This window comes from Faecalibacterium sp. BIOML-A1 (genome assembly GCF_009679715.1).
Classification (GTDB): domain Bacteria; phylum Bacillota; class Clostridia; order Oscillospirales; family Ruminococcaceae; genus Faecalibacterium; species Faecalibacterium taiwanense.
Genome location: NZ_WKZJ01000001.1, coordinates 396,132 through 453,802, shown reverse-complemented (window position 1 = coordinate 453,802; position 57,671 = coordinate 396,132). Strand labels below are relative to the sequence as shown.

Sequence of the window (57,671 nt, the reverse complement as noted above, 5' to 3'; positions counted from 1 at the left end):
TCACCGGTTCGTACATCACCGTTTGCAGTTCCTCCGGCGGATCGGTGGCCCAGATGATGTTTTTACCGGTGGAGTGGTCTTTTAGAAGTATATCCAGCACCGCCTGCACTTCCGGTGCGTGAAAGTCGATCAGTTGTTCCAACGGGGATTCCCTCGCTTTGCCTTAGCGTTGCGGCGGAAGTGATAATGTTCTTAGCACTTTCAGCCTATACTAACAAGTATCTTATCACTTTTACAGTCAATTCACAAGAATTTCGGCGTTTTTTGCCAAAAGTAATAAGATTCTCTATACTTGAAAGCAAAGAAGGGTGGTGCGCTAGATGATTGGTGAGCGGCTGGCAGAATTACGAAAGCTGAATGGTGAAAAGCAACAAGTGTTAGCAAAAGCTCTTAGTGTTTCGGTTTCTACTGTCCGCAGTTGGGAGCACGACAAAAGTTCTCCTGACCATTCAACACTGGTTGCAATTTGCAGACGCTATCATACTTCTTCTGATTTTCTGTTAGGTTTGTCCGATTACGATCCCTCCGACAAAGCCCGCATCCAGCGCCAGCGCCTGACCGAAGAAGAACAGAACGAGATGCACCGCTACGAAGAATATCTGTTGTGGAAACGCAAAAAATAAGCCGCCCAGCGAGACCGTAAGGTCGCTGGGCGGTTATTTTTGCTATATCGTTATCAGTTTTTACTTAAAATGGTCTGAATCGTCTGTGCATCTTTCAAGTCGTTTGCATGATTATATTTTTCCACATGTCCATATGCATCTAGCTCTTTCTCAGTCGCAAATGATAGCACCGATGTGTACCCCGTTTTATCATCTGATTCATCGGCAAAAAACAATGTAGTTGTGCCATCCGCTACCTTTACATCCGCTAGCTTGCAGTTAAACATACCAAAAATAGAGGGACACTTAAACTCTTGTCCCATAATATTAAATTTCAGATCTCCTGTGTATTGAAAATACATCGGTTTTCCAATAGAATCTTTTATTCGGTTTGTACTCTCTGCATTCCATTCGGATGATATAGAGGTTATTTTATGCTCCTCTCGTATAGGTTTTTTCAAAATAATTGTTTGGTATAACTTTTCAATATTATATATGGTTTCCAATTCGGGGGCATTCTTTATTGGACTAAATGCCAATCCTAATGCAGTTTCCACTTGCAATACCTTTTTCCAAAAATCCAAAGTATGTTTATCAAATTTGTCTTTTGGCTCATCCGGTATTACGTTAGAGGGTATCCTTTCGCCCATTAAATATCCATTGCCATCTATAAATGCATTGAAAATTTCCACAACTTCTACAATCTCACGAACAGATTTAGCGTAGCTTAAATTATAGGTTAATTGTACATGGCTACTCTCCTTCTCCTCATCCAACGAGATTTTCAGTTTTAATGGTTTTTCATTTTCACTTTCAAAGTGTATTTCCGTCAAACTAGCATACGGTTGCTGCTTCAGTTTCAACGTGTAAGCGTATTTATCAGATGCAATCTTAATGTCATGTGGTTCCGGAAAAGGTTCTGGAACTAGAAAAAATTTCATATTTTTTTTCTTGATTGGATTATATATGTTCTTATAGAAGTTTTCTACTGGCATTTCCTGACCATTGACTATAACATACCCCTCTTTATCCAATTTAACATTTAGTTTCATCTGAGCATTATAAATAAACTGGTAAAACTCATCCCCGTTAAGATTTTCAACCTGTTTTTTTATTGACTTAGGGATTTCGATGCTGAATCCCCCCATTGTCACTGGCTTTCCATCAGCACTCAATATTACGCTTCCGTCTTTGCCCGGAATATATTTCGTTCCTTTCGGAACGGTCGAATTCAAATATTCTATTACTCCCTTTGGCACCTTCTTCTCAGCTTTAGGTTCTGTTTTGAAAACCTTATTAAAATTTGGAATCATTAAAAGTCCTCCCGTTTTTGAGACCACACAATTACTTTCGACAGAATTTCAGATTTATCTTCAATTCCCCATAAGTCAATTGCTCGACTTAATTCTCGGTACTCGTCTATTGTTTGAATCACAATATGTTTTATATCCGAATATTCAAAGACAAGTGAAACTTCTCTTCTAAAATTCATTGATTCACTGGCCAGTTGCATAAAATTTGCATTGTTTATATCTGGATTCAATATTACCTGAGCAAGTTCAAGTGGCTCAACATCTGGAATATACCGCCATTCGCACTCATCCATAAAGCATTTTTTTGACATTTTTCCACTTTTTCTGTTTCTTATTTTCCCTTGATATGGTTTATAGTACATCAGTTCATGTAAAAGATAGTTTTTTAACATCTCATGAGTTTTTGATTCTGATTTTTCCTCGTTCAACACACTTTCAAAAACTGTGCTGATATCCTTTCGGAGATCAGATGTCTCGTTCAGGTAATGTATTGGTTGGATATTGTGATCCATCCCCCATTTTTTACGAAATGCAATTCCGTAGTCACCATACCAATCCATATGCAGATTAAGTTTCTGTAGGTTAATGTCGCAAAAACATTTCATTGGATAAGCTAAAGATTTCACTCCCTTAATTTTCAAATAACCTATATCTTCTTCGCAATATCTCGGCGATACCATTTTATACTGCAAACAGTTCAAAAGATATTCCAATTTAGGCATAAATGTAAACAATATATCTGGATGAACCTTAGATGGAATATGTTTTGGGACTTTGTTTCTTTGCTCATTCGGGTTAATTTTGCCTAAGTTAAGCGTATCCTTCATTATAGTTGTCCTTTGCTGCCACTTTCCTAGTATCTATCACTTTATATCATCAATTCGATATACTCCCACTATCCATCCAGTGCTCGAAAGCTACGATACTGCTCGTCGATTTCCTTCATGTTGTAGTCCATCAGGCCGGGAATCCCCATTTCGCCGCCGCATTCGTTGCAGAAAACAGCTGTGATCTCAAAAGTATACTCTTTACCCCGAATAGTCTGGTTGATTTTGATTTTCTTCAAGGTGTAGTTTGTTTCTCTGCGGCATTCTGTGCAGAAATCCCTCTGATTTTCCATGGCGGCACGCTCCCTTCCGGTTTTACATTCTTTTTTATTATTGTATCCCTACCTTTGTTTTTCGTCAACAATAAAGCCGCTGACAGTCTGCCGCTCGCAGAATCCATCAGTGGGTTTCATGAGTCTTCAAATCCCCTAGACACAAAAAATCGGCACCCGCTTTTCAGCGAGTGCCGATTTTGTTACCCTATAGTGCGCTTTGATTTTTGGCGTAAGTGGCGTAAGTTTGGCGTAAATCCGCTTTTGCGCGCTCCAAAAATCAAGGATTCATGCGGTTTTTAGGCAGTTATTAGTACATACCGCCCATGTCACCGCCTGCAGCAGCGGGTGCAGCAGGGGGTTCCGGCAGATCAGCGACCAGGCTTTCGGTGGTCAGCACCATCTCAGCGACGGAGGCTGCGTTCTCCAGAGCGGAACGGGTGACCTTGGTGGGGTCAACGATGCCAGCAGCGATCATATCGTCCACAAAGACCTCATTCTGAGCATCAAAGCCGTAGTTGGGCTTGTTGGCAGAGATGATCTTGTCGATGATGACGCTGCCTTCCAGACCGGCATTCTTAGCGATCTGGCGCAGAGGAGCTTCCAGAGCTTTCAGAACGATCTTGGCACCGGTGCGCTCGTCGCCTTCCAGCGTGTCGCACAGCTCGCGCACAGCGGGAATCGCATTGATAGGAGCAGTGCCGCCGCCAGCAACAACACCTTCCTGAACAGCAGCCTTGGTTGCGTTCAAAGCATCCTCAATGCGCAGCTTCTTGTCCTTCATCTCAACTTCGGTAGCAGCGCCGACCTTGATGACGGCCACGCCGCCAGCCAGCTTTGCCAGACGCTCCTGCAGCTTTTCACGGTCGAAATCGCTGGTAGCGGCCTCGATCTGGCTGCGGATCTGAGCGATGCGGGCTGCGATGGCATCCTTATCGCCTGCACCGCCAACGATGGTGGTGTTCTCCTTGGAGACCTTCACCTGACGGGCATGGCCCAGCATCTGGACGGTAGCATCCTTCAGCTCATAGCCCAGATCGGAGGAGATCACGGTGCCGCCGGTCAGGGTTGCGATATCCTGCAGCATTTCCTTGCGGCGGTCGCCAAAGCCGGGAGCCTTGACAGCGCAGACGTTCAGGGTGCCGCGCAGGCGGTTGACGATCAGAGTGGACAGAGCCTCGCCCTCGATATCCTCAGCCACGATCAGCAGCTTCATACCATTCTGCATGACCTGCTCCAGCAGAGGGACCAGATCCTGAATCACGCTGATCTTCTTATCGGTGATCAGGATAGCGGCGTTGTCCAGGTCAGCCACCATCTTGTCGGTATCGGTGACCATATACGGGGTGAGGTAGCCGCGGTCGAACTGCATGCCTTCCACGATCTCGTTGTAGGTCTCAGCGGTGGTCTTGTTCTCCTCAATGGTGATAACACCATCGGAGGTGACCTTCTCCATAGCCTCGGCGATCAGACGGCCGATCTCGGGGTCGCCTGCAGAAATAGTGCCGACGCGGGCGATATCGTTGCTGTCCTTCACCTTCTGGCTGTGAGCCTTGATGGTCTCAACAGCCTTGGCAACAGCCTTGCTCATGCCGCGGCGGATATCCATGGGGTTTGCACCGGCGGTGACATTCTTCATGCCCTCGGTGACCATGGCCTGTGCCAGAACGGTTGCGGTGGTGGTACCGTCGCCTGCTGCGTCGTTGGTCTTGGTAGCGACTTCACGCACCAGCTGTGCGCCCATGTTCTCGAACTCGTCCTTCAGCTCGATCTCCTTGGCAATGGTCACGCCATCGTTGGTGATGACCGGTGCACCGAACTTTTTGCCCAGCACCACATTGCGGCCCTTGGGGCCCAGGGTGATCTTAACGGTGTTTGCCAGGGTATCGATACCGGCACACAGTGCCTTGCGGGCATCCTCGCCCTGCTTGATCTGCTTAGCCATAATCAAATCGCTCCTTTAAAGCTCAATTTTCAAATATCAGAGGGGAAACTGCTCAGTCCTCAACGACTGCCAAGATATCGCCCTGACGGACGATGGTGCACTCTTCGCCGTCCACCTTGACCTCGGTACCGGAGTACTTGCTGGTGAGGACCTTGTCGCCGACCTTCACAGTCATCTTGACTTCCTTGCCGTCCACAACGCCGCCGGGGCCGACAGCGATGACCTCAGCCACCTGGGGCTTTTCCTTAGCACTTCCGGTCAGGATCAGACCGCCCTTGGTGGTCTCCTCAACCTCAACAGCCTTAATGACAACACGGTCTGCAAGAGGAATGATCTTCATAGTTCTTGCCCTCCTATAGTAAAAATATAATTTAAAACTTTGCTGTGTCCAAAGGGCCTCATGTCGGCCCTTTGGTTCTTTAGCACTCCATTTCTCTGAGTGCTAAGTGTATTGTACTCATCTTGACCCAAAAAATCAAGACCTTTTTTGCTTCTTTTTGTTAAGAATTTATGACAGATGAAAAAATCAGCCGTACAGCGAAAAAGAGACAGCTTTCTTCTTGGACAAAAAAGCTGTCTCTTCTTCTGGTTTTTCATGTTCGGTCTGCACTCTGTGCCGTCCTCTGCGCTGCAAAGCGCTCAAAAGCAGGCTTTGGCAGAAGGATGCGCCCTGCCAGCGGCTGTACCTGTACAGTGATCTGCTCCTTGGGTGCGCATTCACCGTCTGCCGTGGCAACGATCGGCCCGCGGCCATCCGCAGCGTGCAGGCTCACCTGCTTTGCGCGGCGGTAAATGAAATACGGCTCTGCAGCCCTGACGAGCTGACCGTTCTGGAAGTGCTTGCCGCTCTTGTACATTCCCAGCAGCTTTGCAATGGTCACGCGGCTCACCTTGCGGATGATATATACATCCAGCCAGCCGTCGTCGGGCTGTGCTTCCGGCGCTGCACAGAAACCGCCGCCATAGGTGCGGCCATTGCAGATGGCACACATCAGGCAGTCCACATCCAGCGTTTCACCATCGATGGTGTACTCCACCCTGCGGCCGATGTGTCCGCACAGCTGTTCCACAATGGAAAGCACATAGGCCATCTCGCCGCCGCACAGCGGGATGCGCCGGAACTTCGGGATGCCGTAGGCAACCTGCGCATCCAGACCGGCAGCGCAGATAGTGGCCGAAAGGCCAAGGCTGGTCTGCATCAGATCGATGCTCACCGGCCCACCGGCCAGCTGGGCATCCAGATCCAGAAACTCTTCCTTTGTACCAAAGGTGCGCAGAAAATCGTTGCCGCTGCCAAAGGGCAGACAGCCCACGGCTGCATTTGCATAGCCATAGATCCCGGTGAGCGCTTCGTTGAAGGTGCCGTCGCCGCCGGCAGTGAAGACCCGCAGTTCTTCCCCGCTCTGCCGGGCCTGCTGCGCAGCGGCATTGGCCAGCTCCCGGGCATGACCGGCGTGATTTGTGACCTGAATGGTATATTCTTCCGGCGCAAGCCCTGCACGCGCGGCGGCAGCATTGATCTGCTGCGGCAGCGTACGGGTGCAATCGGCCTTACCGGCAGTTGGGTTCAAAAGAAACAATGTGCGCATGGACTTCCTCCTGCAATTCTATTGCTTCTATGATAACAGAAAACCAAAAGGATGCAAGAGCCAATCTCACAATGTCCCTGCCCCGTACGCACAAAAAAGGAGCGGATGTCTCCGCTCCCCCCTGCAGACAAAAAAATACCGCCCCGGGTCTTGTAACTCAGGGCGGTCCTTTTGAGCTTCAGATGCTTTACAGTGTTGCGGTTTCGTCCTCCCGCAGGACGATAGCACCATCCGCTGAACAGTCCGCTGTCCAGTGCTGGCCCACGCAGGCCGTGCCGGATGCGATCTGATCCGCAAGTGCCTGCTCCACTGCCCTGTCCACTGCGCGGCGCAGTTCTCTGGCCCCGTAGGCAGAGCGGGCCTTTGCTGCCAGCGCCTGCCCTACCCGCGGTGTGTGATGCAGCTGGTAGCCGCTGCGGGCGGCACGCTGCTCCAGCTGGCACAGCATTTTTTCGGCAATGGCGCACAGGCTGTCGTCGGCCAGCGGACGGAATACGATCATCTCGTCCAGACGGCCTGCCAGCTCTGGCCGGAACCACTTTTTTGCCTCCTCAATGGCCTGCGCAGACTGCTTTTCAAATACGGCTTCGCTGCCCGCCGCAAAGCCCAGCGGCGTGCTCTGACCCGCCAAAAAACGTGCGCCGAGGTTTGAGGTGAGCAGTACGATGGTGTTGCGGAAATCCGCCTTGCGGCCCATGGCATCGGTCAGCTGGCCATCTTCCAGTATCTGCAAAAGGATGTTTTGAATGTCCGGGTGTGCCTTTTCGATCTCGTCAAACAGCACCACACTGTAAGGGCGGCGGCGCACTGCTTCGGTCAGCTGTCCGCCCTCGTCATGGCCCAGATAGCCCGGCGGCGCACCCAGCAGCCGGGCAGCGGTGTGCTGCTCCTGATACTCCGACATATCAAATTTGAGCAGGGCCTTTTCGCTGCCGAACCAGCTGACCGCCAGCGCCCGGGCAAGAGCCGTTTTGCCCACTCCCGTGGGGCCAAGAAACAGCATGGCACCCATGGGCCGGCCCGGCTCGCCAAGACCGGTGCGGCTGCGCCGGATGGCACCTGCCACCGCAGCCACAGCCCGGCTCTGGCCCACGATCTCGGCGTTGAGACGTTCTTCCAGCTTGTCCAGTCGTTCCCGCTCCTGCTCACCTACCCGCTCCACCGGCACACCGCTGGCCTGCGCCACCACATGGGCGATATCGTCCGGCATCAGCGTGGGCTTTGACTGCTTTGCCTGCTCGGCCCGGATGCGTGCCGCCGCACAGGCTTCGTCCACAAGGTCGATGGCCTTATCCGGCAGAAAGCGCCCCGGCAGATACCGCACCGAAAGCTCCACCGCAGCCTGCAGCGCTTCCGGCGGAAGGCAGACATTGTGGTAGCGCTCATAGCGCGGCGCAAGCCCGTTGAGGATATCCAGCGCCTGCGCAGGCGTAGGCTCCTCTACCTGCACCTTGCCGAAACGGCGTTCCAGTGCGGCATCCTTCTGGATGTGGGTGCGGAACTCTTCGGTAGTGGTAGCGCCGATAATTTGTATCTCGCCCCGGGCCAGCACCGGTTTTAAGATGCTGGCTGCATCGATGGCGCCCTCCGCCGCACCGGCACCCACGATGGTGTGGAACTCGTCTACGAACAGGATGGAGTTGCCGTCCCGCACCAGCTCTTCCAGCAGGTTCTTGAACCGCTCCTCAAAGTCACCGCGGTATTTGGTGCCCGCCACAAGGCTGGCCATATCCAGTGCCAGCAGACGGCGGCCCTTGAGCGCACGGGGCACACGATCCGTGGCAATGCGCTGGGCCAGTCCTTCGGCAAGGGCGGTCTTGCCCACGCCCGGCTCCCCCACAAGGCAGGGGTTGTTCTTCTGACGGCGGCATAAGATCTCCACCATGCGGTCCAGCTCTGCTTCCCGGCAGAACACCGGGTCCAGTTCCCGTTCCGCAGCACGGCGGGTCAGATCCCGGCAGTACTTATCACTGGCGCGGCTGCCGCGCGGCGCACTGACCGTGGTCCGCATCTGATACGGCAGTACGAACTGCCCGGACAGCTGGCGGCATTCCCGCACGGCATCTGTGAGCTGCACGCCCATGGATGCCAGCAGGATGCCTGCTGTGCAGCCGTCATCCTCCAGCATGGCGCAGAGCAGATGTTCCGGCTCGGCCCGGTTCAGGTGCGCGTTCTGTGCCCCGATGATGGCGTAATCCATGGTGCGCTTGAGGTCCGGCGCAAGAGCGTAGCGATCCAGATGCAAAGCCGGTGCGCGGCGGCTCTCGGCCAGCTGACGGCGCACCTCCGGTTCCCGGATCTGCTTACCCTCCAGAAACCGTGCTGCCGCCCCGTGATCCTGCTGCAGGATCGCCAGCAGCAGGTGGCCGGTATCGGCTTTTTCGCAGCCAAGGTTCCCGGCAAGCTCCACCGCACTGCGCAGCAGCTGATCCGACTCGTGCGAAAAGCCCTTGTACCCGCCAAAGCCAAGTTTTTCCCAAATACTCATTTGCCCGCTCCTTGCTGATGAAATTCGTTTTCACAAGAAGTATAGCCCCGAAGCACAAAAAAAAAACATCTCTTTCTGTCGGGATGGGAAAACAAAAAGGAGATACCCGCAGGCATCTCCCCTTCGCTGTTTGATTTTTCAGTCCATTTCGGCCAGAGCCTTTTTCAGGTTCTTGGCGATCTGATCCGGGCAGCTGGTATTGCGGAAACCGCAGAGCGTGCCCTCCATGCGGTCGATCACATCTTCGGCCTTCATACCCTTGACCAGACGGCAGATGCCCTTCAGGTTGCCGTTGCAGCCGCCAATGACCTCCATGGACGCAATGGTGTGGTCATCGTTCAGCACAAAGTTGGTCTGCTTGGAACAGGTGCCGCTGTTCGGGAAGCTGAATTCCTTGCTCATAGTTCAAAATCCTCTCTTTTTGACAGAAATCCCGACGAAGATCGTCTGCTTCTATTATAGAGCAGCGTGCCGGAATGTCAATGTGACCGGGTCACACATCAATACCGCGGCGCTTGTGGGCCAGCTCCAGAATGCGGGCCACCTGATCGTCTGCCGTGGTACAGGTACCCACCGGGTGCGGCACCTTATGGTTTGCACCGTGGAAGTCCGTACCGCCGGTATGGATCAGCCCATACTGCTCACACAGAGCAGCACACTCGGCCCTGTCCTCCGGGCTGTTGCGGGGGTGCTCCACCTCAATGCCGTCGATGATGCCCTCTTTGGCAAGCTGACGCACCAGCGGCATGCTCTTGTAAACGGTCGGGTGTGCAAATACCAGCACCGCACCGGCAGCTTTCGCCGTGGCGATCACTTCCTGCACCGAGGGATACTTTACCTGATGCAGCACCACACCGCGCGGCTCCCAGCCAAAGAGATAACTGTACAGCTTGCCGTACACAGCATCGCACAGCCCCAGCTGGTGCAGCGCTTCCATAATGCCGCTTTTGAACAGCACACCGCTGTCCTTTGCGTATTCCAGCGCCTGTTCCGTGCGGAACTGCGGGTACAGCGCTTCGATCTCCTTTGCGCTTTGCAGGCCGCACTCGTTGCGGCGCTGTCGCAGGATGTCGCAGTGCTCCTTCAGTTCCCGGCTTTCCGGGTCCGGGAAGTAGCACAGCAGGTGCACGCGATGCTTATGCTCATGGTCATAGCCGGTCAGCTCGGTGGCCGGGAGCAGGCGCACGCCGTCCTGCACAGGGTGCTCATAGCAGTAGTTTACGCTGAGCAGGGTGTCGTGGTCGGAAATGGCCATGGTGTCCAGCCCCGCCCGCGCCGCCATGAGCGGCAGGCGGTGGATGGGCACAGAGCCATCGGAACAGGTGGAATGGTTGTGAAGATCGCCGGGCATGGAAAATGAACCTCCCAAGAAAACCAGAGAAAGGCTTCCCCAAAAGAGGAAGCCTTCTATCATATCAGTGCTTATAGAAATTGATCAGGCAGCCGTCGGCCAGGATCTTGCGCTCGTCGGCGGTCAGCGGAGCCATGTACAGGCTGAACTCTTTTGCGGTGTCGCCCAGCACATAGGCCTTGATGTTCTGCAGGTCGCCCTTGAGGGCCTCGCGGACGTTGGGGATGAACACATAATCGCCCAGACCGAAGGGCGTTGCGCCCACCAGCTGCAGCGGCAGCATGCCCCAGTTGATGAGGTTGGAGCGGTAGCGCTTGGTGGCGTACTCGGTAACGATGTTGGCACCGGCCCCCAGCACACGCTGGCAGCTGGCCGCCTGCTCACGGGCAGAACCATCGCCGGGCTTGACGGCAAAGATGGTGGATGCGATCTGCACATCGTTCCAAGTCAGGTTTTCGCAGCCGGGCACCTTGTGCAGCTGGGCCAGCACCTCGGCGCTGCCCTCGCCTGCACGGCGGGCCTTTTCTTCGGCCTGCACGGCCTTGGCACGGCCCACATACTCCGGGTCCTTGCGGCTGAGGGTGAACTCGGCCAAGCCCAGAGGATTGGAACGGTAAGACGAAGTCTCACCGGAGGGGATCAGCTCATCGGTGGTGGTGACAGGGTCGGTGATGTAAGATGCCACCTTCAGCAGCAGGTTATCGCCCAGCGGTGCAATTTCGGGCCAGTCCTTGATGTTGGGGCCAAGCTTGAGCAGGGCATCGTAATCGCCCTTGCCAAAGCCCTGATACACGCGGGTATCGTAGCTGGAAGGATCGTACTGATACTCCGGCACAGTGGGATCATAGTCGATATCGGTAGCTGGGGTCAGAATGCCGCCGTTGGCCGTGGTGGCCGCAATGCTGCGGGCATCCATCAGTGCCACACCGGAAAGCTGGCCGTTGCCGGGCTTGGAGCCTTCGCGGCTGGGGAAGTTACGGGTGGTATGGCGGATAGACAGCGCGCCGTTGGCAGGCACGTCGCCTGCGCCGAAGCAGGGGCCGCAGAACGCAGTGCGGACGGTGGCACCGCTGGCCATCAGGTCGTGGATGACTCCGGTGCGCACCAGTTCCATCATGATGGGCTGGCTGCCGGGATACACGCTCAGGGCGTAGTCACCGCAGCCGCCGGTGTGGCCTTTGAGGATGGAGGCAGCTTCATAAATGCTGTCGTACAGACCGCCTGCGCAGCCTGCGATCACGCCCTGATCCACACGCAGTTTACCGTTCTCGATCTTGCTGCACAGGTCAAGGCTGACATCCTTACGGCCGATCAGCTTCTGCACATCCTGCTCGCAGGCATGGAGAATATCCTCAAGGTTTGCGTTCAGCTCTTCAATGGTAAATGCATTGGAGGGATGCATGGGCAGTGCGATCATGGGACGGATGGCAGAAAGGTCTACCTCTACCACACCGTCGTAATAAGCAAGGTCGGCCGGAGCCAGCTTCTTATAGTCGGCGGCACGGCCATGCACCGCAAGGAATTTCTGCGTCGTTTCGTCAGTTTCCCAGATGGAGGACAGGCAGGTGGTCTCGGTGGTCATGGCATCGATGGCGTTGCGGGTATCCTGACGCAGGGACGCAACGCCGGGGCCGACAAACTCCATCACCTTGTTTTTGACATAGCCGCTCTTGAACAGCTTGCCCACCAGCGCAATGGCCACATCGTGCGGGCCGCAGCCTGCAGGCAGAGAGCCGGTGAGATAAATTGCAACAACACCCGGACGGGCCACATCGTAGGTGCGGCCCAGCAGCTGCTTTGCCAGCTCGCCGCCGCCCTCACCAATGGCCATGGTGCCCAGAGCACCGTAGCGGGTGTGGGAGTCCGAGCCAAGGATCATCTTGCCGCAGCCCGCAAACTTTTCGCGCATGTACTGGTGGATGACCGCCAGATGCGGGGGCACAAAAATGCCGCCGTATTTTTTGGCGGCGGACAGGCCGAAGCGGTGGTCGTCCTCATTGATGGTGCCGCCCACGGCGCAAAGGCTGTTGTGGCAGTTGGTGAGCACATACGGAATGGGGAATTTCTCCAGACCGGACGCACGGGCCGTCTGGATGATGCCCACAAAGGTGATGTCATGGCTGGCCATGGCATCGAACTTGATCTTCAGGTTTTCGGCATCGCCGCTGGTGTTGTGGGCCTGCAGAATGCTGTAGGCCATGGTGCCGGTCTTTGCGTTCTCGATGGCTGCGGCATCAAAGCCCTTTGCTGCCAGTGCGGCGCTTGCTTCGCCGTCTGCAGGCACCCATTCACCGCGGGCATAGTATGCGCCGCCGGTGCTGCACTTGATCATATCCAACATCTCGATTCGCCTCTCTTTTTGTATTTCCCGCCCGCCCTATCTTGCGGGCACTGCCCCAGCAGAGCGGTACGCTGCCCGCTCTGCCCTCTTCTGCCGCGCTGCCAAAGCACGCGGCTACGGCCCGGAAAACCGTATCTGAAGGTTATTATACCATGAAACCACGGAAAGAAAAAGCACTTTTTACAAATGAATCGTGAATGGAGGATGAAGAGACGGGCTCCGTGCTTTTTCTTGACAAAGAAGCCATTCTATTGTATTATTATTAGCGTTGTATGCCGCTGTGGTGAAATTGGCAGACACGAGGGACTTAAAATCCCTTTCTGGAGACAGAGTACGGGTTCGACCCCCGTCGGCGGCATAAAAAGACCCCCCAAGCTTACGCTTGAGGGGCTTTTTATTTTGCTTATTTTACACCTTGCCGCCGTGCAGCTCTGCATACATCTTGGAACGGCACTCGGCCACAGCCGGGGTCATGTTCACATAGTGCTTATGCGGGCACTCCAGACGCAGTTCGCTCTCCCAGGTCTCCTCGGTGAGCTGCTTTGCAATGTAGGCCTTCTTCTCTGCGATCGAAGGCAGCTCAATGGCCAGCTGACCATTCAGCACATGCGGCACCAGCAGCTTTTTGACCTTGGTGGGGGTAATGGTGACGGTGCGCTCGATGGCATCGGAGTCCAGATTGACCATCGTGACGGGCTTGCCCGCCTCGATGACTTCATCATCCATGGCGATCAGGTCACACTGGGCCTGACCATTTTCATCGTAGAGGCGCCACGGCATCTTCTTGCCCGGAATGATGGCCTTGCTGGCGGAATCCGAGCACTTCATCTTGGGAGTGTAGCTGCCGTCCGGCTGCTTGACCGCCACCAGCTTGTACACTCCGCCGAACACGGGGTCGGAAGCAGAGGTGATCAGGTTTTCGCCCACGCCGTAGGAGTCAAAATGAGCGTGCTCATACAGCTCCATGTTGGCGATCTTCTTTTCGTCCAGACCATTGGAAGCCACCAGCTTGATGTAAGGCTTACCGGCCGCATCCAGTGCCTTGCGCAGACGCTTGGAGCCGCGGGCCAGGTCGCCGGAGTCGATACGGGCGCTCTTGACGCGGCGGTTCGGGTCGTTGGGGTATTTTTCGATGAGGTAATCGTCCAGTTTAATGAGGTTGGGCAGACCGCTCTCCATGATATTATAGGTGTCCAGCAGCAGACTGACCGAATCCGGGTAGGTATCGGCAAAGGCCTTGAAGGCATCAAACTCCGTGGGGAAGAACTCGATGAAGCTGTGCGCTACGGTGCCCACAGCCTTGACCTCCGCGCCGAACTTCATCTCGGCCAAACAGTTGGCAGTGCCCACGCAGCCGCCCAGAACAGCAGCATATGCACCATCGTTGCCAGCGCTTTCGCCCTGCGCACGGCGGGTGCCGAATTCCATCACGCTGCGGGGCGTGTGGGTGTTCAGGCCGGTGACGCGGGTAGCCTTGGTGGCGATCAGACTGTGGAAGTTCATGGTCTGCAGCAGGTAGGTCTCGATCAGAATTGCGCCCACGAGGTCGCACTCGATGCGCACCATCTGCACATGCGGGTATGCCACCGTGCCCTCGGGCAGAGCGTACATGTCGCCCTTCCACTGATAGGTGCGCAGATACTCGCAGAATTCCTCACTCATGCCCTTGGTGCGCAGCCACCAGATATCCTGTGCATTGAAGTGGTAGTTCAGCAGGAAGCGGGTCAGCTTGCGCTGGCCGGCACTGATGGAGTAACCCTGATTATCCGGGTTCTTGCGGAAGAACATATCAAACACCAGCGTGGTGTCCTTGAATCCGTGCAGGAACAGGCAGTTTGCCATTGTAAATTCATAAAAATCCACGACCATTGCGGGGTTGTCGTAGTCCTCATCTGGAATATAAGGCACAACCTTGATTTCGTCCATGAATAGTATCCTCTCTTCTTTACACCCGGCAAAGGCTCCTTGCTGTCCCCTGCCGTTCTGACCTGTGGGAAGGTTTGCGCGCCTGCCTGTCTTGACAGTGCGTTTCTATCATGATATCACCAAACGCAGAGCGGTGCAAGCATTTTTGGAAAATCCCGGTCAATTTCCGGTAAGAAAAAGCCGCCCATACACAAACAGCATGGGCGGCTTTCAGAACAAACGTGTTAACCGTTGATGATATTGGGAGTAGCATTCTTCAGCACAACGTCGTGGCTGCCGCCCTCAACGATGGAGGTAGAGGAAACCACGGTCAGCTTTGCTTTCTGCTGCAGCTCCGGGATGGACAGAGCGCCGCAGTTGCACATGGTGCTCTTGACCTTGTACAGAGTGGTCTGCACACCGTCAGCCAGAGGACCGGCATAGGGCACGTAGCTGTCCACGCCTTCCTCAAAGCTCAGCTTGCTGGAACCGCCCAGATCGTAGCGCTGCCAGTTGCGGGCACGGTTGGAGCCTTCGCCCCAGTATTCCTTCATATACTGGCCGTTGATGCGCACCTTATTCGTGGGGCTTTCGTCAAAGCGGGCAAAGTAGCGGCCCAGCATCACAAAATCCGCACCCATGGCCAGTGCCAGCGTGATGTGGTAATCGTGGACGATGCCGCCGTCGGAGCAGATGGGCACGTAGATGCCGGTCTCCTTATAGTACTCATCGCGGGCCTTTGCCACCTCGATGACAGCGGTAGCCTGACCACGGCCAATGCCCTTGGTCTCGCGGGTGATGCAGATAGAACCGCCGCCAATGCCGATCTTCACGAAGTCTGCACCAGCCTCGGCCAGGAAGCGGAAGCCCTCGGCATCCACAACGTTGCCTGCGCCCACCTTGACGGTATCGCCGTAGTGCTCACGGATCCAGCCGATGGTGCGGCTCTGCCACTCGGAGTAACCCTCGGAAGAGTCGATGCACAGCACATCCACACCGGCATCCACCAGTGCGGGCACGCGCTCAGCGTAATCGCGGGTGTTGATGCCGGCGCCCACCACATAGCTCTTGTTCTTATCCAGCAGTTCGTTGGCGTTCTTCTTGTGGGAGTCGTAGTCCTTACGGAACACCATGTACTTCAGGTTGCCCTCGGCATCCACCAGAGGCAGGGTGTTGATCTTGTTATCCCAGATGATGTTGTTGCAATCGTGCAGGGAGGTGTTCTCCGGTGCAGTGACCAGCTTTTCAAGCGGGGTCATGAAGGTGGTGACAGGGGCATCATCCGGGGTGTGGTTGATGCGGTAGTCACGAGATGCAACAATGCCCAGCAGCTTGCCGCTCGGAGTGCCATCGGCAGTGATGGCAATGGTGGAGTGGCCGGTGCGCGCCTTCAGCTCCAGCACATCGTGCAGGGTGGCAGTGGGGGCCAGATTGGAATCGGACACGACATAACCGGCCTTGAAGCTCTTGACGCGGCGCACCATGGCGGCCTCGTTCTCAATGCTCTGAGAGCCGTAGATGAAGGACACGCCGCCCTGACGGGCCAGTGCAATGGCCAGCTTATCGCCAGAGACCGCCTGCATGATAGCGCTGATCATGGGAATATTCATCTGCAGGGGGCACTCCTCCTCGCCCTTGCGGTACTTGACCAGCGGGGTCTTGAGGCTGACAGCCGTGGGGATATTCTCTGCAGAGGAATAGCCGGGGATCAGCAGATATTCACCGAAAGTGCGGGAAGGTTCTTTATAGAAATAAGCCATGTTCAAACTCCTTTTCTCTTAACGCATCAACATCAATCGGATTCATGTTTGCAACCTATAAATTGATTGTATATACTGTACCACAAAGCCAGCCGGAATACAAACCCCCGCCGCGCCAAACTTTGTAAATGTCCTTTGCAGAAAAACAGGCAAATTGCCCACCAAAATGGCGTAAGGTCATACTTTCCCGCATGAGAAGCCGGTTTTTGCGTGATTTGTGGATGCAAAAAAGCTCGTCCAGAACGGACGAGCTTTTTTGCACACGAAGCGGGATACCGCCTGTGCGGCACATGGATCACGACTGTGAAGGAGAACAGCCGGAGGAGGAGAACCTGTGCCCGATATCCCCAAAAAACAAGAAGAAAAAGATTTCACACTCAGCAGGGCTTGTGCCCTTGCTGTAACCATATTGTAACTCTTTTGAAACCATTTTGCAATAGGGTTTTGTAATTTTTCTGTAATTTCTTTTGTTAACTTTTTGTAGACAAATATAAAACCCCTGCCAGAAAATTTCCGGCAAGGGCCTTGCAGATCATTCTTTATTTTCTTAATAGCACTTTTTGCAAGCAGTGAAGCCTTCCGCTTTTGCTTTCGATAATGTAACCTTTTCCGGGTCTTTCATATTGCTGCAGGTAGACTTGCTGTGATATTTTTTGCCGCCGTGCGTTGGGACCCAGACCATCTGCTCCGTCTTTTTGCCGGCAGAAATGGTCTGAACGGCTGCAGTGGACGGCTTGCAGGCCGCTGTCTGTACACTGGCGGCAGATGCCGCCGGGCACAGCAGACTGAAGCACAGTACCAGAACGGCCGCAAGGACTCGGAGATGTTTTTTCATTTGTTTTATCCTCCTTTGGACAATCAGAAGATTCTTCTAATAAAAGAGTACTCCCTGTTCCTCAGAGGATGCAATTCTCAAAATGCGCCGGTTTTTTCTGCACGGGTGACGCTTTTTTTGCATTGCTCGCTTATTTTCAGCTAAAAGCGGCGCAGCGGTTCTCTTGAGAAATCAACGATTTACACGTTTGTCTTTCCCACCTCCAGATAGCACTCAAAGCTGGTCTGGCCGTTGTGCTTTCCGACCACATACCAGCCATCCGCCGAAGGAGCATAAAACACCTCTGCCGTTTCTCCCATCGGGATCTCGCGGTGGTAGTTGATAGACGCAAATGTCACGGGGCCTTTGCGCATCACTTCCAGCGGCAGCGCATCGCAGACAAGGTCCAGATAGAATGCGTTGTTCAAATGGCCGTTCAGATCGCACTGGGAATAATGCGCCGTCCACTCCCCTGCGCTGGTCAGACCATCCTTGCACTTGTGCAGCTGCAAAGGCAGCTCGTCCTCCACCGTATCGTTCCAGAAATTCTCCACCGTCCAGCCCGGCTCCCGCAGGATACGGCCCTCGGCAAGGCTTGCCACGATCCAGCGGCAGTCCACCATAGCCACCTCTTTGCCCTCGGCATCGGTCAGGGTGGTAATGCGTTTGACCGAACCGTGTTTGCTGACCTGCGCCCGGGAGGTAAGGGTCAGCGTTTCGGCACGCTGGGGCACGCGGTCAAATTTCAGGGCCTGCTTGCCCACCAGAAAGGTCACACCGCGATCTTTGAAGAACTGGTCATCCATACCAAAGGCGCGGGCATGGTCTGTCGAAATCTGCTCCACATAGCGCAGCAGGGCGCTGGGCTTGAGCAGGCTGCGGAAGTCGGCATCTGCGTTCATGACTGTCATGGTCTCGGTGTAAAAGAACTGTTCCATGGTTTTTCCTTTCTATAAAAAGAGACCACTGCACGTTGTTCTGTGCAGCAGCCTCCTTTGCGTTTAATACTGATTGCGGTTGCGCCTGCGGACCTTGCGCCAGATGTTGAAGCAGGCCAGCGCCACCATGGCTGCCAGCAGCGCAAGGAACAGCAGACTGCTGCCACCCTCGTCGTAGCTCTTCATTTCGCTCCACTTCACGTCCAGCTCGCTGTTCACATCGTCGCTCAGGGCAGTGAACACCTTTTCCTTGGCGGCTTTCTCTTCGGACGGATAAGCGATCTCGCTCTCCTTCAGATCCTCGTCCAGCACCTCCCACACATCCTGCATGGGGGTGGTGTAGCCGATGTACTCGGCGTTTGCCTTGCCGATGTCCGTCTCACACATGAAGTTAATGAACATTTCCGCAGCTTCCTGATGTTCGCTGGCAGCAGGAATGGTCATGCAGTCCACGGAAAGCACGCTGCCTTCCTCCGGGAACACCCATGCAAGGTCGGGATTATCGTCGATCATGGTGATGGCATCGCCGGAGTAGTACACACCGACGGCTGCCTCGCCGCCGATCATCTTATCAAAGATCTCATCCATGACGTAGGCCTGCACCAGCGGTTTCTGAGCCTTCAGCTCTTCCACCACCTCATCCACCTCTTCGGTGGACTGCGGGTTGATATCGTGGCCGCTCTTAAAAGCAGCAATGGCGTAGGCATCGCGGCTGTTGTTGAACATCAGGATATTGCCTGCGTACTGCTCGTCCCACAGGTCGGCCCAGCTGGTGGGCGCTTTGTCCACCATGGTGGTGTTATAAATGATGCCGGTGGTGCAGAGCATGTAGGGCACGGTGTAGGCATTCTGCGGATCGTAATCCGGATCCACGTATTCCTGATTGATCTTTTTGAAGTTCGGGATATTGTCGTAGTTCAGAGGCTTGAGCATCCCCTCGGCGATCATTTTTGCCACCATGTAATCCGACGGAATGACCACATCGTAGTTGGCTGCACCGGACTTGAGCTTTGCGTACATGGACTCGTTGGAGTCGAAGGTGGTGTAGTTCACCTTGATGCCGGTGAGCTTTTCAAAGGCCGCCACCACGTCCACGCTGTCGTCCGAGCCGTTGGAGATGTACTCGCCCCAGTTATAGACATTGATGGCCACGTTCTGGCCCTTGAAGCGGGTCCAGTCGTAATCGTCCGATACCGAGACATCCTCGGTGACTTCGATGGTGCCGGCGGCAAAGGCGGGCATTGCACAGCAGACCGTCATTGCCAGCGCCAGCAGCAACACAGCAAAACGTTTCATCACACGCCCTCCCCTCTCAGCGCCTTCTGGTCGCGGCGGTAGCTGCGGCTCTCCATTGCATTGGAAATCAGAATGATGCACAGAATGACCACGAACATGATGGTGGACAGCGCATAGATCTCCGGGCTGACCTTTTTACGGGTCATGGAGTAGATGGCGATGGGCAGCGTTTCCACCGTGCCGCAGTTGAAATAGGAGATCATGAAGTCGTCGATGGAATAGGTCAGGCAGATGAGGAATGCCGACAGGATGGCCGGGCTGATCTCCGGCAGGATGACCTTGAAGAAGGCCTGCTTGGGGTCGCAGCCAAGGTCGAGCGCTGCCTCATACAGCTTGATATCCAATTGCTTGAGCTTGGGCGTGACGTTGAAGATGACATATGGCACATTGAACGCGATATGCGCAATGAGCAGCGTCGGGAAGCCCATGATGGTATCCGGCAGCCAGGAGGCACCCCCGGCAAAGCGCTGGTAGGCCACGAACAGCAGCATGAGCGAGATGCCGGTGATGATCTCCGGGTTGACCACCGGGATATAGGTGATGTTGGTGACGACAAGGCGGCTCCCGCGGCCCATGGACGCAATACCAAGGCTTGCCGCCGTGCCCAGCACAGTGGCAATGACCGCAGAGATCAGAGCCACTTCCAGCGAGACCAGCAGCGCATGCAGGATGGAGGAGTTGTGCAGCAGGCTGGAGTACCACTTGAGGGTAAAGCCGGTGAAGAGCGAATAGCCCTTGGACTGGTTGAAGCTGAATACGATCATGTATGCAATGGGCAGATACATGAAGCAGAAAAACAGCACGATATAGACGCGCTGCATCAGGCGCAGATGTTTCGTTTTCATCAGGACACGCCCTCCATTTCATCTTCATCAAAGCTGGAGGTGAAGCTCATGCACAGCAGCACAATGATCATCAGCACAAGGCTCATGGCAGAACCCACGTTCAGGTTGTAGCTGTTGCCAAGGAACTGCATCTCGATCAGATCGCCAATGAGCAGGTTGGAGCCGCCGCCCAGCATACGGCTGATAACAAAGGTGGACACCGCCGGGACGAACACCATGGTGATGCCGGTGCTGATGCCGGGCACGCTCATGGGAATGAGCACCCGGAGAAGGGTCTTGGTGGTGGAAGCGCCCAGATCCTGCGCAGCTTCCACTAGGCTCTGGTCGATCTTGGTCATGCTGGTGTACAGCGGCAGGATCATATAGGGCACATAGTTATACACCATGCCCAGCACCACCGCACCGGAGGTGTTGAGCATATTGAAGGGGCCAAGGCCGAACACGCCCAGAACGGCGTTCACCGGGCCGTTGATGCTGAGCAGACCCATCCATGCGTAGGTGCGCAGCAGAAAGTTCATCCACATGGGCAGCATGACCAGCATGAGCATGATGTGCTGCTTGTTCACCCGCAGGCGGGAAAGAAAATAGCCCACCGGGAACGCAATGACCAGACAAATGACCGTGGCAATGAGGGCCAGCAGCAGGCTGCGGGCAAACACCGAGCCGTAGCCGCTGATGGAGGTGAGGTTATCCAGCGTGAAAGCTCCGTTTGCATCCGTAAATGCATAGTACACCACGATGATCAAAGGCACCACTGTGAACAGCGTCATCCATACAAAGTACGGATAGGCCAGCTTTTTATCGTAAATCTTCATCATTGCGGCTCACCCCTCTGAACGCGCCATAATGTGGATCTCGTTGGGGCCGATGCGCATACCAATGGTCTCACCGGGGGTGCAGGCGCGGGTGGAATGGATCAGCCATTCGCGGCCCTCGCACTCCACATGCATCTCAAAGTGGACGCCCTTGAAGATGACATCGTTCACAACGCCGACAAGCTGGCCTTCCACAGGAGAGACCACCTCGATATCCTCGGGGCGCACCACTACCTGCACGCTCTGCTCACGGGCAAAGCCGCGGTCCACACAGGGGAAGTCCACGCCGGAGAAGGACACCAGAAAATCCCGGTGCATCACGCCGTCCACAATGTTGGAATCGCCAATGAAGTCTGCAACAAAGGCATTCTTCGGCTCATTGTAAATATCCTCCGGCGTGCCGATCTGCTGCACCTTGCCGCCGTTCATGACCACGACGGTATCGGACATGGTAAGGGCTTCCTCCTGATCGTGGGTAACATAAATAAAGGTAATGTTCATTTCGCGCTGCAGGCGCTTCAGCTCCAGCTGCATCTCCTTGCGCAGCTTGAGGTCCAGTGCGCCAAGGGGTTCATCCAGCAGAAGGATCTCCGGCTCGTTCACCAGACTGCGGGCGATGGCCACGCGCTGCTGCTGGCCGCCGGACATCTGGCTGATGCTGCGGCGCTCGAAGCCTTTCAGGCCAACAACTTCCAGCATGTTGCGCACCTTGCGGCGGATGGTCTCTTCGTCCATCTTTTTGAGCCGCAGACCGAAGGCCACGTTCTCGAACACGTTCAGGTGCGGGAACAGTGCGTATTTCTGAAAAACGGTGTTCACCGGGCGCTTATAAGGCGGCACGCCGGTAATGTTCTCACCTTTCAGCAGCACTTTGCCGGAATTGGGTTCCAGAAAACCTGCGATCAGACGCAGGGTGGTGGTTTTGCCGCAGCCGGAAGGGCCCAGCAGCGTTACGAACTCTTTGTCATGGATGTCGAGGTTCAGCCCATCCAGAATGCGCTGACCGTCAAATTCCACTACGATATCCCGCAGTGAAACGATCACCGAGTTGTCCATTTTTTACTTTATCCTCCTTGTAACTCAGATACGAAAAAAGACAGGGCCATGCCCCATCCCTCGTACCAGGGCGACCCAGCCCCGCACAACATCCATGACGACCGGAGAACCTGCAAAAGCAGGCTCTTATATTGCGCAGTTATTCTGCCCTGTCTCGTCTATCTTAATCAATCTTTGCTGAAATGTCAATCACTCTGCCAATGTTTGCCGAAGCTTTACACGCCGCAACAAAAAAACATGCGCCGCAGCGGGCTTTCCGCATACGGCGCACAAAGGTTTTTATTCCGCTTTTAAGGCAGCGGCCGTTATCAGAAGGGCCTGCACAGTGTCAAGGTCAACCGCATAGACAGAACTGTCCCCCGCCACCATCATCCAGCAGCCGTCTGCATTTTCGGCGTAGTGGAGGGTCACGGTCCCATCGGCAGAGGCGGCCCGCACCGTTGCAAGCGGTGCAGCAAAGCCATAGGCCGAAGGGTCGGCATCCGTGATTTGTGCGGTCACATAGCCTGCCAGAGCAGAGAGGATGCTCTGCACCTTGCTGTCGTCCAGATCGGCAGAGGGTTCATCGGCCAGCCGCCACACGGTCTGATAGGTGGTGGAATCGGCCGCACTTTCCGAGGAATCGCTCTCCGCTTCCGCAGGCTCAGAGACTGCATTCAGTGCAAGGGTGCCGCTGCCCGTCGTAATGGAAACACTTTCCAGCGCGGAGGCTGTCAGTCCCGCCGGGTTGAACGCGCCAAAAAGGTCCGCTTTGGTCAGCTCAAAGCAGGCCGCCTTGTTGCCAGAAACGGTGTACACGGCATCGTCCCCTGCCTTCTGCACATACAGATCTCCTGTGACCGGGTTCTCGGTGCCAAAGGCAAAGGTGTTCGTCTCGCCTGCCGCCGTCACCGTGACCGTAACAGCCGGGTCGGCAAGGCCGTAGTCCTCGCCGGGCTGCGCCGTGAGCTGACGTTTGGCGTTCAGGGATGCCAGCGCCGTGACCATGGTATTGCAGGCAGATGCATCCAGATGATAGTCCGGGTCATCCGCCAGCGTCCAGCTGCCGGAATCGTAATTTAGGGTAAGCGTTTCGCCGCCATAGGCATACCGGATGCTGGTCACATCGCCTGCCGCAAAAGAAGAAAGCAGGATGCTGCCCTCTGCGGCGGCGCTGGAAGCAGCCTCTTCTGCGGCATTGCTGCGGCTGACAAACCACAGCAGCCCGCCCAGCACAAGTACCAGCACCAGAAGCACCGCAAGGGTGCGCTGTTTTGTTTTCATGGCAGTGCCCCCTTACCTGCGGCGGCGCAGCAGCACCTCCACAGCACCTGCAATGAGCACTGCTGCGGGCAGCACGAATACGAACACCATGCCCAGCGTCATGGATGCGGAAGCCGGGACCGTGATGGGTGCGGCTTCCAGTGCTTTGGTGTCGATGAGCAGGCTCTGCCCTACCAGCGAAGCGGCACAGCCCTGCAGGAAGGTCAGGTTGCCCGGGATGGACTGGTACACCTGCTCGTTGTCCATGTTGGGGCAGCCGATCCAGATCACCTCGGCACCGGTGGAATCATTGCGCGCCCATACGGCCAGCGAGAACGGGCCGTCGGTATCGCCGGCTTCCTTTGCGGAAGAAGAGCTGGCATCAAAGTCCTGCTTGCTGTAGGCATCCTCGGTGGTATACAGCAGCGGTTCCGCCGTCACATCGTCTGTCTCGGTAATGGTGATGCCCTGTGCCACCGAGAGCATCACATGGGTGCTCTGATTCACGCCGTCCAGCGCGGTGCTTTCGTCGGCGGCCGCATAGTCCGGGAACAGCGAGTACGGGTAGCCGTACAGCGCGTGGCCCGCATCGCCCTCCACCACAAGGCCCGGCTCACGCGCAAGGCCGAACTGTGCCATCACTGCATCCAGATTGGGCGTTTCGGTATAACCGCTGGTGGTCAGCAGCACCTTGCCGCCGTTTTCCAGATAGGCCTGCAGCTGCGCGATCTCATCCACAAGGCCGTCCGCTGCAAAATCCGAAGCGGGGTCGCTGATGATGAGCAGATCACAGTCCTCCGGGATGGTGCCGGTGAGCAGATCCAGCGGCTGGGCATCGATATTCTGCGCCTTGAGCGCCTCGGTCAGCGAGGAGGTAAGCGCCTGCTCGCCGTGGTTGGTGGTGTAGTAGGCATGACTTTCTGCTGCGGCAGTCAGCTTGTAGATGGCAGAGCTGATCTGCTTTTCGCCGCCAAAGGTCACGTTGGCAGCGCCGGTGGTGTAGTAATCGGAGTAATCGTACTCGTAAAGTTCGGCGGCGTTCAGCACTTCGCTGTTCTCACCGCTGACCACGATCAGACTGCCGGTGGATGCATTCTCTGCGCCGTACTGCGCTGCAAAGGTCGGGTAAAGCGCCGGGTCCTTCTGCTCCCAGTGGAAGTGACCGCTCTCGTCGGCGTAGTGATCCAGCAGCTTGGTGATAATGGCATCCTCACTGCCGGTCTCACAGAGATAATAAACGGTCACGTCCTGATCCAGGCTCTGCATCAGCTGCCTGGAGCTGTCGCCCAGCGTGTACATTTTGGCGGCAGAGAGGTCGAACTCGGTGTATTTTTTCGGGATGGCTCCCACCAGCAGATTGATCAGCACGGCCAACACGATGGCTGCTGCCAGAATGGCCGTGGAGTACAGCCCATTGCGGAACACCTTGCCGTTTGCGGAGGAAGAAACTTTGAAATTTTTCATGTTGTTCCCCTCCCCTCAGTTCCAGCGGCGCTTTTCCAGCCCCTGCGCCGTGAAGAACAAAAACAGCATGGTCACGGTCAGGTAGTACACCAGCGTCGGGATGGAAAAGCTGTTGTTGACAAACTCTTCAAACGGCGTGAACAGGCACAGCCCGCTGAGCACCGCGCTGAACGCTTCGGTCAGCCAGCTGCTCTGCAGCAGGAACAGTGCCGTCAGCACCACACAGCAGCCCGCAAAGGTCAGGCAGCCCAGCGTAAAGCTGCGGGTACGCAGGCCTGCCACCACACTGAGCACTGCCGCAATGGCGGTAAACAGGGCCAGCGCCACTGCGCTGCCTGCGGTGAACATGCTGCGCAGGTTGGGCATCATGTAGGCCAGCAGCAGTGCGGCAACACCTGCCACCGCAGCAATGATCTGATTCTCGGTCAGGCTGGAAAGGAACACGCCAATGGCAATGGCGGCGCAGCCCATGAGATAATAGCACAGCAGAGCGGCCAAGTTTGCCAGCGTGGCCGTGCCGGTGGCACCCAGTGCGGCCAGTACAAGGATCATGACCGCATCGGCAAGGCACGGCAGTGCAAAGATGACGCACAGGGCAAAGAATTTGCCCAGCACGATCTCCCACACAGACACCGGGCTGGTAAGCAGCAGCTGATCGGTGCGGGTACGGCGTTCCTCTGCAAAGGAGCGCATGGTGAGCACCGGGATATACAAAAGCAGCACAAACGTGGTGCGGTAAAGCGTGTAATAGCCAAAATCCGTCAGGCCGTAGCCCAGATTCAGGGCAACAAAATAGATGGCCGTTGCCGCCAGCATAAAGGCGGTGAGCACGTAGCCGATCATGCCATGAAAGCTGCTGCGGACTTCGCGTTTTAAAATGGCGGTCATTCCGTTTTCTCCTCCCCTTCATCCGATGGTGTTTCAGACTCGTTTTCGGTCAGTGCAAGGAACACTTCCTCCAGCGTCCTGTTTTCCGCTGCCAGCGCCAGCACCGTGCATCCGGCCTGCGAAAGGGCGCGGGACACCTCGGCGCGGCGGTCAGAAGCATCGGCACTTTCTGCGGTAAAGGTCACCTGTCCGTCGGCCTCGGATTCGATCTCCACCTTGCGGATGCCCGGAATGGAGCCGACTGCTTTCAGCACGGTCTTCCCCCCGCCCAGAGCGGTAGCGCGCAGACGACTGCCGGGGTTCAGCTTTTCGGCCAGCTGTTCCGGCGCACCCACCGCCACCAGATGCCCCTTGGAAAGGATCAGTACCTGACTGCACACCGCCTGCACCTCGCTGAGGATGTGGCTGGACAGGATGACCGTGTGGCTTTTCCCCAGCTCCCGGATCAGTCTGCGGATCTCGATGACCTGTGCAGGGTCAAGGCCCACGGTAGGCTCGTCCAGAATGATGAGCTGCGGCGCGCCCAGCAGTGCCTGCGCAATGCCCACGCGCTGGCGGTAGCCCTTGGACAGACTGCGGATGAGCCGGGGCAGCACCTCTTCCAGCCCGGTGCGGCGGGCAGCTTTGCGCACCTGTTCTTTGCGGTCGGCCTTCTTTTTGATGCCTTTCAGCTCTGCAGCAAAATCCAGATATTCCTGCACCGTCATTTCCGGGTAGAGCGGCGGCTGCTCGGGCAGATAGCCCACACAGGCCTTGGCCTGCTGGGCCTGCTCCGGCAGGCTGAAGCCCGCCACCTTCACTTCACCGGAGGTGGGGGCAAGGTAGCCGGTGAGGATATTCATGATCGTGGACTTGCCCGCGCCGTTTGGGCCGAGCAGGCCGAAGATCTGGCCGTCGCCCACCGTAAAGGACAAATCTTCAATGGCAGGGTGCGTGCCATACTTTTTGCTCAGATGCGATACTTCGATCACAGCAAACGCTCCTTTTTCATCTAGTTCAATGCTGGTATATTTTAGACCGAAAATGTGTAAAAATTAAGACAATCCTGTGGCGGGATGCAAAAAGAATTCTTAAGAATGATTAAGGCCGCCCTTTCATATGCCAAAAAGGCAGCAAAAAAGCACCGTCTCCCAAAGGAAACGGTGCTCAGAAAACCATAATTACTTACGGCCGAAACGCTTGTTGAAGCGCTCAACACGTCCGCCGGAGTCAACCAGCTTCTGCTTGCCAGTGTAGAAAGGATGGCACTTGGAGCAAACTTCGACGTGGATCTCAGGCTTGGTGGAACGAGTCTTAATGACGTTGCCGCATGCGCAGGTGATGGTGCAGTCAACGTAGTTCGGATGGATACCCTGTTTCATTCTTTTCACCTCATTTCTGGTTCTGACTTATTGGGGCCATATTATAAATGTATGTGCCCATCACAACCTTCAATATCGGCTACCCCGTCGAGCGGCCTTGGAAACGATTGCCTTACTATTATAGCACTATTTTGAAAGAATGCAAGAGGGAAAATAAAGTTTTTAGCATACAAAAAAAGTCCCCTGCACTTTCATGCAGAGGACTTTTTCGGTTTTACCTTATGCCGTCAGGCCATCAGTGGATGAACACAGGACCCAGCGGGTTGGTGATGGGGCTGACGTAGCCGCCCAGCAGCTTGGGGATCGCCAGGCTGATGTCGGGGATGAAGGTCAGCAGCAGCAGTGCAACGAACATGCACAGGTAGAACGGCAGGGTCGCCTTGACGACCTTTTCCATCGGGCGCTTTGCAACGGCAGAGCCGATGAACAGCACAGCGCCGACAGGAGGAGTCAGCAGGCCGATGCCGCAGTTCAGAACCACGATGATACCGAACTGGATGGGATCGATGCCGATGGAGGTTGCGATGGGCAGCAGGATGGGAGTAGCGATCAGGATGATGGGAGCCATATCCATGATGCAGCCCAGAACCAAGATGATCAGGTCGATCAGCAGAGCGATGATGTAGGGGTTATCGGTGACGCTGGTGATGGCATTTGCAGCCAGATCCGGCACATGCAGCATGGTCAGGCAGTTGCCGAAGACTGCAGAGGTGGCGATCAGGATCAGCACGATGGACAGAGTGTTCACGCACTCATCCAGTGCATGCCAGACACCCTTCCAGTCCAGACCCTTGTAGACGAACACCGACACGAACAGAGAGTAGATAACTGCAATAGCTGCAGACTCGGTAGCGGTGAACACACCGCCAACAACGCCGAACACAACGATAATAACAGCGGCCAGTGCCCAGATAGAGGTGCCCAGCTGCTTAACGAAGCCCTTGATGCTGAACGGAGAGCCCTTGGGGTAATTCTCCTTGACCGAGATGATGTAGGAACCGATCATCAGGACGATGGCCAGCAGAGCACCGGGCAGATAACCTGCCAGGAACAGGCTGCCGACCGAGATGCCGCCGGCAGTGGTGGCATAAATGACCATGTTGTGGCTCGGAGGAACCAGCAGACCCTCGCAGGAGGAGGTGATGGTAACAGCAGTGGAGAAGTCGGCATCGTAGCCCTGATCGACCATCATGGGGATCATGATGGAGCCGATGGAAGCGGTATCTGCAGATGCAGAACCGGAAATACCGCCGAAGAAGTAGGAAGCAACGATGTTGACCATTGCCATGCCGCCGCGCATCCAGCCCACGCAGGCATCAGCCAGAGCGATCAGCTTTTCAGAAATGCCGCCGGAGCCCATGAGTACGCCCATGGTGATGAAGAACGGCACGGCCATCAGGCTGAAGGAAGAGATGCCCTTGACCATCAGACGGCAGACATCGGTCAGTGCCTGACCCTGCACCATCATGCACAGCACGCTGGAAAGACCAACGGCGTATGCAATGGGGAAACGCAGGAAGATCATTACAAAGAAGCTGACAAGAAGGACAATGATTGCCAGTGTCTGAACTGTCATATTACACTTCCTCCTTTACAAAAATGCTCTTGATGTGGTTGTACAGTGCCTCGATCTCGAAGATGATCATGGCAACACCGGCCAGCGGCACCGGGAAGTACATCCAGAAGCGGCTCAGCCAGGGCATGGACACGTAGAAGCCGCGGCCGCCCAGAGTGGTGGCATAGTTCCAGCCGACCACCATCATGATGACACCCAGAATGCACACGGCAAGATCGGCCAGAATATCCAGCACCTTGACGGCGATTTTGGGCAGATACACGTCAAACGCAGTCATGCGGATATGGGCACCGCGGCGGATGGCCAGAGCAGCACTCAGCACGGCCATGTAGCTCATACAGGTCAGCACAACCTCTTCCGACCATGCCGGGTCCGGGATGAACGAGACGTAACGACCGATGACCGACATGGTAGTGATGAGGATATCTGCGATCAGCAGCAGCTTGCAGATAAACAGGACCACTTTGTAGGTGATGTCGTACACCGGCTTGATCTTATCCAAAGTGGTAAAGATTTTCGGCATATGAATTCCTCCATATAAAAAGCCCGGCAGGTCTGCGGGCGTATCCCGTAGTCCCCCGCCGGGCTATATACTATCTCAGAACAGGAAAGGCTTTTTCAATTATGCCTTCATGTCCAGCAGCTGCTGATACAGCTCAGCCTGATCGGAGGTGTTCTCGCTGATGACCTTCTGGCAAGCTTCCTGCCAAGGTGCCTTATCGGGAACATCCACGACATTGCAGCCGGAGCTCTTCAGCTCATCCAGAACCTTGTTCTCAGCGGTCTCGGACAGGTCTGCATTGAAGGCCTGCGTATCAGCACCGGCCTCCATGATGGCAGCCTGCTGGTTCTCGGTCAGCTTGCCCCATGCGTTATCAGTGATAACAGCCTGAACAGCGCCCAGAGTGTGGCCGTCCAGGATCAGGTTGTTGGCAACCTCGGGGAATGCATTGGACTTGTAGTTTGCGATGGGCTGCTCAGCACCATCCACAACGCCGGTCTGCAGTGCGCTGTACAGCTCACCGAAGGAAACGACGGTGGGGTTAGCGCCCAGACCCTCGACCAGGCCGTTCATGACGGGGTCGTTGGACACGCGCAGCTTCAGGCCCTTGAAATCATCAATGCCGGAAACAGGGTTGACCGTGAAGAAGTGACGGAAGCCCTCTTCGCCGTAGAAGACACCACGAACGGGCAGGCCCAGCTCCTGAGGCTCGTTCAGGAACTCAGGTGCCAGATCGCTGTTGGCGAAGTTCCAGAAGTGTGCGCGGTTCTCGAAGGTGAAGGGGATGGACAGCAGCTTGGACTTGTTGCAGCCGTAGCTGGTCAGTGCGAAAGCGGAGATACGGCTCATATCGATGGAGGTAGAACCGCCCAGAATTGCATCCAGAACGTCGTTCTCAGAACCCAGAACGCCGGAAGCCTGCACGTCGATGACGACGGAGCCGCCGGTCAGCTCCTCGACCTTCTCCTTGAAGTGGGTAGCGGTCTGGCCAACGATGGTATCCAGCGGGTTGACCTCGGCGTAGACCAGAGTCACCTTGGGATCGTTTGCAGCAGCAGTAGCATCACCAGCAGCAGAAGCTGCGGTGGAAGAAGCTGCGGTAGAGGTGGAAGCAGCAGAATTGCTGGAGCCACCACATGCGGTCAGAGCCAGAGCAGCGGCGGAAACACCGGCTGCTGCCAGAAAGCTGCGACGAGTGATCTTTTTCATAATAAATCGTCCTCCTTAAATCTCCCGAACGGCCCGGTCTGCACAGGACCCGCATACCGTTCATTTACTGTACACACTTTAGCAAATTTTTTTAAACGAAACAAGGGCTTTCAAAAAATGTCCTGCTTTTTGAAAGAATGTCAGAATTTCTTTTGTGAAAAATGCCAAGTGCTTTACTTTTTGTTTGTGCACCTTCGCCTAACAGATGGATACATTTCTGTATTCCAGATAGAAGCAAAGCGCTGGATGCCCTTCCCTTTGGGGTTCAGAGCACACAGCGCTTTGCCGGTTCTTTATTCTGTTTTCCTGATTTCTTTGCCCATCTTTTCCGGGCTTTGCTGTAGGGCTTATGCCTGCCGGATGCGGGCGATCAATTCGCCCTGCTGGGCGAACCGATCATACATCGGCTGCACAGCAGCACGGAACCTTGCCTTTTCTTCTTCGTCCAGCTCTGTCACCTCAATGCCTGCTGCACGCAGATCACTTTCCGATTCCGCCTCCTGCTGCGCCCAGAGCCTGCGCTCCACCTTGGCGCTCTCCCGGGCACACAGGCGGATGATCTCCGGGTAGCGCTCGTCCAGTGCGGCCAGCTTTTCCATCACAGCAGGGCTTGCCAGCTGCACCTCCGGCACGCGGGTGTGCTCATCCTTTAAAAAGTAAGGTGCCACCTCGTAGTGACCCATGGCTTCGTAGCTGGGCCAGTTGTTCTCTGCGCCATCGATCTCACCGTTGTGCAGGGCGGCATACACCTTGCTGTACACTACCTTTACCGGCTTTGCGCCGAGGTCGGTGATCATTTCGCTCATCATGTCCGATTCCTGCACGCGGATGGTCAGGCCCTGCAGATCCGCAAGGCCTGTCACCTTCTGCCGGGTGTAGATGCTGCGCACACCGGCATCGAACCATGACAGTCCCGTCAGCTCCAGCGACTCCAGCGTGGAGAGGAACTCGTCGCCGATGGTCCCATCCAGCACGCGCCACATCTGGTCAGCGTCGGTGTAAAGGTACGGCAGCTGCAATACGCTCAGCGCCGGCTCGTACTCTGCCAGCTGGCTGAGGGACACGCGGGAGAAATCAATGCCGCCAAACTGCATCTGCTGGATCACGCTCTGTTCCGCACCCAGCTCTCCCCCGCTGTACACCAGCACTTTCACGCGGCCATCGGTGCGCTGGGCCACAAGATCCGCAAAGGCCAGCGCCGCCTGCGTAGTAGGATAATCCTCCGGCTGGTTCTCCGCATAGCGCAGGATCAATTCCGCCCCCTGTTGCTCCTGCACCGGCTGATGGCCGCAGCCCACCACCGGCAGTGCCAGCACGGCCGCGCCAAACAGGGCGGTCAGCATCTGACGGCGGGTCACAGGCGGGCCTCCCGTGCAGCCTTGGCCGCTTCCCTGCGGTACTGGGTAGGCGTCATGCCGGTGCGTTTTTTAAAGGTGCGAGCAAAATAGCTGGAATCCTCGTAGCCCACCATGGAAGCCACCTCTGCTGCCGAACGGAACGGGTCGGTGAGCAGCTCCTTGGCAGCGTTGATCCGCAGCTCGGTCAGGCAGTCCAGAAAGTTCATCTTCTGGTACTTCTTGAACTGTGCCGAGAGATACGCCGGGCTGATATGCAGGATCTCGCTCACACTGTCCAGCGAGAGGTCGAACATATAGTTATCCTCCATATACTTGCGCACATGGGCCATGACCAGTGCATTGCGGTCGTTCTCCCCTGCTTCGGCGGCATCGCTCTCCGGATCCGCTTCCGGCTCCGGTTCCACCGGAGCCAGCTCTGCAAGGCGGCGGCCCGCCTCGATCTGACGGATGGCCTTACGGATGGAAGCTTCCACTTCGTCCGGGTTCACCGGCTTGAGCAGATAATCGCAGGCACCCAGATGCATGGCCTCGTGGGCGTACTGGAACAGACTGTAGGCCGTAACAAAGATCACCTTGCACTCCGGGCGCTGTTCCAGCACGGCGCGGGCCGCATCCAGACCGTTCATACCGGGCATCTCAATGTCCATCAGGATCAGGTCTGCGCCCCACAGCACCGCCGTATCCGCTGCCTTGCGGCCGTTCTCGGCAGTCTCGATGGTCACTTCGTGCTCAAAGCGGCGGGCCACGATGTCCGCCAGCGTTTCCCGTTCCAGTGCTTCATCATCCGCGATCAACAGACGAATCATTCCTCAAACTCCTCCTCATTCTCCACCAATGGCAGATACAGCACCACCGCCGTACCGCGTCCCGGATGGGACCGTATCACAAAGCGGCTGTTCCGATCCAGCAGACGCAGGCGGGCCGCAACATTATAAATGCCAATATGCTCCCAGCGCTCACCGGGCTGGCTGAGCGCCCCGCGCAGCTGTCGTAATTGATCCAGCTGGATGCCCACGCCGTTATCCACCACGCGGATGCACAGCAGTCCCTTCTCCCGCAGAGGGTTCACGCGGATGCGCACCACACCGCCCTCCTCTTTGGGGCAGATGCCGTGCTTGAAGGCATTTTCCACGATGGGCTGTAAAATAAAGGACGGTACCATGGTCTCGGTAAGATCCAGCGAATCGGAAATGCGCCACTCCATACGCACCCGCTCACCAAAGCGGACATGGTAGATGGAGTAATATTCATCCACGATGCGCACCTCACGGGAGAGCGGCACCTGTTCATCGTTGCTCATCAGGCTGTAGCGCAGCAGGTGCGAAAGCGCCATGATGAGCGCCTGCGTACGGTAGGCCGTCTCGGTGCCGGCGGTCTGCTGGATCACATTCAGGGTGTTGAACAGAAAGTGCGGGTCGATCTGGCTGCGCAGCTGCTGCAGCCGGCTGCGCTCCATGCGGTTCTGCAGCTCCAGTGCTTCGGTCTTCTGGCGGTGCAGCTCCCGCTCGATCTCGTTTTTCTCCTGCAGAGTGGTCACCTGCTGGGCCATGGAGTGCTTCATGATGTTGAAGGACTCGGCCAGCTGAGCGATCTCCGGCTGCTTGGGCAGCGGGATGTCCGGGGTGTCGAACTCACTTTTGCCAATGGCGCGGGAGGCAGCGATCATCTGCTGCACCGGCGTGAGCAGACGCATGACCATCAAACCGGTAACGCAGCCCAGCGCCACGCACAGCGCCACCACCACCGTCTGCAGCATGGTGATGCGCTCGTTCAGGGCCGAGATGGTGGTGTAGGTGGTCTGGGAATCCTGAATGGCGGTTTCCAGCAATTGCAGGGTGTACTGGCTCAGGTAATCGCCGCAGGGCACCACCTTTGCATAATACAGCTGGGAAGCTGCGGCATCGTTGCCGCTGAGCAGGTCGTTTTCCAGCTCATCCAGCAGGCCGGTGTAGGTCTGATAGACCGTATCCACTGCGCTGTAGAGCACCCGCTGCTCATCGCTGACGCTTTCCAGACTGTTCAGGCTGGTACCGATGCGCCAGAGCCATGCGTTGCAGGTGGAAGATGCCGACTGCAGCCGGTCAATGATCTCCTCCGGCTCGCTGTTCTCCCAGCGGTAGTTCTCCAGCACGGAAATAGAGCTTTCCACACCGCCCTGAAAGCGGCTGATGGCGTTGAAGCAGCCCATCTGCGCGTCCTGTACTGCCTGCACTGCTCTGGACTGGTAGCCATTGAGCGTGAGCTGCATGGCAAAGGCCGCAAAAAATGCTGCCAGACACAAGCCCATGCGCTGCTTGAGGGTGATCTGCCGCTTGCGGTGCTGCAAAGCCTGCCGCCTCCTTTCGTTTGGTAACGATTTATTGTACCACGCTTTGGGCCGGATTGGCAAGGTTTGCATGTTTTTCTCTTGCCTAAACCGCGCAATTGTGGTACGATGCCTGTAAATACAAAGGAGGCGACTTTATGTCCCAGACCATCTCCGTTTCCACCACCATGGGTGAGCAGGGCTTCCGCGATTTTGCCGTGTTCGATGCATTCCATCACCGCAAAGCATGGCTGCGTCCCGCTGTTTTTGCCGCCATCATGCTGGCTTTTGCCGCCGTCTGCCTTTCGCAGCTGGGCAAGCGCCCGGGTGCCGGGCTGCTGGCTGCTGTGCTTGCCATTGTGGGCATCGGCCTGCCGGTGAGCTACTTTTACTCGTTCTTCCGCAGCGTTTCCCGGCAGATCAAACAGATGCACCTGCCGCGTGCCTTCTACCGTGTGGAGCTGGCCGACACCGGCATTGCTGTGTGGATGTACGGCCAGCAGGACAAGCCCGAACCCACCAGCCGCCACGCATGGGACAGCTTTTACTGCGCCTACCGCACAGACAATGCGGTGTACCTCTACGTAGAAAAAGAGAAAGCTTACTTACTGAACGACCGCATGGAAGTGGTGTGGAAGTTTTTGGCCGGCATCCTGCCCAAAGAAAAGCTGCACGACTGCAGAAAAGGCTAAACCCAAAAAACATGCACACGCAAAAAAGAACTGCTGACATTTCGTTCAGCAGTTCTTTTCTTTTATAAAGACCCACGCTGCGGCAAAGCAAAGCGCAGCGTGGGTGCGAAGATAGCTTATGTTATTGCGTCAGCCGATCAGCGGGCAAGCGTATACTTGTGCAGGGTCTTGCGCACAGCGCCGGGGCCTGCAAACAGCTCCTTGGCCATTGCCTCGATCTTCTCGCCCAGACCAACGGCATACAGATCCACGCCGAACACGTCAACACGGCTGTACAGCTTCTTCAGGCAGCTGAAGTCCTGCTCGCCTTCCTTGACCTCCAGCGGAGCAACGATGGCCTGCAGCTCAGCCAGCAGCGGATCGGTGGAAGGCTCAAAAGCCTGACCGTTGTCATCGATGCCCTTCAGGTAGCGGGCGTAGCCTGCCAGCACCAGCGGGATCAGGATCAGGTTGCTCTTGTCCAGACCGCGTGCCTCGTAGGCCTTGATGGTCTCACCAAAGCGGATGGCCAGCTTCTGGGAGGTATCAGTTGCGATACGCTGCGGAGCATCCGGCATGAAGGGGTTGGGCAGGCGGCGGTTGATGACAGCGCCGATGAACTCGTAGGGGTTCAGCACGCCGGGATCGACCACGACGGGCATTGCCTCGATGTAGCCGATCTTCTGGATGAAGGCACGCAGGTCTTCATCGGCCATCTCGGCGGAGATGAGGGTGTAACCCAGCATGCAGCCATAGATGGACATGGCAGTGTGCAGCGGGTTCAGGCAGGTGCACACCTTCATCTTCTCGATCTTGTCCACGGTCTCGCGGTCGCAGTACAGCACACCGCCCAGCTCCAGCGGAGGACGGCCATTGGTGTAGTGATCCTCGATGCACAGGTACTGGGTCTCTTCGGCGTTGACGAAGGGAGCGGTAAAGGTGTGCTTCTCGGTGACGATGGTGTAGTTGTCCTCAAAGCCGTCGTCGGCCAGCATCTGCTGGACCTTGGCATCCGGGCGCGGAGTGATCTTGTCGATCATGCTCCACGGGAAGGTGATCTTGCTCTCGTCCTGCACATAGGCCAGGAACTCGGCGGGCACCAGACCCTGCTCCACCCACTTGGCAGCATAGGCGTGGACAGCGTTCTTGACCTTATCGCCGTTGTGGGAGCAGTTATCCATGCTCTGGACGGTCAGGGGCAGCTTGCCGGCCTTGAAGCGCTCGTACAGCAGAGCAGTGACCTTGCCCATGGCCAGCACGGGGGTCAGGCCGCGCTCCAAATCAGCAGGAGCAACGCCGTAGCCCTTCTCAGTGATGGTGAAGGAGATCATCTGCAGGCTGGGGTTCTGGAAGATCTCCACCAGACGTGCCCAGTCCTCGCCGAAGGAGTAGTCAGCCTTCAGGCTCTCGGTAACGGAAGCCACCACCTTCTTCTCGATCTCGCCGGTGGACTTCAGGCAGACCAGCAGGCTCATATTGTCGTAGGGACGATAAGCCTTGTCGATGATCTCGTAGTCAAAGCTCTCGGCCACGATGACACCGCGGTCATACTTGCCGGTGTTCAGCGCATCGTTCAGGATGGCAGCCGGGAATGCACGGAAGATATTGCCTGCGCCGAAGTGCACCCAGGTGGGTTCGGCGTGGGTCTTGGCCTTGACAGCCTCGATATCGAATTTGGGCAGCTCATAACCCTTCTCTGCCCACTCGGTGGACAGATTGCCGTTTTTGATCTCAGACAGCTTCATATTTATCAGCCCTTCTTTTTCTCTTCATCCAGACGATCCAGCAGATCCCAGACACCCAGCATGTACTGAACGCCCAGAGCACGGTCATACTTGCCGTAACCGGGGCGGCAGTTGCCGGGGCCTTCCTCCCACAGCTGACGGCCGTGGTCGGGACGGATGTAGCCCTCAAAGCCGCAGTCATGGTAAGCACGCAGCACCTCGATGATGCCGGTCTCGCCGCAGCAGTCGCGGTGAGCAGCCTCGGAGAAGTCGCCGTTGGGGAAGTGATGGATGTTGCGGATGTGACCAAAGGCAATGCGGTCGCAGTGCTTGCGCACGATCTCGGCACAGTTGTTGTTGGGGTTTGCGTTCAGGCTGCCGGTGCACAGGGTCAGGCAGTTGTACGGATCATCCACCATGCTCAGGAAGCGGTCGATGCTCTCAGCATCCACCAGCAGACGGGGCAGGCCGAAGATATCCCAAGGGGGATCATCCTGATGGATAGCCATTTTGATGCCGCACTCATGGCAGGTGGGCATCAGTGCTTCCAGGAAGTACTTCAGGTTTTCCCACAGCTTTTCCTTGGTGACAGGGGCGTAAGCCTTGAACAGCTCGTCCAGCTTTGCCATGCGCTCCGGCTCCCAGCCGGGGAAGGTCATGTTATACTTCTCAGTGAAGGACATGATGTACTCAGCCATAGCCTTGTAATCGCCCTTGATCTTGTCCTTCTCATAGAACAGTGCAGTGGAGCCGTCGCCCACGGGGTGGAACAGATCGGTACGGGTCCAGTCGAACACCGGCATGAAGTTGTAGCAGATGACCTTGACACCGAACTTGGACAGATTGCGGATGCACTGCTTGTAGTTCTCGATGTACTTGTCGCGGGTGGGCAGGCCGATCTTGATGTCATCGTGGACATTGACCGACTCGACCACGTCCATGTCAAAGCCGTAGGCGTGGATCTGATCGGCTACCTTCTGGATCTCGTCGATCTCCCAGATCTCGCCGGGCATCTTGTCGTGCAACGCCCAGACGATGCTGGTCACGCCGGGGATCTGCTTGATGTCGCTCAGGCTGATGGGATCGTTGCCCTCGCCATACCAGCGCCAACCCATTTTCATAGGCATAGGAAAATCCTCCTGTTTTATATTTTCTGCTTTGCATTTTCCGCGCAGCCGTGTGCCGCGCTCTTGTACTTATATTCTAGTATATCAGTTGCGTTTTTTCAATGGTCGCTTTGCCGGTTTTTAATGTTTCTTCTTGTATACTTTAGACAAAAAGAACAAAAATCCGTCGGACATCACCCGCCCGACGGATTTTTACACGATTCAAAATGCCGGTTTCAGCGTTTCAGCTTCTGCCGGATGGACGGAGCCAGCACATCCTTGAAATATTCAAAGGTGTCCAATTCCAGAATGGCAGAGCCTGTCAGATAAATGCCCAGACCAACCACCACCTGAATGATCACCGTCAGCAGATCCGGCAGGTGCAGGAAAATGATCAGATACATGCACAGGCCCGCGCCCGCTGCCAGCAGCAGGGTCGGCAGGATATCACGCATCTGTTCCAGATAGCCATAGCCGATCAGCTTTTTGTTGAGCTGTGCATCCAGGATCTGGGTCACAATATTCGTGATCAGCATACCATATGCAATGGCCTCGACGCTGACACGGAATGTTGCCAGCAGAAGAAGGATGCACACCCCTTCGTTCAAAAGCTGACATTTCAGGTAAAGATCGCTGCGGCCCACCGCCTTGGCTGCATTCAGGTTTGCCGTGATGATCGGCCAGCACACATACCCCAGACAGAACACCCTGAGGAACAGCACACAGGGCAGCCACTTCTCGGTGAGGATCAGGCGCACCAGCGGTTCGGCACAGAACGCAGTGCTCATCATCACCGGCGCAATAATATAGGTACAGGTCTTGATGGAGCGGCGGGTCATGTTCTTGACCTGCGCACGGTCATCCTGCAGTGAGGACATGACCGGGAACAAAACGCTCTCAATGGAAGTATCCACGCTTGACGCGATATTATAAGTCAGGTTATCGCCCTGATTGTAATACGCCAGATCCGCCGAGGTGTACATCTTGCCGATGATCAGGCTGCGCAGGTTGTTGTAGATGACGCTGCTCAGCGACGAGGCCAGCAGCTTCCAGCCATAAGAGAGCAGCCCTTTCAGGTGCTGCCACGAAAACTCCATCTTAGGCCGCCAGGAGGACAGCTTCCACAGCACCAGCGTGTCCACCGTGATATTGGATACCTGCTGCACCACCAGCGCCCAGACTCCAAAGCCCATATAGGCAAGGCCCAGGCCCAGGACCGTGGATACGATCGCGCCCGCAAAGGCGGAATAGAAAAAATACTGGAACTTCATGTTCCGGGTCACATGCGCCTGCTGGATCGTTTTGATGCCGCAGACCGCCACTGTCAGGCTGATGCCGCGAAAGATCGGGGTCATGCTGGGGTCATTGTAGAAAGCAGCCAGATACGGTGCCGCCACGAACATTCCCCCATACAGCACAAAGCTGATCACAATGCTGAAAAAGAACGCCGACGAGTAATCCAGCTCGTCCACTTCCTTCTTCTGCACCAGCGCGGTGCCAATGCCGCAGTCCAGCAGGACATACATGATATTGTTGAACACCGTCACCAGTGCCACCTTGCCGTAATCATCGGGTGTAAGGATGCGCGCCAGAAGGATGGACACCACCGCTGAGATCAGCTGCACACCGCACCGCTCTGCAAAGCGCCAGAAAAAACCGTTTACAATAACATTTTCTTTTTTCTCGTTCATTCCTGCGTCCACTCAAATTCCTTTCAAAAAACCGGTCGGTCTGCACCCTGCGCAGAAATGCATTTCCGCCGTATCCTTATCATCTTCTTCCCTGCTGCCAAAACAACTGAGCAGAGATAGTTAGTTTTATAATATCACACCCATCCATGCATTTCAACCAACATATTCTTAAGAGAAATGACGGCCCGAAAATTTCATTTAAAAAGAGAAAAAGCGCTTGACTATCTGCCAGGAACGTGGTAATATATTCAAGCAGTCCGCATCACGGTCTTTCACCTCAGAGATTTCAGGGCTGCGAAAACAATACGGTATGCGAGGGTGGCGGAACTGGCAGACGCGCACGTTTGAGGTGCGTGTGGTTTATCCTTGGGGGTTCGAGTCCCCTCCCTCGCACCAAAAACCAGTACACATTGTGTGCTGGTTTTTCTTTTTGTGCGAGGGAGGGGGCTCGAACAAGGCGGCGGCATTTATGCCGCAAGCAAAGCCACAGTGCAACAACGACGACCGCAGCCTGCGGCTGAAACAGGGAGGAGTTGTTGGGGCCGCGTTCTGATTTTTCAAAGCCCTGCCAAGGGGCTGCGGAAAAATCAGCTAACGCAACCCGTTGCTGTTGCTTAGCCTGCGGGTCCCAATCAATAGGAATGTCTATCAGGGGTGTACCCATTTTGTACCGGTTTCTTTTTGTGCGAGGGAGGGGACCTCGAACAACACTATTTATTATATAAAAGAAAGCGCGATGAATTCTGAGAACTCATCGCGCTTTTTCTCTTATGCGGGTAGTGGGGGTCGAACCCACACGCCTTGCGGCACAGGAACCTAAATCCTGCGCGTCTGCCAATTCCACCATACCCGCATATTCTTCTATTCTGCAGCTGCGGCCAAACCGCCTTAATATAGTATCAGTTCCGGCGGCAAAAGTCAATCACTGCACTGATATTTCCGCCCTTCACAGCGCATACTATCGCCGGACGATCGTATCATTTTCCATGGCGGAAAGGGGCTTTTTGCCGATGCGCAGATCAAAACTACGCCGCGCTGGCGGCATTGCGGTAACTTATCTTCTGGTGGCCGCGCTGGCGGTGCTGGGCTGGCTGTGGCACAGTCTGCCTGCTGAAATTTTGCTGGAACCCGGCCAGACCCTTACCCTGCCCCGTTTTGCCTATGTGCAGCCGCTGCGCACCGCTGGCTCCCGCAACGCGGCCAGCACGCAGGCTGCGGGCAGCTATCAGGCCACTTTGTCCATTGGCGGGTGGCTGCCCGTCAAGACTGTGCGCGCTCTGGTGGAAACACGTCCGGTGGTAACCGTGTGCGGTACACCTTTCGGCGTTAAGATGTTCTCCGAGGGTGCGCTCATTGTGGGCTTTTCCGACCTGAACACCCCGGACGGCACCGCGAACCCCGCCAAGAAGGCCGGGCTGCGGCTGGGCGACCGGGTGGTGCGCATGGACGACACCCTGACCGAGACGAACGATGCCGTGCACGATGCTCTGGAAACGGCCGCAGGCGCACCGGTGCAGGTGGTCTATATCCGCAATGGTGAGCAATTCCAGACCCGGCTGACCCCCGTGTGGGACAGCACCGCCGGGCAGTGGCGCGCCGGGATGTGGGTGCGGGATTCTTCCGCCGGGGTAGGCACCATGACATTTGTGGACAATGCTGCCGGGGTGTTTGCCGGGCTTGGCCACCCCATCAGCGACAGCGACACCGGTGAGAGCGTGGCCCTGCGCAGCGGCGAGATCGTCCCCTGCCAGATCGTGGGGTGTACCAGCGGCACCGTGGGCAGCCCCGGTGAGCTGAAGGGCCGCTTTCTGAGCACCCATGCGCTTGGCAGCATCTGCATCAACAGCAAGACTGGGGTCTATGGCAGAACACGGGCTGCATTTTCCGGCCCGGAGCTGGAGATGGCTTTTGCGCAGGAGGTGGTGCCGGGCGATGCCGAGATCTGGACGACCGTGGACGGCGAGGTGCCCAAGGCATACCGCATCCGCATTGAAAAGGTAAACGACGCAGACCCCCACCGCAACATGATCCTGCGCGTGACCGACCGGCAGCTGCTTGCCAAAACCGGCGGCATCGTGCAGGGCATGAGCGGCAGTCCCATCCTGCAGAACGGCAGACTGGTGGGTGCAGTGACCCATGTGCTGGTAAACGACCCCACGCGGGGCTACGGCATTTTTGCTCAGACCATGCTCAAGCAGGCCCGCGCTGTTGAAAAAACAGGCGATACAGCGCATACGCAGACCCAAAACGCAAAATAATTTGCGGGTTTCGATTTTCTTTGCCAAAATTTACCAATATAAACCGTTGAAAGTTCTGGAAAATTATGGTAAAATCCATGGTGTTAAGGGAACTGCACACATTGGAGGAAACAACCATGGACAAAGTTAGATTTTTGATGTCGGATACTGGTGCCCCGTTCACTGCCGCCTGCCGCGAAGCGCTGGAGCAGAAGGGCGTGGACGTGACCGTTGTGGAAAAGGACGGCAACAAGGTCCTGCAGAAAATGCTCACCGTGCGCCCGCAGGTGGTCCTGCTGGATGCTTTTATGCCCGGTCTGGATGCCCTTGCGGTAAAGCAGCGCTACAATGCCGCCGGTGAGCGGCACACCTCCTTCTTCGTGACCGGTGCCTTCCAGAGCGAAGAGATGGTACAGGAGCTGCTGGACGAAGGCTTTGCCTACTACTTTGTAAAGCCCTTTGATGAGACCGTGCTTGCCGCACGGGTGCTCAAGGCGGCACTTGGCCCGGAAAAGCACATCCTGCACACCAGTGTGGACAGCGATGAGCTGACCGTTACCGAGATCCTGCATCAGATCGGCGTTCCCGCCCACATCAAGGGCTACCAGTTCCTGCGGGATGCCATCCTGCTCACCATGAACGAGCCGGAGTACATCAACGCTGTGACCAAGCGTCTGTACCCGGAAATCGCCAAGAAAAACGGCACCACCGCCAGCCGGGTGGAACGCGCCATCCGCCACGCCATCGAGGTGGCATGGGACCGGGGAGACGTGGACACCCTCAACAGCTACTTCGGCTACACCATCCATAACCTGCGCGGAAAACCCACCAACAGCGAGTTCATCGCAATGATAGCTGATAAGATGCGGCTGGATAAACGGCAGCGGGTGGGCTGATTTTTTCATAGAATCCGCCGTCGTTCATATTCTGATAAGAGCAAACCAAACAGACAAAGGAGGTTTTGCTCTTGAAGCTTGCAGAATATCTCGCACGGCGCAGGCGGGCCAGAGTTGCGGCCGTGATGCTGTTCGCCCTCGTTATGGGGTTTGTATCTGCTGCGCCGCCGGTCGTCACCGGATGTCAGGCGCAGGATCTTACCCCGGCACCGGACACTTCGATGCTCTCCCCCGCCGTTTCGGCTCTGGCACAGGAGCAGCAGGAGCCTGCTGCCCAGCCGCTGCCGGAAAAGTGGGTCTGCCTGACCTTTGACGACGGCCCCAGCAAGACCACACCGGATGTGCTCAGCGCGCTGAACGCGGCCGGAGTGCACGCCACATTTTTTGTGGTGGCTACCGGTTACAACGAGAAGTATCTGCCCCTGCTCACCGAAGCGGTCAGCGCCGGGCACCAGATCGCGCTGCACTCTGCTTCCCACGAGTACAGCGATATCTACCGCAGCAGCGACGCTTATTGGGAGGACATTGCCCTTTTAAAGGAGCGCATTGCGCCCTATGTGGATGCCGAGAGCATCCGGTATCTACGGTTTCCGGGCGGCAGCACCAACACCGTCAGTCGGCGCTACGGCGGCAAAGGCCTGATGAAGCAGCTGAAAGCCGAAGTAGAGCAGAAAGGCTGGCATTGGGTGGACTGGAACGTGTGCGCCGAGGATGCCGTGGGCGGGCACCCAAGCGCGGGCACCATTTACCGCAATGTGGTGCACGAGACCGGGCAGCAGACGAACTGCATCGTATTGATGCACGATTCTTCCTCCACACACACCACTGCCGAAGCACTGCCGGACATTATCCGGTGGTATGCAGACAACGGCTACACCTTTCTGACGGTGGCCGAAGCGCTGCCGCTGGGGTGATGCTCCTTACAGCCACTTTTCCATGCAGCGCCCCAGCAGCACCCCGCCGGATGCCAGCGCCGCCAGCCAGAGCCAGCCTGCACCGCCGGTGACTACCCACCCTGCCGCCATGATGGCGGCAAAGGTGCACACCGGCGGCAGCACGATACGCGCGATGCGCAGCAGCTTTTCCCGCCGGGAGGGAAGCCCGGTGTCAAGCTGCTCGGGATGCACGGCATCGCAGCAGATTTCATCCCGGTACTTGCCCGGGTTTCGGTAAGCTTTATACGGAATGCCATCCAGCGAAAACTCCGGGTACATCCCCTCTTTTTCAAGGCTGAACTGCATCCCGTTGGCCTTTGCGTAGGTCTGCAGGGCCGCTGTGAACTCCTGCGGGGTGTTGATGCTGCCCTCCGGAATAAAGGAAAAATGCCTCTGGTGCTGCACCTGTGCCAGCGTGCGGTAATCCTGCAGCCAGCCAGAACAGAACGCACCCTGTACGGCAGGCTTTTCCATCCGGGTCAGGCAGGCATCCACATCCAGTGATGCCACAGACGGGTCCTGCCGGGCCAGTTCTGCACAAAAACGCGCCGCCCCTTCCAGCTGCTTTGCGCGCTGTTCCAGTGCGGTCTTTTGCTCCCGCAGGACACTCCCCAGCGATGCATCGCCTGCAAGCACGGATCGGATGACCGGAAGCGGCACATCCAGCATCCGCAGCATCCGGATGAACCGGAGAGTGCGGATGTCCTGTTCCATGTAATCACGGTAGTCGTTGCCAGGCAGCCGGGCAGGGTCCAAAAGCCCCTCTTTTTCATAGAAGCGGATATTGGGGGCGGACACCCCGCTTTGTTTCGAAGCCTGTTTGATGTTCATTTGCTTCACCTCCGCACTCACATTACACCTTAAAGACACTTGAAGGTCAAGTTTTTTTCAAAAAAAGCCCCGGAATGCGCGCGGCTGCGGGCGATCCGGGGCTAAATCTTTATTCCGCGTTCTGGCAGAACAGCGAGAAGGTGCGGTAAGCCATGTACAGGTCGGTCTTATGGATGACCTCGAAGGGCGAGTGCATGGACAGCACCGGCACGCCGATGTCCAGCACCGGGATGCCGCGGTTGGCCACGTACTTGGCAATGGTGCCGCCGCCGCCAAGATCCAGACGGCCCAGCTCACCGATCTGCCATGCCACGCCGTTGGCATCCAGCAGGCGGGTGATATCCCCTACCAGCTCAGCGGAAGCATCGCTGGCAGAGCTCTTGCCGCGGCTGCCGGTATACTTGAAGAATGCCACACCGCGGCCTGCGTAAGTACCGTTCTGCGGCTCGAAGGCACCTGCCCAGGAGGGGTCGTAGGCGGCGGTCACATCGGCGGAGAGACACACGCTGTTCTGGAAGGCAAGGATGTCGTCCTGACCGGCGGCGCGGCACAGCAGCTGCATAAAGTGGAATACATACATGCTCTGCATGCCGGTGACGCCGTCGGAGCCGATCTCTTCCTTATCGGTCAGCACGCAGACAGTGGTGTGCACAGGATCTTTCGTCTCGATCTCGGCCATAAGGGCGGGGTATGCGTCCACACGGTCATCGTGACCGTAGCTGCCCACCATGGAGCGGTCAAAGCCCACGTCCCGGGCCTTATGGGCGGGCACCACCTCGATCTCAGCGCGGGTGAAGTCCCGCTCGGTGATGCCGTACTTTTCGTGCAGCAGCATCAGGGTGTTCAGCTTGACGGCCTCCTTGATGTCGGCATCCTCCACAGCGTCGGAGCCGATGAGCACGTTCAGCTCTTCGGCCTTGATGCCCTCGCTGAGCTTGCGGTCGTTCTGCTCGGCACCCAGATGGGGCAGCAGGTCGGTGATGCAGAACACGGGGTCGTTCTCGTCCTCACCCACTGCAAAGGACACGCTGGAGCCATCGGCACGGGTGAACACGCCGTGGATGGCCAGCGGCATGGTGCCCCACTGGTACTTGCGGATGCCGCCGTAATAGTGGGTCTTGAAGTAGCTGAGGTGGTCTGCTTCGTACAGCGGGTTCGGGCGCAGGTCCAGACGAGGGCTGTCGATGTGGGCGATCACCAGACGGAAGCCCTCCTCAAAAGATTTCCGGCCGATGGTAGCGGCCACCACCGCCTTGTGCTCCTGCACAAAGTAGATCTTCTGGCCGGGGGCATAGGTCTTTTTCGGCTCAAACTTTTCGTAACCGGCCTCCAGCAGCAGCTTTTCGCTGGCGGCGGCAGCTTCGCGCTCGGTCTTGGCAGCGTTCAGGAAGGCTTTGTAGCCTTCGGCAAAGGCTGCAGCCTTTTCCTTCACGTCGGCGCTCTTGTCGGCGGCGTACTCCGGCTTGTAAAGCAGCTGTTCGGCAGCCTGCTTTGCGGTAAGTTTCTCGCTCATGTTCCTTATCTCCTCTCAGCTTTCTGCATAGATACGCTGATACCGCGCATAGCAGGAAGTGATCTTTTTTACGTAGTGGTTCATCTGGTTATAGGGAAAGCCCTGCAGCGTTTCGCCGTCTGCGGAGTGCTCTTCCATCTGTAAAAGAGCATCTACCGTGCCCCACCCGCTGTGATAAGCGGCAGCGACAGTGGCAACATCGCCGTTGTAGCGCTCCATGCACAGGTGCAGGTAATAGCATCCGAACCGGATGCTGGTCTCCGGGTCGTAGAGATTTGCAAAGAGCAGTCCTTCGTCCGGTGCAATCTTGCTGCGCAGCCAGATAAAGGTCTCTTCGGTCATCTGCATCAGGCCCCGGGCATCCACAGTGGAGGTGGCCTGCGGGTCAAAGCCGCTTTCGGTGCGGATGAAGGCATCCACCAGAAGCGGGTCAAGGCCGTAAGTCTCCGCCCACTGGTCCACCAGCACTTCGTACTTGCGGGGGTATAAAAGCCGTTCTGCCCTGCCCCACAAGTTGGGCACCAGCACAAACAGCAGGATCAGCGCCATGCCCAGCAGGAACAGCCTGCGGCTGCGCATTTTTTTGCGGCGGCGTGCCTTCTGGGCGCGGAGAGCGCGGCGGATGCGGGCCGTCTCCGGGTCGTACTGCGGTGCAGGATCTTGTTCGTTATATCGTTTGTTCAAAGCTCTTTTCCCGCACCTCCTTCTGCCAGAAGCTTTGTGCAGAGCTGCTCTGCCGCAGCCTGCAGATGTGCAAGGCTGGAATCGTTGCGCAGCACATAGTCTGCCTGCGCGGTGAGGGTGCTTTCCGGTGTCTGGGCGTTCAGGCGGCGGGCGGCCATCTCGGCCGAGATGCCGTCCCGGGCCACGATGCGGGCCACACTGGTCTCAAACGGTGCCGTGACCACGCACAGGCGGTCACACTCGGCCTGCGCCGCAGTCCCCACGATGACCGCGCCATCCAGCACGAACAGCGGTGCACCGGCATCCTGTGCTGCCTGCTTTGCCGCACGGATGCGGCGCACAATTTCCGGGTGGGTCAGGCTGTCCAGTGCCGCCTTGCCTTCCGGGGTGGCAAAGGCGCGGTCAGCCAGCAGGCGGCGGTCCAATGTGCCGTCTGCTTTTAAAATGTCTGCGCCGAACCGCTGAGCCAGCCGGGGCAGCAGCGGCGAGCCGGGCAGTAAAATCTCGCGGCTGATCTGGTCGGCATCGGCCAGCGGCACACCGTGGGCCGAAAACACCGCCGTGACCGTGGATTTGCCGCAGCCGCTGCGGCCCGTGATGCCAAGCGCGATCATAGCTTGATCACCCGGAAGGCCGCAGCGCGGATCAGGCGGTTGTACACCGCCATAGAAAGGCCGTCTTTTCTGGGGCAGCGGGCGTAGACCACGGCATCGCCCTGCTCATCCAGCGCGCGCAGGCAGCGGAAGATGTGCTTTGCCTGATCGGCACCGTCGCCCTCGCGTCCATACTCCACGCAGGGCACACCCAGCTTTTCCGCCTCGCCGGTAAAGCACAGGCAGCTGGGATTCTGCTCGGCGTGGGCATCCACATAGGCTTTGAACTGTTCAAAGGTGCCGTCCAGCAAGGTCACATCCGCCTTGGGTGCGTAGTGCTTGTACTTCATGCCGGGGCTGCGCACCACAGCACCCTCCGGCAGCTTTTCGAGGATGGCTTTGGACACTTCCACCTCTTCGCCGAGGGCACGCTCGAGGTCTTCCAGCGTGATGTGGCCCGGGCGGAACAGGGTGGGCTTTTCGCCCACCACCGACACCACAGTGCTTTCTACGCCCACGTCGCACTCGCCGCCGTCCAAAATCAGCGGCAGGCGGCCGTCCATATCGGTGAACACATCCTGCGCGTTGGTGGGGCTGGGCTTGCCGGAAAGATTGGCGCTGGGGGCAGCAAAGGCGCAGCCGCTCTTTTCAATGACGGCGCGGGCCACCGGGTGGCTGGGCATCCGGATGCCCACGGTGTCCAGACCGGCACAGCACTCCGCTGCCACCTCCGGGCCGCGGGGCATGATGATGGTGAGCGGGCCGGGGCAGAACGCAGCCATCAGCAGCTGGGCGCGCTCCGGCACCTCGCTGACAAGGCCGGGCAGCATTTCCGGTCCGGTGACGTGGACGATCAGGGGATTGTCCTGCGGGCGGCCCTTGGCCACAAAGATCTTCTTCACAGCCTCGCCGTTGCGGGCATCGGCTGCAATGCCGTAAACCGTCTCGGTGGGCAGGGCCACCAGCTCACCGTTCTGCAGCAGGGCAGCGGCTTTTTCAATGCTCTTTTCGTCCGATGCGGGCAAAATTTCAGTTTTCATTTCCATACGGATCATCGTTCTTTCTATCTGTAAAGTATTTATGCTTTTCAGCATTTATCGACAGTATATCGTTTTATTTTCAAAACCGCATTTCAGCCCTGCTCGTTGAGCTTTTGCAGCTTTTCGGCCTGTTCGCGGGTGGCCAGTGCGTCGATCAGCTCGTCCAGATTGCCGTCCATGATCTTGGAAAGATTGTGCACGGTCAGGCCGATGCGGTGGTCGGTGCAGCGGTCCTGCGGGAAGTTGTAGGTGCGGATCTTTTCGCTGCGGTCGCCGGTGCCCACCTGCCCCTGACGGCTGGCGTTGATGGCATCCTGCTGCTGTTTCTGCTTCTGGGCCAGCAGGCGGCTGCGCAGGATCTCCAGCGCCTTGTCCTTGTTCTGGAACTGGCTGCGCTCGTTCTGGCATTCTACCACCATGCCGGTGGGGAGATGTGTCACACGGATAGCGCTGGAGGTTTTGTTGATGTGCTGACCGCCCGCGCCGGAGGAGCGGAAGGTGTCGATGCGCAGGTCCTTCATGTCCAGCGCAAAGTCCACCTCTTCGGCCTGCGGCATCACAGCCACCGTGGCCGTGGAGGTGTGGATGCGGCCCTGCGTCTCGGTCTCCGGCACACGCTGCACACGGTGTACACCGCTCTCGTACTTGAGGCGGTTGTAGGCCCCGGCACCGTCCACCGAAAAGATGGCTTCCTTCACGCCGCCAAGCTCCGTCTCGTTGAGGTTGAGCATTTCCAGCTGCCAGCCCCTGCTTTGCACATACATGGTGTACATGCGCAGCAGGCTGTGGGCAAACAGGGCAGCTTCCTCCCCTCCTGCGCCGCCGCGGATCTCCACAATGACATTTTTGCCATCGTTCACATCCTTGGGCAGCAGCAAAATTTTGAGATTATTTTCCAGCTTTTCCACATCTTGACTTTTTTCGCTGATTTCCTGCTGTATCATCTGCTTGAAGTCCGGGTCAAGTGCGCCCGGTTCTTCCAGCAGAGCTTTGGCCTGTGCCAGATGATCCTGTGCGGTCTGCCACGCGCGGTAGGCCTGCACCACAGGTTCTGCATCGTGGTACTCCCGCATCAGCCTGCGGAAAAGCGCAGGGTCTGCGGCGGTATCCGGCTGGTTCAGGCGGATGGAAAGCTCTTCAAAGCGGTGGCAGACAGCATCCATCTGGGTAAACATGTTCGGCATAATTCCGGCAGTTCTCCTTACAAACTCAGATTCATGTTCGTGCAGCCGAACGGCTCCGGGGCCTTTCCGCCCCGGATGCGTGCTGCGCCGGGCGCTAGGCCTGCCCGGGTTTTACCACCTTTTTGATGTTCTTTTCAATTTTAGCACGCGGCAGCATCACCTCGCGCCCACAGCCGGTACACCGGATCTTAAAATCCATGCCGACGCGCAGCACCTCGAAGCTGGACGCTCCGCAGGGGTGCTTTTTGCGGGTGAGGATGGTATCGCCTACAGCAATGTCCATAGCTCTGCTTCTCCCTTCTGCCTGCCCAAAACAGCAGGCGGTGTGTGCGCAAAGCCCGGCGTGCCGGTTTGCTGCGCATACAGATATAGTATAATGCAAAGCCGCACAAAATGCAAATATCCGCCCATGCGGATGCATAAGTTTTAACAGAAAGGCCGCTGCCGTTCCAAGCACGGCCTAAAAAGCAGAGAAAGAGGAATGAAAGATGATGCAAGCTTACCGTACCGAAGGCAACTACCGTTCTGCTGCGCGCCTGTCCCCCGCTGAACTGCGCGCCGCCATGGCAAACCGCGAGATCCTGCAGGCCACTGCTCTGGCCTTTGATACCCAGCGCCAGCTGCGGTTCGAGATCGGCGGGGTAAGGGCCGTGATGCCCTTTGCCCAGTGCGCCGATGGTGCCGCAAACGGCACCGTGCGGGACATTGCGGTGCTGACGAGGGTGGGCCGCCCCACCTGCTTTGTGATCGAAGCGCTGGACACCGACGAGAACGGTCAGCCCTTCTACCGGCTCTCCCGCGCGCTGGCGCAGCAGATGTGCAAGGCCGACTATCTGGACACCCTGCAGCCCGGCGATATCCTGCCCTGCACCGTGACCCATATCGAGCCGTTTGGCGCGTTCTGTGATGTGGGCTGCGGCATCAGTGCCCTGCTGCCCATCGACTGCATGTCGGTGAGCCGCATCTCCTCCCCCGCCGACCGGGTGAGCGTGGGCCAGCAGATCTTGTGCGCCGTCAAGAACCGGGATGTACAGGGCCGCTTTGTGCTGACCATCCGGGAACTGCTGGGCACATGGGAGGAAAATGCGGCCGGGTTCACCGTGGGTGAGACCGTGGTGGGCATCGTGCGCAGCGTGGAGGAATACGGCACCTTTATCGAGATCGCGCCCAACCTCGCGGGCCTTGCCGAGAGCTGCACCGACCTTGTGCCCGGGCAGGCGGTGAGCGTCTACATCAAGAACATCCTGCCGGAAAAAATGAAGATCAAGCTGGTGATCGTAAACCATGCCCTGAGCCAGCGCCACCGGTTCGAGCTGAAGTATTTCATCACCGAGGGCCATCTGGACCACTGGGTGTACTCCACGCCGGAAAGCCCCAAGCGCATTGAGACAGATTTTGCCGCTGCGGCTTGCAATCCGGCGTGAAAGCCTTTATACTATAAAAGAAAAGGAATGCAAGGGGGATGTATGGAACGATGGCCGCCAATGATGCTTTTACTGCCGGTGTACGTCCCGGCGGGTTGACCAGCAGCACCGAGATCCGGCTGCTGCTGTGCTATCTGGTCAAAAATGCCGGACCCATTACCCGGCAGGAGATCGAAAACGCCCTGATGGAAGAAGCGCTGGTGAACTATTTCGAGATCGGCTCGTGTCTGGACGATATCACCAAGCAGCAGCTCGTCACCCTGACAAAGGGCAGCTATACCATTACCGAGAAGGGCCGCAAAGTGGCGCAGGAGCTTGCCTACGACCTGCCCCGCAGTGTGCGGGAGCGCGCTGTGGCCGCTGTGCTGCGCTGCCAGACATGGGCCCGCAAGGAAGCCAAGTACAGTGCCAGCATTACCGAAAAAGAGGACGGCCACTGCACCATCCGCTGCACGGTGAAAGGGCTGGACAGTGAGCTGTTCTGTCTGGATCTCGGCACACCGGACCGGCTGACCGCCGAGCTGGTAAAAAAGCAGTTCATCCTCAAGGGCAACGAGATCTACCAAATGCTCATCAATAAGCTGACCGAAGAAGAAAAGTGAACAAATAAAGAGGGAGGCACCCGCGCGGCGCTTCCCTCTTCTGTTTTGTGGCGGTCAGATCAGAATGCAGATGAGCCCGGTGCAGCCCTCATTGATGACCCGTTCCAGCGTTTCCTGCAGGCGGGTGCGGGCCTCCTGCGGCATGTGCAGCAGCTTGTTCTGCAGCCCTTCGTTCACCAGCTCGTGCAGACTCTTGCCAAAGATGTTGGATTCCCACAGCTTTTCCGGGTCGTCCTCAAAGCCGGCCAGCAGGCTGCGGGCAAGGTCCTCGCTCTGCTTTTCGGTGCCCACGATGGGGCTGATCTCGGTGTGGATGGTGGCCTTCATCATCTGGATGGAGGGCGCGCAGGCTTCCAGCCGCACGCCGTAGTTCGTGCCCTGCCGCACGATCTGGGGCTGTTCCAGTTTCAGCTCGCTGACCGTGGGCATCACGATGCCATAGCCGGTGGCTTCCACCTGCTCAAGGGCGCTGCGCACCTTCTCGTACTCCCGTTTGGCCTTTGCCAGCTCCATAATGCAGGGCATCAGGCCCGCTTCGTCGCCAATGGCAAGGCCGGTCTGCTCGCTCAGCACCTGATAGAAAATTTCCGGCTTCAGCTCCACCGTGATGCGCACACTGCCGTTTGCAAGGTCGATGCCGCTGATGGCCGAGCGCTGCACTGCGTCACATTCCAGCGCAGGTGCGTCTGTTCCGGAGGGCACATCCTTCATGCGGGAGACCTTTGCCGCCAGCTGCATGGCCGCATCGTACACCTGCGTTTGCAGCCAGTGGCCGTTTTCCAGCATCGTGACCCAGCGCGGCAGGGCAAAATCCAGCTCCTGCACCGGGAACTCGTACAGCACCTGCCGCAGGATGCTGCCCAGTGCCTCCGCGTCCAGATCCACGCAGCTCACCGGCAGCACGGTGTGGTCGTAGTCCCGTGCCATGCCCTCGGCCAGCTGCTTCGTCTCCGGGGCATCCGGGTGGGTGCTGTTGAGCAGGATGATGTAGGGCTTGCCCAGCGCATCCAGTTCTTCCACGATGCGCTTCTCGGTTCTGGCATAGCCCTCCCGCGGGATGTCACTCACAGAGCCGTCGGTGGTGACCACAATGCCGATGGTGGAGTGTTCGCAGATCACCTTGCGGGTGCCGGTCTCGGCGGCAAGGTCGAAGGGCACCTCATGGTCGAACCACGGGCTTTTGACCATGCGGGGCTTGTCGTTCTCCTCGTGGCCCATAGCCCCCTCCACCATGTAACCCACGCAGTCGATGAGCCGCACCCGGCACTCGCCGCCGCCCTCCAACTGCAGGGGCACGGCTGTTTCCGGGATGAATTTTGGTTCCGTGGTCATGATGGTGCGGCCTGCTGCCGACTGGGGCAGCTCGTCCCGGGCACGCTCCCGCGCAGCCGCCGGGCCGATGGCGGGCAGCACCAGCTGTTCCATGAAACGCTTGATAAAGGTGGATTTGCCGCTGCGCACCGGGCCAACCACCCCAATGTAGATATCTCCGCCGGTGCGTGCGCCGATCTCGCGGCAGATGCTCTTCTGTTCCTGATTTGCCAAATTGCTCTCCCCTTCCCGTTTGCGCTGTGCACCGGACAGGATTCCGGTCCGCTTGTTGTAATCGTATGTTGGGAAAAGGCCGGATATGACAAAAGGCTCCCATGCCAGCAGCACAGGAGCCTTTACAAACATTTTTACAATTACGGGGTCAGACGGTTGGGGCCGCGGAACAGGAACTCGGCGTCCTTGATGGTCAGGCCGCACAGCAGCATGGTCAGGCGATCGATGCCCAGACCGAAACCGCCGTGGGGCGGGCAGCCGTACTGGAAGAACTCCAGATAGAACTTGACATCATCGGCCAGACCCTTTTCTTCGGCCTGCTTCTTCAGCACCTCGTAGCGGTGCTCGCGCTGGGCACCGGTGGTGATCTCAACACCACGCCAGATCAGGTCGTAGCCCTGGGGCACGCCGTTCTCGTCCCGCATGTGGTAGAACGCACGCTTCTCGGCAGAGTAATCGGTGATAAAGAGGAACTCGTGGCCGTAATGCTTCTTCACCCACTCATAGCTCAGGCGCTCGGCCTCAGTGGTCAGGTCGCCCTTCTCGCTCTCATCGATGGTGTAGCCGAACTCTTCTTCCAGACCCTTGTACAGGTCTGCCAGCTTGACCACCGGGAACGGGGTGGTGGGAACGATCACTTCCTGCCCGAACATCTCCTTGATCTGGTCGCCGTAGTTGTCCTTGACGGCCTGCAGACCGGCAGTCAGCAGCTCTTCTTCCATCTTCATCACGTCTTTATAGGAAGTGATGTAGCTGAACTCCAGATCGAAGCCGGAGAACTCGGTGGAGTGCTTGTTGGTGTAGCTCTTCTCGGCGCGGAACACAGGGCCGGTCTCGAAGATGCGCTCAAAGCCTGCAGCCATGGCCATCTGCTTGTAGAACTGAGGGCTCTGTGCCAGATAGGCGTTGCGGTCAAAGTAGTCCACCTTGAACACCTCAGAGCCGCTCTCGCTGGCAGCAGCGATCAGCTTCGGGGTGTGGATCTCGATGAAGTTACGGTCCAGCAGGAACTTGCGCATGGCGTTCACAAAGCAGCTCTGTGCCTTGAACATGAGCTGGTTCTCGTCGGTGCGCAGGTCGATCCAGCGGTAATCAATGCGCTGGTCGATGCTGGAGCGCTCCACAGCCTTCTTTTTCTTGGTGGCTGCGATCTCCTTGCGGACGATGGGCAGAGCGTTGGCGATGCTCTCGATCTCGATGCTCTCGGGGATCATCTCCACGCCGCCCATCTTGACGTAGTCGTTCTCCACCACCTTGCCGGTGACGGTGATGACGGAATCCGGGGTGAGCTGATCGATGGTATCCACCAGATCGGGGTGATCTTCCTTTTCCACCGTGATCTGCAGCTTGCCGGTAATATCCTTCAGCACGATAAAGGCCATATACTTGCTGTTGCGCAGGTTCTCGATAAAGCCCTGCACCTTGACCGTGCCGCCGATGGCCTTTTGAGCCTCGTTGATATAGGTGCGTTCCATAATACAGGAATCCTCCTTTGACGTCTTGTGTACTGTTTTATTATACGCTTTTCCGGGGATAAATCAAGAGATATGGCGATTTAGAATGGCCTCCGCTGCGCTCTGGCCATCTTCTGCGGAAGAATTATTTTTATTTTGTGTTTGTCGCGGCCTGCGGGCCGCTCCAAGCACCTTTTCACAAATCAGGACAAATCAGCAAAAAATGCAGTTTCTGGTCACAGCCCCTCCGTGAAAAAACAGTTCTGGAAAATCCGCAGATTTTCCAGAACTGCAAACATAAAATCTTTTTCCGCTGAAAATATTCGGGTTGCGGCACGCGGCGGCTATGTTTAATGGTTCTCTTTGCCTGTTTCTTCGTGCAGAGTGCCGGTGCCGCCCTCCACCACGCCGTCGTGCTTAAGCACCGCGGCAATGGTGCCGAAGAAGCATTTCACATCCAGCCCAAAGCTCAGATGCTCCACATACCAGCCGTCCAGCTTGGCCTTCTCGGCAATTTCCAGCTCATCGCGGCCATGGATCTGTGCCCAGCCGGTCAGGCCCGGGCGCACATCGTTTGCATGGTACTTGTCGCGCTCTGCCAGCAGATCATACTGGTTCCACAAAGCAGGCCGCGGGCCGATGACCGCCATATCGCCCACAAAGATGTTCCACAGCTGGGGCAGCTCGTCCAGACTGGTCTTGCGCAGGAAATGACCCATGCGGGTAATATACTGGTCCGGGTCGTGCAGCAGATGGGTGGGCATATCGTGGGGCGTGTCGATGCGCATGGTGCGGAACTTTAAAATGTAAAAGTGCTTTTTGCCAATGCCCACACGCTTCTGTTTGAAGAACACCGGGCCGGGCGAGTCCAGCTTGATGGCGACGGCCAGAATGAGAAAAAGCCAGGACAGGCAGATCATGCCGCACAGCGACAGCACCACCGCCAGCAGGCGCTTGATTCCATTGCGATACATGGGTTTCCTCCATTTTCCGATTCAAAGTAGCAGTTCCAGTATAACAGTATGGGCCGGAATTTGCAATTGCATCCGCCGTCTGCCGCCGATATTTTTATGCTTTGGCTGCGTTTTGCCGGTTTTGTGGCAAAAAAGTGCCGGTTTTGTCTCTTGTTTTGCAGCGCGGCCCGGGGTAAGATAAAGAAAATGAGAAGTCCACTCCCCCAGTCTCGCTTTCGCTCGACAGCCCCCTCGGAGATGGGGCCTTTGGCAAAACCTCTCACTTTGAGAGAGGTGGCACGCCGAAAGGCGTGACGGAGAGGGCAAGGATGCTACAAGGAGGTTTCCTATGATCCAGCGTTTCCGTTTTGGCCTGCCCCTGCCCACCGACAGTGTGGTGCAGGACATTCCCGTTTCCGCCGGGCCGGTGCCCTTTCTCACAGCCGAAGAAGACGGCTGGGCCTACCGGATGGCTCCGGATGCCATCGTGTACGGCCTGGGCGAAATGCCCCGCGGCATCAACAAGCGCGGCTGGCACTACGTGACCAACAACACCGATGAAGCCCGCCACAGCGAGGATAAGCTTTCCTACTATGGTGCGCACAATTTTCTGCTCATTGACGGCGGTGTGGGCCGTGAATGCTTTGGTGTGTTCATCGATTTCCCGGGCAAAGTGCGTTACGATATCGGCTACACCGAATACGATGCCCTGCGCTTTGCCACCGAAGAGCCGGATCATGAGCTTTACATCATCACCGGCAACGACCTGAACGATATCAGCCGCCAGTTCCGGCAGCTCATCGGCCGCAGCTATATCCCGCCCAAGTGGGCCTTTGGTCTTGCACAGAGCCGCTTTGGCTACAAGACCGCTGAGGACGTGCGGGAGGTGGCCCGCCAGTACAAAGAGAACGATCTGCCGCTGGATATGATCTGTATGGACATCGATTACATGCAGGACTACGCGGATTTTACCGTAAACAAGCAGCGCTTCCCGGACCTTGCCGCCCTGAGCGCCGAACTGAAGGCACAGGGCATCCGGCTGGTGCCCATCATCGATGCGGGTGTGCGCATCGACCCGGAAAACCCCGTCTGTGCCGAGGGCCTTGCAAACGGTTCCTTCTGCACCAAAGCCGACGGCACTCCCTTTGTGGCGGCGGTGTGGCCCGGCAAGGCTTACTTTGCGGACTTCCTGCGCCCGGAGGTGCGGGAGTGGTTCGGCCGGCAGTACAAGGCACTGACCGACTGCGGCATCGAGGGCTTCTGGAACGATATGAACGAGCCTGCGCTGTTTTACTCACCCGAGCGGCTCAAGGCTTTCTTTGAGAGCATGGACGAACTGAGCCGGAAGGACAACATCGTGCAGGATGAGTTCTTTGGCAAGGTGGTGGGCGGCGCGCTGGGCCTGATGAACGCCCCGGAGGACTACGCCAGCTTCTACCACGATGTGGACGGCCAGCGGGTGCGCCATGACAGGGTGCACAACCTCTACGGCGGCAATATGACCCGTGCGGCAGGCGAAGCCTTTGCCCGCCTGCGGCCCGGCAGACGCACGCTGCTCTACAGCCGTTCCAGCTTCATCGGCAGCCACCGCTACGGCGGCATCTGGCTGGGTGACAACGCTTCCACATGGGCACAGCTTCTGGCCAATATCCAGATGATGCCCAACGTGCAGCTGTGCGGCTTTCTTTATACCGGTGCTGACCTGTGCGGTTTTTCCTACGATACTACGCCCGATCTGGCTCTGCGCTGGCTGGAGTTCGGCCTGTTCACGCCGCTGATGCGCAACCACGCCACCGACGGCTCCCGGATGCAGGAATACTACCGCTTTGCGGATATGCTGCCTGCCCTGCGGAAGATGCTCCGGCTGCGGTATGCCCTGCTGCCCTACCTTTATAGTACCTTCATGAAGGCGGCATTGGAAAATACCAGCTACTTCCGGCCCTTGGGCTTTGATTTTCCCGCTGACCCGGATGCCCGCGAGGTGCAGGACCAGCTGCTGCTGGGCGAGGGTGTGATGGTAGCGCCTGTCTACACCCAGAACGCCAGCGGACGGCATGTCTACCTGCCGGAAGCAATGAAGCTCTACCGCATCCGCAGTGTGGACGACTACGACACCGAGCTTCTGCCCGCCGGGCACCACTACGTCCGCTGCGCATTGGACGAAGTGCTACTGTTCATCCGCCCGGGCCATGCGGTGCCGGTGGCAAGACCCGCCAGCTGCACCGCCCAGCTGGACGATACCAGCCTGACCCTGTGGGCCTGCCCGGACGAAAATGGCAGCGCCCGCTGCCGGATGTACACCGATGACGGCGAGACGAGCGATTTTGCCGCACCGGAGCACTGGAAGACGGTGGAAGCGTAAGCTTATTTTATCAGAAGACCGCTGCCCGACAGGACGGCGGTTTTTTGTAGGATCTCACTTTTTATTAGCTGCAAATTTTACGTTGAATTTCACAGCAGCATTTGTTATACTACAGATGAAGGGAGTTGATCTTATGCCGAACATCAAACCTATTTCTGACCTGC

52 protein-coding genes and 3 tRNA genes (2 of these 55 cut by a window edge) are annotated in these 57,671 nt (G+C 57.0%); 11 read left to right on the top strand and 44 right to left on the bottom strand.

Features of this window, described 5'->3' with window-relative positions; all coding sequences use genetic code 11:
- Window positions 1-142, bottom strand: partial view of an Eco57I restriction-modification methylase domain-containing protein gene (locus tag GKG36_RS14760; RefSeq protein ID WP_243138996.1) — the start only. 1,874 nt of this gene lie to the left of the window's left edge; 142 of the gene's 2,016 nt are visible here — the first part of the coding sequence; it begins with the start codon at window positions 140-142; its stop codon lies beyond the left edge, outside the window.
- Between the two features lie 178 nt (window positions 143-320).
- Between GKG36_RS14760 and GKG36_RS02235 the strand changes: the two genes are divergently transcribed.
- Window positions 321-623 (top strand): helix-turn-helix transcriptional regulator, encoded by a 303-nt coding sequence (locus tag GKG36_RS02235; RefSeq protein ID WP_154258861.1) that lies wholly within the window; start codon window positions 321-323, stop codon window positions 621-623.
- Between the two features lie 53 nt (window positions 624-676).
- Here the strand turns inward: GKG36_RS02235 and GKG36_RS02230 are convergent, their stop codons facing one another.
- The 10 genes from GKG36_RS02230 to GKG36_RS02185 all read right to left on the bottom strand — a co-directional run bounded on the left by GKG36_RS02230 (window position 677) and on the right by GKG36_RS02185 (window position 12,728).
- The gene (locus tag GKG36_RS02230) at window positions 677-1,915 is read right to left on the bottom strand and encodes an abortive infection system toxin AbiGii family protein (RefSeq protein ID WP_154258859.1); all 1,239 of its coding nucleotides are present in this window, start codon (window positions 1,913-1,915) and stop codon (window positions 677-679) included.
- Window positions 1,915-2,742 (bottom strand): abortive infection system antitoxin AbiGi family protein, encoded by an 828-nt coding sequence (locus GKG36_RS02225; RefSeq protein ID WP_154258857.1) that lies wholly within the window; start codon window positions 2,740-2,742, stop codon window positions 1,915-1,917. Before GKG36_RS02225 ends, GKG36_RS02230 begins: the two co-directional genes overlap by 1 nt.
- A gap of 68 nt (window positions 2,743-2,810) precedes the next feature.
- Complete coding sequence (locus tag GKG36_RS02220) at window positions 2,811-3,035, bottom strand: hypothetical protein (RefSeq protein WP_194167068.1); 225 nt, start codon at window positions 3,033-3,035, stop codon at window positions 2,811-2,813.
- Between the two features lie 289 nt (window positions 3,036-3,324).
- Entirely contained in the window at window positions 3,325-4,959 is a 1,635-nt protein-coding gene (gene groL, locus GKG36_RS02215) for a chaperonin GroEL (RefSeq protein ID WP_154258854.1), read from the bottom strand.
- Window positions 4,960-5,011: 52 nt separating this feature from the next.
- On the bottom strand, window positions 5,012-5,299 hold the full coding sequence (locus tag GKG36_RS02210; RefSeq protein WP_005937287.1) for a co-chaperone GroES: 288 nt from the start codon (window positions 5,297-5,299) through the stop codon (window positions 5,012-5,014).
- Window positions 5,300-5,552: 253 nt separating this feature from the next.
- Entirely contained in the window at window positions 5,553-6,548 is a 996-nt protein-coding gene (locus tag GKG36_RS02205; RefSeq protein WP_154258852.1) for a YegS/Rv2252/BmrU family lipid kinase, read from the bottom strand.
- Between the two features lie 187 nt (window positions 6,549-6,735).
- The gene (locus GKG36_RS02200; protein ID WP_097777872.1) at window positions 6,736-9,036 is read right to left on the bottom strand and encodes an ATP-dependent Clp protease ATP-binding subunit; all 2,301 of its coding nucleotides are present in this window, start codon (window positions 9,034-9,036) and stop codon (window positions 6,736-6,738) included.
- A gap of 138 nt (window positions 9,037-9,174) precedes the next feature.
- On the bottom strand, window positions 9,175-9,438 hold the full coding sequence (locus GKG36_RS02195) for a TIGR03905 family TSCPD domain-containing protein (RefSeq protein ID WP_005937268.1): 264 nt from the start codon (window positions 9,436-9,438) through the stop codon (window positions 9,175-9,177).
- 91 nt (window positions 9,439-9,529) lie between these two features.
- Window positions 9,530-10,387: a PHP domain-containing protein gene (locus GKG36_RS02190; protein WP_097774920.1), complete on the bottom strand. Its 858-nt coding sequence runs from the start codon at window positions 10,385-10,387 to the stop codon at window positions 9,530-9,532.
- 64 nt (window positions 10,388-10,451) lie between these two features.
- Window positions 10,452-12,728, bottom strand: coding sequence for a hydratase (locus GKG36_RS02185; RefSeq protein ID WP_154258850.1), 2,277 nt, complete (start codon window positions 12,726-12,728; stop codon window positions 10,452-10,454).
- Window positions 12,729-13,002: 274 nt separating this feature from the next.
- Here GKG36_RS02185 and GKG36_RS02180 point away from each other — a divergent pair.
- Window positions 13,003-13,086: transfer RNA gene (locus tag GKG36_RS02180), tRNA-Leu, on the top strand.
- Between the two features lie 50 nt (window positions 13,087-13,136).
- Here GKG36_RS02180 and GKG36_RS02175 read toward each other — a convergent pair.
- From GKG36_RS02175 to GKG36_RS02085, 19 genes are all read right to left on the bottom strand, one after another.
- Window positions 13,137-14,654, bottom strand: a complete 1,518-nt coding sequence (locus GKG36_RS02175; protein ID WP_097781858.1) for a nicotinate phosphoribosyltransferase — start codon at window positions 14,652-14,654, stop codon at window positions 13,137-13,139.
- A 224-nt stretch (window positions 14,655-14,878) separates the two neighbouring features.
- Window positions 14,879-16,393: an IMP dehydrogenase gene (locus GKG36_RS02170; RefSeq protein ID WP_154258848.1), complete on the bottom strand. Its 1,515-nt coding sequence runs from the start codon at window positions 16,391-16,393 to the stop codon at window positions 14,879-14,881.
- A 547-nt stretch (window positions 16,394-16,940) separates the two neighbouring features.
- Entirely contained in the window at window positions 16,941-17,228 is a 288-nt protein-coding gene (locus GKG36_RS02165; RefSeq protein ID WP_005937246.1) for a hypothetical protein, read from the bottom strand.
- Between the two features lie 179 nt (window positions 17,229-17,407).
- Window positions 17,408-18,145, bottom strand: coding sequence for an acyl-ACP thioesterase domain-containing protein (locus tag GKG36_RS02160; protein WP_154258846.1), 738 nt, complete (start codon window positions 18,143-18,145; stop codon window positions 17,408-17,410).
- Window positions 18,146-18,208: 63 nt separating this feature from the next.
- Window positions 18,209-19,441 (bottom strand): spermidine/putrescine ABC transporter substrate-binding protein, encoded by a 1,233-nt coding sequence (locus tag GKG36_RS02155; protein ID WP_154258844.1) that lies wholly within the window; start codon window positions 19,439-19,441, stop codon window positions 18,209-18,211.
- A complete protein-coding gene (locus GKG36_RS02150) occupies window positions 19,441-20,286 on the bottom strand; it encodes an ABC transporter permease (RefSeq protein ID WP_154258842.1) in 846 nt (281 codons plus the stop codon). The genes GKG36_RS02155 and GKG36_RS02150 overlap by 1 nt, the downstream gene beginning before the upstream one ends.
- On the bottom strand, window positions 20,286-21,101 hold the full coding sequence (locus tag GKG36_RS02145; protein ID WP_044953212.1) for an ABC transporter permease: 816 nt from the start codon (window positions 21,099-21,101) through the stop codon (window positions 20,286-20,288). Before GKG36_RS02145 ends, GKG36_RS02150 begins: the two co-directional genes overlap by 1 nt.
- 9 nt (window positions 21,102-21,110) lie before the next feature.
- Complete coding sequence (gene potA / locus GKG36_RS02140; RefSeq protein WP_005937228.1) at window positions 21,111-22,157, bottom strand: spermidine/putrescine ABC transporter ATP-binding protein; 1,047 nt, start codon at window positions 22,155-22,157, stop codon at window positions 21,111-21,113.
- 279 nt (window positions 22,158-22,436) lie between these two features.
- Window positions 22,437-23,420 (bottom strand): DUF4340 domain-containing protein, encoded by a 984-nt coding sequence (locus GKG36_RS02135; RefSeq protein WP_154258840.1) that lies wholly within the window; start codon window positions 23,418-23,420, stop codon window positions 22,437-22,439.
- A gap of 12 nt (window positions 23,421-23,432) precedes the next feature.
- Entirely contained in the window at window positions 23,433-24,863 is a 1,431-nt protein-coding gene (locus GKG36_RS02130; RefSeq protein ID WP_154258838.1) for a Gldg family protein, read from the bottom strand.
- Window positions 24,864-24,878: 15 nt separating this feature from the next.
- Window positions 24,879-25,751 (bottom strand): ABC transporter permease, encoded by an 873-nt coding sequence (locus tag GKG36_RS02125; RefSeq protein ID WP_154258836.1) that lies wholly within the window; start codon window positions 25,749-25,751, stop codon window positions 24,879-24,881.
- Window positions 25,748-26,722 (bottom strand): ABC transporter ATP-binding protein, encoded by a 975-nt coding sequence (locus tag GKG36_RS02120; protein WP_173012858.1) that lies wholly within the window; start codon window positions 26,720-26,722, stop codon window positions 25,748-25,750. Before GKG36_RS02120 ends, GKG36_RS02125 begins: the two co-directional genes overlap by 4 nt.
- Before the next feature lie 189 nt (window positions 26,723-26,911).
- Complete coding sequence (rpmE, locus tag GKG36_RS02115; protein ID WP_005937210.1) at window positions 26,912-27,112, bottom strand: 50S ribosomal protein L31; 201 nt, start codon at window positions 27,110-27,112, stop codon at window positions 26,912-26,914.
- A 235-nt stretch (window positions 27,113-27,347) separates the two neighbouring features.
- Window positions 27,348-28,688 (bottom strand): TRAP transporter large permease, encoded by a 1,341-nt coding sequence (locus tag GKG36_RS02110; RefSeq protein WP_005937207.1) that lies wholly within the window; start codon window positions 28,686-28,688, stop codon window positions 27,348-27,350.
- Between the two features lies 1 nt (window position 28,689).
- Window positions 28,690-29,211 carry a TRAP transporter small permease gene (locus GKG36_RS02105; RefSeq protein WP_005937205.1) on the bottom strand — a complete coding sequence of 174 codons (522 nt, stop codon included), beginning with the start codon at window positions 29,209-29,211 and terminating at the stop codon, window positions 28,690-28,692.
- A 99-nt stretch (window positions 29,212-29,310) separates the two neighbouring features.
- Window positions 29,311-30,399, bottom strand: coding sequence for a TRAP transporter substrate-binding protein (locus GKG36_RS02100; RefSeq protein ID WP_154258834.1), 1,089 nt, complete (start codon window positions 30,397-30,399; stop codon window positions 29,311-29,313).
- A gap of 347 nt (window positions 30,400-30,746) precedes the next feature.
- Complete coding sequence (locus GKG36_RS02095; protein WP_243145068.1) at window positions 30,747-31,757, bottom strand: TRAP transporter substrate-binding protein; 1,011 nt, start codon at window positions 31,755-31,757, stop codon at window positions 30,747-30,749.
- Entirely contained in the window at window positions 31,754-32,563 is an 810-nt protein-coding gene (locus GKG36_RS02090; protein ID WP_005937194.1) for a response regulator, read from the bottom strand. Before GKG36_RS02090 ends, GKG36_RS02095 begins: the two co-directional genes overlap by 4 nt.
- Entirely contained in the window at window positions 32,560-34,083 is a 1,524-nt protein-coding gene (locus GKG36_RS02085; RefSeq protein ID WP_242959329.1) for a histidine kinase, read from the bottom strand. Before GKG36_RS02085 ends, GKG36_RS02090 begins: the two co-directional genes overlap by 4 nt.
- Before the next feature lie 137 nt (window positions 34,084-34,220).
- On the opposite strand from GKG36_RS02085, the gene GKG36_RS02080 reads away from it, so the two are divergent.
- Window positions 34,221-34,754: a hypothetical protein gene (locus tag GKG36_RS02080; protein ID WP_005937189.1), complete on the top strand. Its 534-nt coding sequence runs from the start codon at window positions 34,221-34,223 to the stop codon at window positions 34,752-34,754.
- A gap of 137 nt (window positions 34,755-34,891) precedes the next feature.
- Here GKG36_RS02080 and GKG36_RS02075 read toward each other — a convergent pair whose 3' ends face one another.
- From GKG36_RS02075 to GKG36_RS02065, 3 genes are all read right to left on the bottom strand, one after another.
- Window positions 34,892-36,478, bottom strand: coding sequence for a mannitol dehydrogenase family protein (locus tag GKG36_RS02075; RefSeq protein WP_154258832.1), 1,587 nt, complete (start codon window positions 36,476-36,478; stop codon window positions 34,892-34,894).
- A gap of 5 nt (window positions 36,479-36,483) precedes the next feature.
- Entirely contained in the window at window positions 36,484-37,584 is a 1,101-nt protein-coding gene (gene uxuA, locus GKG36_RS02070; RefSeq protein ID WP_154258830.1) for a mannonate dehydratase, read from the bottom strand.
- Between the two features lie 215 nt (window positions 37,585-37,799).
- Window positions 37,800-39,254, bottom strand: a complete 1,455-nt coding sequence (locus GKG36_RS02065; RefSeq protein WP_005937180.1) for a lipopolysaccharide biosynthesis protein — start codon at window positions 39,252-39,254, stop codon at window positions 37,800-37,802.
- Between the two features lie 312 nt (window positions 39,255-39,566).
- On the opposite strand from GKG36_RS02065, the gene GKG36_RS02060 reads away from it, so the two are divergent.
- Window positions 39,567-39,650: transfer RNA gene (locus GKG36_RS02060), tRNA-Leu, on the top strand.
- A gap of 375 nt (window positions 39,651-40,025) precedes the next feature.
- Here GKG36_RS02060 and GKG36_RS02055 read toward each other — a convergent pair.
- Window positions 40,026-40,107 (bottom strand) — tRNA-Leu (locus GKG36_RS02055).
- Between the two features lie 157 nt (window positions 40,108-40,264).
- Between GKG36_RS02055 and spoIVB the strand changes: the two genes are divergently transcribed.
- The 3 genes from spoIVB (at window position 40,265) to GKG36_RS02040 (ending at window position 43,301) form a co-directional block, all read left to right on the top strand.
- Complete coding sequence (spoIVB, locus tag GKG36_RS02050) at window positions 40,265-41,512, top strand: SpoIVB peptidase (RefSeq protein ID WP_154258828.1); 1,248 nt, start codon at window positions 40,265-40,267, stop codon at window positions 41,510-41,512.
- A gap of 116 nt (window positions 41,513-41,628) precedes the next feature.
- Window positions 41,629-42,387 carry a sporulation transcription factor Spo0A gene (spo0A, locus tag GKG36_RS02045; RefSeq protein ID WP_044953592.1) on the top strand — a complete coding sequence of 253 codons (759 nt, stop codon included), beginning with the start codon at window positions 41,629-41,631 and terminating at the stop codon, window positions 42,385-42,387.
- Between the two features lie 71 nt (window positions 42,388-42,458).
- Window positions 42,459-43,301, top strand: a complete 843-nt coding sequence (locus GKG36_RS02040; protein WP_243138995.1) for a polysaccharide deacetylase family protein — start codon at window positions 42,459-42,461, stop codon at window positions 43,299-43,301.
- 6 nt (window positions 43,302-43,307) lie between these two features.
- On the opposite strand, the gene GKG36_RS02035 is transcribed toward GKG36_RS02040, so the two are convergent.
- The 7 genes from GKG36_RS02035 to GKG36_RS02005 form a co-directional block, all read right to left on the bottom strand.
- Window positions 43,308-44,153: a MerR family transcriptional regulator gene (locus GKG36_RS02035; protein ID WP_154258826.1), complete on the bottom strand. Its 846-nt coding sequence runs from the start codon at window positions 44,151-44,153 to the stop codon at window positions 43,308-43,310.
- Window positions 44,154-44,262: 109 nt separating this feature from the next.
- A complete protein-coding gene (locus GKG36_RS02030; RefSeq protein ID WP_154258824.1) occupies window positions 44,263-45,666 on the bottom strand; it encodes an aminopeptidase in 1,404 nt (467 codons plus the stop codon).
- 15 nt (window positions 45,667-45,681) lie between these two features.
- Window positions 45,682-46,350 carry a lytic transglycosylase domain-containing protein gene (locus GKG36_RS02025; protein ID WP_154258822.1) on the bottom strand — a complete coding sequence of 223 codons (669 nt, stop codon included), beginning with the start codon at window positions 46,348-46,350 and terminating at the stop codon, window positions 45,682-45,684.
- The gene (gene coaE, locus GKG36_RS02020) at window positions 46,347-46,964 is read right to left on the bottom strand and encodes a dephospho-CoA kinase (RefSeq protein ID WP_097777900.1); all 618 of its coding nucleotides are present in this window, start codon (window positions 46,962-46,964) and stop codon (window positions 46,347-46,349) included. Before coaE ends, GKG36_RS02025 begins: the two co-directional genes overlap by 4 nt.
- Entirely contained in the window at window positions 46,961-47,989 is a 1,029-nt protein-coding gene (locus GKG36_RS02015; RefSeq protein WP_154258820.1) for an L-threonylcarbamoyladenylate synthase, read from the bottom strand. Before GKG36_RS02015 ends, coaE begins: the two co-directional genes overlap by 4 nt.
- An 86-nt stretch (window positions 47,990-48,075) precedes the next feature.
- Window positions 48,076-49,167, bottom strand: coding sequence for a peptide chain release factor 1 (gene prfA / locus GKG36_RS02010; protein ID WP_097774901.1), 1,092 nt, complete (start codon window positions 49,165-49,167; stop codon window positions 48,076-48,078).
- Window positions 49,168-49,261: 94 nt separating this feature from the next.
- Complete coding sequence (locus tag GKG36_RS02005) at window positions 49,262-49,450, bottom strand: DUF951 domain-containing protein (protein ID WP_005941184.1); 189 nt, start codon at window positions 49,448-49,450, stop codon at window positions 49,262-49,264.
- Between the two features lie 205 nt (window positions 49,451-49,655).
- Here GKG36_RS02005 and GKG36_RS02000 point away from each other — a divergent pair, with 205 nt between their 5' ends.
- Together GKG36_RS02000 and GKG36_RS01995 are read left to right on the top strand one after the other, a co-directional pair.
- Window positions 49,656-50,591 (top strand): S1 RNA-binding domain-containing protein, encoded by a 936-nt coding sequence (locus GKG36_RS02000; RefSeq protein WP_005941187.1) that lies wholly within the window; start codon window positions 49,656-49,658, stop codon window positions 50,589-50,591.
- Window positions 50,592-50,641: 50 nt separating this feature from the next.
- Window positions 50,642-51,193, top strand: a complete 552-nt coding sequence (locus GKG36_RS01995; protein WP_154255469.1) for a DUF4364 family protein — start codon at window positions 50,642-50,644, stop codon at window positions 51,191-51,193.
- A 54-nt stretch (window positions 51,194-51,247) separates the two neighbouring features.
- Here the strand turns inward: GKG36_RS01995 and spoIVA are convergent, their stop codons facing one another.
- From spoIVA to GKG36_RS01980, 3 genes are all read right to left on the bottom strand, one after another.
- Window positions 51,248-52,738: a stage IV sporulation protein A gene (gene spoIVA / locus GKG36_RS01990; protein ID WP_097778374.1), complete on the bottom strand. Its 1,491-nt coding sequence runs from the start codon at window positions 52,736-52,738 to the stop codon at window positions 51,248-51,250.
- A 140-nt stretch (window positions 52,739-52,878) separates the two neighbouring features.
- Window positions 52,879-54,213, bottom strand: coding sequence for an aspartate--tRNA(Asn) ligase (gene aspS / locus GKG36_RS01985; RefSeq protein WP_154258818.1), 1,335 nt, complete (start codon window positions 54,211-54,213; stop codon window positions 52,879-52,881).
- Window positions 54,214-54,542: 329 nt separating this feature from the next.
- A complete protein-coding gene (locus GKG36_RS01980; protein ID WP_005941208.1) occupies window positions 54,543-55,166 on the bottom strand; it encodes a sugar transferase in 624 nt (207 codons plus the stop codon).
- Between the two features lie 328 nt (window positions 55,167-55,494).
- Between GKG36_RS01980 and GKG36_RS01975 the strand changes: the two genes are divergently transcribed.
- Together GKG36_RS01975 and GKG36_RS01970 are read left to right on the top strand one after the other, a co-directional pair.
- A complete protein-coding gene (locus GKG36_RS01975; protein ID WP_154258816.1) occupies window positions 55,495-57,507 on the top strand; it encodes a TIM-barrel domain-containing protein in 2,013 nt (670 codons plus the stop codon).
- Between the two features lie 133 nt (window positions 57,508-57,640).
- On the top strand, window positions 57,641-57,671 hold the 5' end (the start) of the coding sequence (locus GKG36_RS01970) for a type II toxin-antitoxin system prevent-host-death family antitoxin (protein WP_097774897.1). The gene runs 230 nt beyond the window's last position; only the first 31 of its 261 coding nucleotides appear in the window; the start codon lies at window positions 57,641-57,643; the stop codon falls past the right edge of the window.

Bases quoted from the DNA above. Each gene is read 5' to 3' on its own strand.
- GKG36_RS02230 (WP_154258859.1), bottom strand. From the start codon at position 1,915: ATGATTCCAAATTTTAATAAGGTTTTCAAAACAGAACCTAAAGCTGAG.
- GKG36_RS02145 (WP_044953212.1), bottom strand. From the start codon at position 21,101: ATGAAGATTTACGATAAAAAGCTGGCCTATCCGTACTTTGTATGGATG.
- spo0A (WP_044953592.1), top strand. From the start codon at position 41,629: ATGGACAAAGTTAGATTTTTGATGTCGGATACTGGTGCCCCGTTCACT.
- GKG36_RS02185 (WP_154258850.1), bottom strand. From the start codon at position 12,728: ATGTTGGATATGATCAAGTGCAGCACCGGCGGCGCATACTATGCCCGC.
- GKG36_RS02235 (WP_154258861.1), top strand. From the start codon at position 321: ATGATTGGTGAGCGGCTGGCAGAATTACGAAAGCTGAATGGTGAAAAG.
- GKG36_RS02225 (WP_154258857.1), bottom strand. From the start codon at position 2,742: ATGAAGGATACGCTTAACTTAGGCAAAATTAACCCGAATGAGCAAAGA.
- uxuA (WP_154258830.1), bottom strand. From the start codon at position 37,584: ATGCCTATGAAAATGGGTTGGCGCTGGTATGGCGAGGGCAACGATCCC.
- rpmE (WP_005937210.1), bottom strand. From the start codon at position 27,112: ATGAAACAGGGTATCCATCCGAACTACGTTGACTGCACCATCACCTGC.
- groL (WP_154258854.1), bottom strand. From the start codon at position 4,959: ATGGCTAAGCAGATCAAGCAGGGCGAGGATGCCCGCAAGGCACTGTGT.
- GKG36_RS02075 (WP_154258832.1), bottom strand. From the start codon at position 36,478: ATGAAGCTGTCTGAGATCAAAAACGGCAATCTGTCCACCGAGTGGGCA.
- GKG36_RS02110 (WP_005937207.1), bottom strand. From the start codon at position 28,688: ATGACAGTTCAGACACTGGCAATCATTGTCCTTCTTGTCAGCTTCTTT.
- prfA (WP_097774901.1), bottom strand. From the start codon at position 49,167: ATGCCGAACATGTTTACCCAGATGGATGCTGTCTGCCACCGCTTTGAA.
- GKG36_RS02135 (WP_154258840.1), bottom strand. From the start codon at position 23,420: ATGAAAACAAAACAGCGCACCCTTGCGGTGCTTCTGGTGCTGGTACTT.
- GKG36_RS02205 (WP_154258852.1), bottom strand. From the start codon at position 6,548: ATGCGCACATTGTTTCTTTTGAACCCAACTGCCGGTAAGGCCGATTGC.
- GKG36_RS02200 (WP_097777872.1), bottom strand. From the start codon at position 9,036: ATGAGTATTTGGGAAAAACTTGGCTTTGGCGGGTACAAGGGCTTTTCG.
- GKG36_RS02015 (WP_154258820.1), bottom strand. From the start codon at position 47,989: ATGGAAATGAAAACTGAAATTTTGCCCGCATCGGACGAAAAGAGCATT.
- GKG36_RS02220 (WP_194167068.1), bottom strand. From the start codon at position 3,035: ATGGAAAATCAGAGGGATTTCTGCACAGAATGCCGCAGAGAAACAAAC.
- GKG36_RS02030 (WP_154258824.1), bottom strand. From the start codon at position 45,666: ATGAGCGAGAAACTTACCGCAAAGCAGGCTGCCGAACAGCTGCTTTAC.
- coaE (WP_097777900.1), bottom strand. From the start codon at position 46,964: ATGATCGCGCTTGGCATCACGGGCCGCAGCGGCTGCGGCAAATCCACG.
- potA (WP_005937228.1), bottom strand. From the start codon at position 22,157: ATGGACAACTCGGTGATCGTTTCACTGCGGGATATCGTAGTGGAATTT.
- GKG36_RS02175 (WP_097781858.1), bottom strand. From the start codon at position 14,654: ATGGACGAAATCAAGGTTGTGCCTTATATTCCAGATGAGGACTACGAC.
- GKG36_RS02190 (WP_097774920.1), bottom strand. From the start codon at position 10,387: ATGCCCGGCGATCTTCACAACCATTCCACCTGTTCCGATGGCTCTGTG.
- GKG36_RS02035 (WP_154258826.1), bottom strand. From the start codon at position 44,153: ATGAACATCAAACAGGCTTCGAAACAAAGCGGGGTGTCCGCCCCCAAT.
- GKG36_RS01975 (WP_154258816.1), top strand. From the start codon at position 55,495: ATGATCCAGCGTTTCCGTTTTGGCCTGCCCCTGCCCACCGACAGTGTG.
- GKG36_RS02160 (WP_154258846.1), bottom strand. From the start codon at position 18,145: ATGGAACAGTTCTTTTACACCGAGACCATGACAGTCATGAACGCAGAT.
- GKG36_RS02130 (WP_154258838.1), bottom strand. From the start codon at position 24,863: ATGAAAAATTTCAAAGTTTCTTCCTCCGCAAACGGCAAGGTGTTCCGC.
- GKG36_RS02125 (WP_154258836.1), bottom strand. From the start codon at position 25,751: ATGACCGCCATTTTAAAACGCGAAGTCCGCAGCAGCTTTCATGGCATG.
- GKG36_RS02105 (WP_005937205.1), bottom strand. From the start codon at position 29,211: ATGCCGAAAATCTTTACCACTTTGGATAAGATCAAGCCGGTGTACGAC.
- GKG36_RS02195 (WP_005937268.1), bottom strand. From the start codon at position 9,438: ATGAGCAAGGAATTCAGCTTCCCGAACAGCGGCACCTGTTCCAAGCAG.
- aspS (WP_154258818.1), bottom strand. From the start codon at position 54,213: ATGGAACGCACCTATATCAACGAGGCTCAAAAGGCCATCGGCGGCACG.
- GKG36_RS02100 (WP_154258834.1), bottom strand. From the start codon at position 30,399: ATGAAAAAGATCACTCGTCGCAGCTTTCTGGCAGCAGCCGGTGTTTCC.
- GKG36_RS02080 (WP_005937189.1), top strand. From the start codon at position 34,221: ATGTCCCAGACCATCTCCGTTTCCACCACCATGGGTGAGCAGGGCTTC.
- GKG36_RS02090 (WP_005937194.1), bottom strand. From the start codon at position 32,563: ATGATTCGTCTGTTGATCGCGGATGATGAAGCACTGGAACGGGAAACG.
- GKG36_RS02155 (WP_154258844.1), bottom strand. From the start codon at position 19,441: ATGAAACGTTTTGCTGTGTTGCTGCTGGCGCTGGCAATGACGGTCTGC.
- GKG36_RS02065 (WP_005937180.1), bottom strand. From the start codon at position 39,254: ATGAACGAGAAAAAAGAAAATGTTATTGTAAACGGTTTTTTCTGGCGC.
- GKG36_RS02210 (WP_005937287.1), bottom strand. From the start codon at position 5,299: ATGAAGATCATTCCTCTTGCAGACCGTGTTGTCATTAAGGCTGTTGAG.
- GKG36_RS02005 (WP_005941184.1), bottom strand. From the start codon at position 49,450: ATGGACATTGCTGTAGGCGATACCATCCTCACCCGCAAAAAGCACCCC.
- GKG36_RS02165 (WP_005937246.1), bottom strand. From the start codon at position 17,228: ATGAAAAAACATCTCCGAGTCCTTGCGGCCGTTCTGGTACTGTGCTTC.
- GKG36_RS02150 (WP_154258842.1), bottom strand. From the start codon at position 20,286: ATGAAAACGAAACATCTGCGCCTGATGCAGCGCGTCTATATCGTGCTG.
- GKG36_RS01995 (WP_154255469.1), top strand. From the start codon at position 50,642: ATGGCCGCCAATGATGCTTTTACTGCCGGTGTACGTCCCGGCGGGTTG.
- GKG36_RS02170 (WP_154258848.1), bottom strand. From the start codon at position 16,393: ATGGCTTATTTCTATAAAGAACCTTCCCGCACTTTCGGTGAATATCTG.
- GKG36_RS02000 (WP_005941187.1), top strand. From the start codon at position 49,656: ATGATGCAAGCTTACCGTACCGAAGGCAACTACCGTTCTGCTGCGCGC.
- spoIVB (WP_154258828.1), top strand. From the start codon at position 40,265: ATGCGCAGATCAAAACTACGCCGCGCTGGCGGCATTGCGGTAACTTAT.
- GKG36_RS01980 (WP_005941208.1), bottom strand. From the start codon at position 55,166: ATGTATCGCAATGGAATCAAGCGCCTGCTGGCGGTGGTGCTGTCGCTG.